This is a genomic window from Dyella acidisoli (genome assembly GCF_030160295.1).
In the GTDB taxonomy this organism is placed as follows: domain Bacteria; phylum Pseudomonadota; class Gammaproteobacteria; order Xanthomonadales; family Rhodanobacteraceae; genus Dyella_B; species Dyella_B acidisoli.
On record NZ_BSOB01000008.1, the window covers coordinates 1 to 56978 of the forward strand.

General features: G+C 57.8%; 52 protein-coding genes (1 of these 52 running past the window's edge). 23 read left to right on the forward strand and 29 right to left on the reverse strand.

Features of this window, described 5'->3' with window-relative positions:
- Positions 1 to 405 precede the first annotated feature (405 nt).
- Positions 406 to 1719 (forward strand): sensor domain-containing diguanylate cyclase, encoded by a 1314-nt coding sequence (locus QQJ86_RS04355; protein ID WP_284319695.1) that lies wholly within the window; start codon positions 406 to 408, stop codon positions 1717 to 1719.
- A gap of 233 nt (positions 1720 to 1952) precedes the next feature.
- Here the strand turns inward: QQJ86_RS04355 and QQJ86_RS04360 are convergent, their stop codons facing one another.
- The 7 genes from QQJ86_RS04360 to QQJ86_RS04390 form a co-directional block, all read right to left on the reverse strand.
- Positions 1953 to 4727, reverse strand: coding sequence for a glycoside hydrolase family 31 protein (locus QQJ86_RS04360; protein WP_284319696.1), 2775 nt, complete (start codon positions 4725 to 4727; stop codon positions 1953 to 1955).
- A 134-nt stretch (positions 4728 to 4861) separates the two neighbouring features.
- Positions 4862 to 6547, reverse strand: a complete 1686-nt coding sequence (locus tag QQJ86_RS04365; RefSeq protein ID WP_284319697.1) for a S53 family peptidase — start codon at positions 6545 to 6547, stop codon at positions 4862 to 4864.
- Positions 6548 to 7096: 549 nt separating this feature from the next.
- Positions 7097 to 8071 carry a TolB-like translocation protein gene (locus QQJ86_RS04370; RefSeq protein ID WP_284319698.1) on the reverse strand — a complete coding sequence of 325 codons (975 nt, stop codon included), beginning with the start codon at positions 8069 to 8071 and terminating at the stop codon, positions 7097 to 7099.
- A 127-nt stretch (positions 8072 to 8198) separates the two neighbouring features.
- Positions 8199 to 8963 carry a LytR/AlgR family response regulator transcription factor gene (locus QQJ86_RS04375; RefSeq protein WP_284319699.1) on the reverse strand — a complete coding sequence of 255 codons (765 nt, stop codon included), beginning with the start codon at positions 8961 to 8963 and terminating at the stop codon, positions 8199 to 8201.
- Positions 8960 to 10057 carry a sensor histidine kinase gene (locus QQJ86_RS04380; RefSeq protein ID WP_284319700.1) on the reverse strand — a complete coding sequence of 366 codons (1098 nt, stop codon included), beginning with the start codon at positions 10055 to 10057 and terminating at the stop codon, positions 8960 to 8962. The genes QQJ86_RS04375 and QQJ86_RS04380 overlap by 4 nt, the downstream gene beginning before the upstream one ends.
- 74 nt (positions 10058 to 10131) lie before the next feature.
- Entirely contained in the window at positions 10132 to 11016 is an 885-nt protein-coding gene (locus QQJ86_RS04385; RefSeq protein WP_284319701.1) for a TolB family protein, read from the reverse strand.
- 179 nt (positions 11017 to 11195) lie between these two features.
- The gene (locus QQJ86_RS04390) at positions 11196 to 11816 is read right to left on the reverse strand and encodes a TetR/AcrR family transcriptional regulator (RefSeq protein WP_284319702.1); all 621 of its coding nucleotides are present in this window, start codon (positions 11814 to 11816) and stop codon (positions 11196 to 11198) included.
- Positions 11817 to 11915: 99 nt separating this feature from the next.
- Here QQJ86_RS04390 and QQJ86_RS04395 point away from each other — a divergent pair, with 99 nt between their 5' ends.
- Complete coding sequence (locus QQJ86_RS04395) at positions 11916 to 12992, forward strand: MBL fold metallo-hydrolase (RefSeq protein WP_284319703.1); 1077 nt, start codon at positions 11916 to 11918, stop codon at positions 12990 to 12992.
- A 98-nt stretch (positions 12993 to 13090) separates the two neighbouring features.
- Here the strand turns inward: QQJ86_RS04395 and QQJ86_RS04400 are convergent, their stop codons facing one another.
- Entirely contained in the window at positions 13091 to 13924 is an 834-nt protein-coding gene (locus tag QQJ86_RS04400) for a cyclase family protein (protein ID WP_284319704.1), read from the reverse strand.
- 146 nt (positions 13925 to 14070) lie between these two features.
- Entirely contained in the window at positions 14071 to 14883 is an 813-nt protein-coding gene (gene arsH / locus QQJ86_RS04405; protein WP_284319778.1) for an arsenical resistance protein ArsH, read from the reverse strand.
- Positions 14884 to 14980: 97 nt separating this feature from the next.
- On the opposite strand from arsH, the gene QQJ86_RS04410 reads away from it, so the two are divergent.
- The 4 genes from QQJ86_RS04410 to QQJ86_RS04425 all read left to right on the forward strand — a co-directional run bounded on the left by QQJ86_RS04410 (position 14981) and on the right by QQJ86_RS04425 (position 17546).
- Positions 14981 to 15499 carry an arsenate reductase ArsC gene (locus QQJ86_RS04410; RefSeq protein WP_284319779.1) on the forward strand — a complete coding sequence of 173 codons (519 nt, stop codon included), beginning with the start codon at positions 14981 to 14983 and terminating at the stop codon, positions 15497 to 15499.
- Positions 15496 to 16578 (forward strand): ACR3 family arsenite efflux transporter, encoded by a 1083-nt coding sequence (gene arsB, locus QQJ86_RS04415; RefSeq protein WP_284319705.1) that lies wholly within the window; start codon positions 15496 to 15498, stop codon positions 16576 to 16578. Before QQJ86_RS04410 ends, arsB begins: the two co-directional genes overlap by 4 nt.
- 12 nt (positions 16579 to 16590) lie before the next feature.
- On the forward strand, positions 16591 to 17103 hold the full coding sequence (locus tag QQJ86_RS04420; protein ID WP_284319706.1) for an arsenate reductase ArsC: 513 nt from the start codon (positions 16591 to 16593) through the stop codon (positions 17101 to 17103).
- A gap of 74 nt (positions 17104 to 17177) precedes the next feature.
- Complete coding sequence (locus QQJ86_RS04425; RefSeq protein ID WP_284319707.1) at positions 17178 to 17546, forward strand: ArsR/SmtB family transcription factor; 369 nt, start codon at positions 17178 to 17180, stop codon at positions 17544 to 17546.
- Positions 17547 to 17851: 305 nt separating this feature from the next.
- On the opposite strand, the gene QQJ86_RS04430 is transcribed toward QQJ86_RS04425, so the two are convergent.
- From QQJ86_RS04430 to QQJ86_RS04440, 3 genes are all read right to left on the reverse strand, one after another.
- A complete protein-coding gene (locus tag QQJ86_RS04430; protein ID WP_284319708.1) occupies positions 17852 to 18199 on the reverse strand; it encodes a YciI family protein in 348 nt (115 codons plus the stop codon).
- Positions 18200 to 18339: 140 nt separating this feature from the next.
- Entirely contained in the window at positions 18340 to 19074 is a 735-nt protein-coding gene (locus tag QQJ86_RS04435) for a LytR/AlgR family response regulator transcription factor (protein WP_284319709.1), read from the reverse strand.
- On the reverse strand, positions 19075 to 20193 hold the full coding sequence (locus QQJ86_RS04440; RefSeq protein ID WP_284319710.1) for a sensor histidine kinase: 1119 nt from the start codon (positions 20191 to 20193) through the stop codon (positions 19075 to 19077).
- 148 nt (positions 20194 to 20341) lie between these two features.
- Here QQJ86_RS04440 and QQJ86_RS04445 point away from each other — a divergent pair, with 148 nt between their 5' ends.
- From QQJ86_RS04445 to QQJ86_RS04465, 5 genes are all read left to right on the forward strand, one after another.
- A complete protein-coding gene (locus tag QQJ86_RS04445; RefSeq protein ID WP_284319711.1) occupies positions 20342 to 21376 on the forward strand; it encodes a GlxA family transcriptional regulator in 1035 nt (344 codons plus the stop codon).
- A gap of 173 nt (positions 21377 to 21549) precedes the next feature.
- Positions 21550 to 22194 carry a hypothetical protein gene (locus QQJ86_RS04450; RefSeq protein WP_284319712.1) on the forward strand — a complete coding sequence of 215 codons (645 nt, stop codon included), beginning with the start codon at positions 21550 to 21552 and terminating at the stop codon, positions 22192 to 22194.
- Between the two features lie 241 nt (positions 22195 to 22435).
- Positions 22436 to 23089: a glutathione S-transferase family protein gene (locus QQJ86_RS04455; protein WP_284319713.1), complete on the forward strand. Its 654-nt coding sequence runs from the start codon at positions 22436 to 22438 to the stop codon at positions 23087 to 23089.
- Between the two features lie 258 nt (positions 23090 to 23347).
- On the forward strand, positions 23348 to 24034 hold the full coding sequence (locus tag QQJ86_RS04460) for a DUF4386 domain-containing protein (RefSeq protein ID WP_284319714.1): 687 nt from the start codon (positions 23348 to 23350) through the stop codon (positions 24032 to 24034).
- 222 nt (positions 24035 to 24256) lie between these two features.
- Positions 24257 to 24928: a hypothetical protein gene (locus tag QQJ86_RS04465; RefSeq protein ID WP_284319715.1), complete on the forward strand. Its 672-nt coding sequence runs from the start codon at positions 24257 to 24259 to the stop codon at positions 24926 to 24928.
- 64 nt (positions 24929 to 24992) lie between these two features.
- Here the strand turns inward: QQJ86_RS04465 and QQJ86_RS04470 are convergent, their stop codons facing one another.
- A complete protein-coding gene (locus QQJ86_RS04470) occupies positions 24993 to 25340 on the reverse strand; it encodes a DoxX family protein (protein WP_284319716.1) in 348 nt (115 codons plus the stop codon).
- 2 nt (positions 25341 to 25342) lie between these two features.
- Complete coding sequence (locus tag QQJ86_RS04475; protein ID WP_284319717.1) at positions 25343 to 26266, reverse strand: NAD-dependent epimerase/dehydratase family protein; 924 nt, start codon at positions 26264 to 26266, stop codon at positions 25343 to 25345.
- A 127-nt stretch (positions 26267 to 26393) separates the two neighbouring features.
- Between QQJ86_RS04475 and QQJ86_RS04480 the strand changes: the two genes are divergently transcribed.
- The gene (locus QQJ86_RS04480) at positions 26394 to 26999 is read left to right on the forward strand and encodes a TetR/AcrR family transcriptional regulator (protein WP_284319718.1); all 606 of its coding nucleotides are present in this window, start codon (positions 26394 to 26396) and stop codon (positions 26997 to 26999) included.
- A 192-nt stretch (positions 27000 to 27191) separates the two neighbouring features.
- Here the strand turns inward: QQJ86_RS04480 and QQJ86_RS04485 are convergent, their stop codons facing one another.
- A complete protein-coding gene (locus tag QQJ86_RS04485) occupies positions 27192 to 27725 on the reverse strand; it encodes a dihydrofolate reductase family protein (RefSeq protein ID WP_284319719.1) in 534 nt (177 codons plus the stop codon).
- A 419-nt stretch (positions 27726 to 28144) separates the two neighbouring features.
- Positions 28145 to 28570: a winged helix-turn-helix transcriptional regulator gene (locus QQJ86_RS04490; RefSeq protein ID WP_284319720.1), complete on the reverse strand. Its 426-nt coding sequence runs from the start codon at positions 28568 to 28570 to the stop codon at positions 28145 to 28147.
- Between the two features lie 185 nt (positions 28571 to 28755).
- On the opposite strand from QQJ86_RS04490, the gene QQJ86_RS04495 reads away from it, so the two are divergent.
- On the forward strand, positions 28756 to 30057 hold the full coding sequence (locus QQJ86_RS04495; protein ID WP_284319721.1) for a hypothetical protein: 1302 nt from the start codon (positions 28756 to 28758) through the stop codon (positions 30055 to 30057).
- 96 nt (positions 30058 to 30153) lie between these two features.
- On the opposite strand, the gene QQJ86_RS04500 is transcribed toward QQJ86_RS04495, so the two are convergent.
- The 4 genes from QQJ86_RS04500 to QQJ86_RS04515 form a co-directional block, all read right to left on the reverse strand.
- The gene (locus QQJ86_RS04500) at positions 30154 to 30576 is read right to left on the reverse strand and encodes an alpha/beta fold hydrolase (RefSeq protein ID WP_284319722.1); all 423 of its coding nucleotides are present in this window, start codon (positions 30574 to 30576) and stop codon (positions 30154 to 30156) included.
- A 195-nt stretch (positions 30577 to 30771) separates the two neighbouring features.
- Positions 30772 to 30900, reverse strand: a complete 129-nt coding sequence (locus QQJ86_RS04505) for a hypothetical protein (RefSeq protein WP_284319723.1) — start codon at positions 30898 to 30900, stop codon at positions 30772 to 30774.
- Positions 30901 to 30977: 77 nt separating this feature from the next.
- Positions 30978 to 31655: a hypothetical protein gene (locus QQJ86_RS04510; RefSeq protein ID WP_284319724.1), complete on the reverse strand. Its 678-nt coding sequence runs from the start codon at positions 31653 to 31655 to the stop codon at positions 30978 to 30980.
- A 22-nt stretch (positions 31656 to 31677) separates the two neighbouring features.
- Positions 31678 to 32064, reverse strand: a complete 387-nt coding sequence (locus tag QQJ86_RS04515) for a DUF4430 domain-containing protein (RefSeq protein WP_284319725.1) — start codon at positions 32062 to 32064, stop codon at positions 31678 to 31680.
- Between the two features lie 777 nt (positions 32065 to 32841).
- Here QQJ86_RS04515 and QQJ86_RS04520 point away from each other — a divergent pair.
- On the forward strand, positions 32842 to 33810 hold the full coding sequence (locus QQJ86_RS04520; protein WP_284319726.1) for an AAA family ATPase: 969 nt from the start codon (positions 32842 to 32844) through the stop codon (positions 33808 to 33810).
- Positions 33811 to 33839: 29 nt separating this feature from the next.
- Positions 33840 to 36431 carry a S8 family peptidase gene (locus tag QQJ86_RS04525; protein WP_284319727.1) on the forward strand — a complete coding sequence of 864 codons (2592 nt, stop codon included), beginning with the start codon at positions 33840 to 33842 and terminating at the stop codon, positions 36429 to 36431.
- A 281-nt stretch (positions 36432 to 36712) separates the two neighbouring features.
- On the opposite strand, the gene QQJ86_RS04530 is transcribed toward QQJ86_RS04525, so the two are convergent.
- Positions 36713 to 37795: an IS110 family RNA-guided transposase gene (locus tag QQJ86_RS04530; protein WP_284319728.1), complete on the reverse strand. Its 1083-nt coding sequence runs from the start codon at positions 37793 to 37795 to the stop codon at positions 36713 to 36715.
- A gap of 169 nt (positions 37796 to 37964) precedes the next feature.
- On the opposite strand from QQJ86_RS04530, the gene QQJ86_RS04535 reads away from it, so the two are divergent.
- Complete coding sequence (locus QQJ86_RS04535; RefSeq protein ID WP_284319729.1) at positions 37965 to 38573, forward strand: hypothetical protein; 609 nt, start codon at positions 37965 to 37967, stop codon at positions 38571 to 38573.
- On the opposite strand, the gene QQJ86_RS04540 is transcribed toward QQJ86_RS04535, so the two are convergent.
- Positions 38570 to 38830 carry a hypothetical protein gene (locus QQJ86_RS04540; RefSeq protein WP_284319730.1) on the reverse strand — a complete coding sequence of 87 codons (261 nt, stop codon included), beginning with the start codon at positions 38828 to 38830 and terminating at the stop codon, positions 38570 to 38572. The two genes, QQJ86_RS04535 and QQJ86_RS04540, sit on opposite strands and share 4 nt — an antisense overlap.
- A gap of 839 nt (positions 38831 to 39669) precedes the next feature.
- Between QQJ86_RS04540 and QQJ86_RS04545 the strand changes: the two genes are divergently transcribed.
- Positions 39670 to 40626 carry a DUF4760 domain-containing protein gene (locus QQJ86_RS04545; RefSeq protein WP_284319731.1) on the forward strand — a complete coding sequence of 319 codons (957 nt, stop codon included), beginning with the start codon at positions 39670 to 39672 and terminating at the stop codon, positions 40624 to 40626.
- A 112-nt stretch (positions 40627 to 40738) separates the two neighbouring features.
- Here the strand turns inward: QQJ86_RS04545 and QQJ86_RS04550 are convergent, their stop codons facing one another.
- Positions 40739 to 41377, reverse strand: a complete 639-nt coding sequence (locus QQJ86_RS04550) for a TetR/AcrR family transcriptional regulator (RefSeq protein WP_284319732.1) — start codon at positions 41375 to 41377, stop codon at positions 40739 to 40741.
- Positions 41378 to 41390: 13 nt separating this feature from the next.
- The gene (locus tag QQJ86_RS04555) at positions 41391 to 42851 is read right to left on the reverse strand and encodes an efflux transporter outer membrane subunit (RefSeq protein WP_284319733.1); all 1461 of its coding nucleotides are present in this window, start codon (positions 42849 to 42851) and stop codon (positions 41391 to 41393) included.
- Between the two features lie 84 nt (positions 42852 to 42935).
- On the opposite strand from QQJ86_RS04555, the gene QQJ86_RS04560 reads away from it, so the two are divergent.
- From QQJ86_RS04560 to QQJ86_RS04580, 5 genes are all read left to right on the forward strand, one after another.
- On the forward strand, positions 42936 to 43553 hold the full coding sequence (locus QQJ86_RS04560; protein WP_284319734.1) for a TetR/AcrR family transcriptional regulator: 618 nt from the start codon (positions 42936 to 42938) through the stop codon (positions 43551 to 43553).
- Positions 43554 to 43636: 83 nt separating this feature from the next.
- Positions 43637 to 44752, forward strand: coding sequence for an efflux RND transporter periplasmic adaptor subunit (locus tag QQJ86_RS04565; RefSeq protein ID WP_284319735.1), 1116 nt, complete (start codon positions 43637 to 43639; stop codon positions 44750 to 44752).
- On the forward strand, positions 44749 to 47883 hold the full coding sequence (locus QQJ86_RS04570; protein WP_284319736.1) for an efflux RND transporter permease subunit: 3135 nt from the start codon (positions 44749 to 44751) through the stop codon (positions 47881 to 47883). Before QQJ86_RS04565 ends, QQJ86_RS04570 begins: the two co-directional genes overlap by 4 nt.
- 95 nt (positions 47884 to 47978) lie before the next feature.
- A complete protein-coding gene (locus QQJ86_RS04575) occupies positions 47979 to 48785 on the forward strand; it encodes an oxidoreductase (RefSeq protein ID WP_284319737.1) in 807 nt (268 codons plus the stop codon).
- A 55-nt stretch (positions 48786 to 48840) separates the two neighbouring features.
- A complete protein-coding gene (locus QQJ86_RS04580) occupies positions 48841 to 49383 on the forward strand; it encodes a PaaI family thioesterase (RefSeq protein ID WP_284319738.1) in 543 nt (180 codons plus the stop codon).
- A gap of 1074 nt (positions 49384 to 50457) precedes the next feature.
- Here the strand turns inward: QQJ86_RS04580 and QQJ86_RS04585 are convergent.
- From QQJ86_RS04585 to QQJ86_RS04600, 4 genes are read right to left on the reverse strand one after another with little or no spacing between them, the layout of a single operon-like run.
- Entirely contained in the window at positions 50458 to 51369 is a 912-nt protein-coding gene (locus QQJ86_RS04585) for a TniQ family protein (protein WP_284319739.1), read from the reverse strand.
- Positions 51366 to 52313, reverse strand: coding sequence for a TniB family NTP-binding protein (locus QQJ86_RS04590; RefSeq protein WP_284319740.1), 948 nt, complete (start codon positions 52311 to 52313; stop codon positions 51366 to 51368). Before QQJ86_RS04590 ends, QQJ86_RS04585 begins: the two co-directional genes overlap by 4 nt.
- A 4-nt stretch (positions 52314 to 52317) precedes the next feature.
- On the reverse strand, positions 52318 to 54138 hold the full coding sequence (locus QQJ86_RS04595) for a Mu transposase C-terminal domain-containing protein (protein ID WP_284319741.1): 1821 nt from the start codon (positions 54136 to 54138) through the stop codon (positions 52318 to 52320).
- On the reverse strand, positions 54128 to 54646 hold the full coding sequence (locus tag QQJ86_RS04600) for a hypothetical protein (protein WP_284319742.1): 519 nt from the start codon (positions 54644 to 54646) through the stop codon (positions 54128 to 54130). Before QQJ86_RS04600 ends, QQJ86_RS04595 begins: the two co-directional genes overlap by 11 nt.
- Before the next feature lie 1051 nt (positions 54647 to 55697).
- On the opposite strand from QQJ86_RS04600, the gene QQJ86_RS04605 reads away from it, so the two are divergent.
- A complete protein-coding gene (locus QQJ86_RS04605; protein ID WP_284319743.1) occupies positions 55698 to 56600 on the forward strand; it encodes a hypothetical protein in 903 nt (300 codons plus the stop codon).
- Positions 56601 to 56604: 4 nt separating this feature from the next.
- Here QQJ86_RS04605 and QQJ86_RS04610 read toward each other — a convergent pair whose 3' ends face one another.
- A protein-coding gene (locus tag QQJ86_RS04610; protein ID WP_284319744.1) for a hypothetical protein crosses the window boundary here: on the reverse strand, positions 56605 to 56978 show its 3' portion. Its footprint extends 16 nt past the window's final position; only the last 374 of its 390 coding nucleotides appear in the window; its start codon lies off the right edge, out of view — the gene reads right to left on this strand; the stop codon is at positions 56605 to 56607.

Genomic DNA, 56978 nt, shown 5'->3' on the forward strand with positions numbered 1-56978 from the left:
TATCAGTCGGTTAACGATGGTGACGGGTGTTTTTACCGGACAGTACTGGGGCCAGCAAAGAAAAGTGACCCGGTCGCTTCGCGACCGGAAGCGCCGCAGGCAATGCCCCAACAAACGACACCCCCAGCTGAGGCGAGACGCTAAGCAGGGGGAGCCACAGCATGGCGGCGACATTTTAGGAATCGTCCGATACAGCCATCCCACCCCGAACGGCATGCTTCACACCCATAAGGCAACGCCGTCCATGCACTAGCGATGGCGTTCGAGATTTCCCGCACGCCCATGGATGGGCGTGTGTCGGCGAGTTTACGCCGGCGGCAGGCATGCATTACCCCCTGTGAGTTATGTCTGCCGGGATCTCCTTTTGTTGCAGGGCACGTTGTTGTACGGCATGAGGTGTCGGCCATGTACATGGACATGCAAGGAGAAGCACTTGACCGGCTGCATGCGGTGATTCACGCGCACCCACAATGGCAGTGGGAAATCGATGAGCGTCACCGCTTCACCAAAGTCGCCGAAGGCCTGCTCGAACTGATGGGCCGCGAGCGCGCGAGCGTGCTCGGCGAGCCGGTCAACGCTTTCATGACGCCAGCCGAAGCAGCGCGCGTCAATCGCTTCTTCGCCTCCGGGCCCAAAGCCTTTTCCTGCGCCATCAGCCGCCACCTGCACGCAAATGGCAGCGCGGTGGCGCTCGAATCCGATGCTGTCGTACTCGAAGACGAAAACGGCGCGTTCTCCGGCTACCGTGGTGTCGCGCGCGGCGTGATGGATCTTGCGCACGCCGAAAACGTGTACCGCATGATGGCCATCTACAACACCGCACCCAGCGCGCTATGCCTGATCGGCCGCGATGGCCGCTACCTGGCAGCCAACGCTGCCTATGCCGCCATCCATGGCATTCCGGCGGAGGCGCTGGTGGGCCGCAAAGTGGCCGAGTTGATGCCGGGCGCCGGCCAGAGCATCCGCCGCAGCCTCACGCTGCTTGAGGCTGGCCAGGATGTGCCCGCGCAGGAAATCGAGCATCAGGGTAAGTTCTACCAGGTGCTGGCCAACCCGGTGCACAACTTGATGGGGCAGGTAATCGGCATTACCGCTGCGCTCACCGATATCACCGATCGCAAGCAGGCCGAGCAGAAACTTGCCGAAATCAATCGCAAGCTGGAGTACTACGCCAACAACGATCACCTCACCGGCTTGCCCAATCGCCGTAACGTGGACGAAGTGCTAGCGGACGAAGTGCGGCGCGCGATGCGTAGCAACCATCCGCTGTCAGTGCTGATGATCGATGTGGACTACTTCAAGAAGTACAACGATCACTATGGCCATCTGCGCGGCGACGACTGCCTGCGCACAGTCGCCGCCGAATTGCAGAAATCGCTGCATCGTTACTGCGACGTAGTGGGTCGCTACGGCGGCGAGGAATTCGTCGCCATCCTGCCCGGCACCGATGCCATCGGCGCGTTGAAAGTGTCCGGTGCGATCCTGCATGCAATCAGCGCGCTCAACATGCCTCACACGCAAAGCCGTTACGGCAAGGTCACGCTGAGCATTGGCGCGGCCAGTCTGGAGGACGCACCTCACGCGCAGGGCGTAGAAGAAACGTGCGATGCCCTGCTGCAAACGGCTGACCGAGCGCTCTATACGGCGAAGTTGTCAGGCCGCAACACGGTCTATGGGATGTCGACGGGCGAGCTTGATGAATTGTTGAGCGATTCGTAGGTTGGGGTGCAAACCCCAACATTGCCATGTCGATCAGTATCGCGATGTTGGGGTTCGCACCCTGATGTATCCCCACATTTTTCGCTCGTCATCCCAGCTTTCGCTGGGATGACGACCAGGCGGTTTGAAAAATCGCGGCGAGCTTGGATAGCGTCAAGATTCCGCTGGAGCCACCAGGCAAAAACGTGGGGATACATCAGGGTTCGCACCCCAACCTACATTGGAATTCAAGCTCACTGCCACGTTACGCTCACATCGTCACGAACGCCTTGCTTCGGCAAGGTAACGATGGCGGTTGCTTGCTTATCGTCCCAATCCCACTGCATCACTGGCTTTCCATTTGCATTGATCGACTGCGGCTTGTTGTTCGCATGGATACGCAACACGTACGACCGTGATGCCGGTTGCCCTTGATAGCTTCCCTTTGCCGGCGAAACCGTCAGTTCGTGCGAGCCATCCGGCTTGGTCACGTAGCTGATGGGCGTGATCGCATAACTGCCCTTCGCATAATCGAGTGATCGGCCATCATCTTCGTACAGGTCGAAGTGCCCTTTGCCGCCACCATAGACATTGAGGATCAGCACATCCAATGGTTTGGCATCTGAATAGTCGCTGGGCTCCTGTTCGGGAATGATCGATCCTTCGCGCACGAAGACAGGCGTTTCGTCTACGTCGTAATGCGCGGTGAAGGACTGCCCGCCGTCATGACGCTTGCCGTTGAAGAAGTCGATCCACGAGCCCGGCGGCAGATAAACCGTCCGGTTACCGCTAGCATCGAGTACCGGCGCAACCAGCATTTCATCACCGAAAAAATATTCTCGGGTTTGCTCGTAGGCCTCTTGTAGATCTGGATACTGCAGATACAGCGGACGCAGTAGCGGCAAAGACAGCGTGTGCGCCTGCCACGTGTATGTGTAGATATAGGGAATGAGCTGCGTGCGCAGGGTAAAGTACTTGCGCATCAACGCAACGCCCTTGTCGCCGTAAAGCCAAGGCATGCGCGTATTGCCTTCCTTCGGGTTGGCGTGTGCGCTGTGCATGCGCAGGATAGGGCTGAAGGCGCCGAATTCGATCCAACGGGCATACAGGTCGAAGTCGAGTTTGGCGCCATGGAAGCCACCAATGTCGTGGCTGATATACGGTACCAATACGTTGCCGCCGCGCGCGGTAAAGGCAACTTCGTAAGCCAGCACGGGCCATTCCGAATACGTGTCGCCGGTGAAGAATCCCGGATAGCGTTCGCTGCCCCAGTCGCCGTAACGACTAAGGATGAAAGCGCGCTGCCCGGTGAATTGCTGCGTGAAATCGTAGAAAACCTTGTTGGTCCAGAACTGTGGGTTGAGTCCTGGCATGTCGGCAGCACCACCGCCGCCATCCACCCACCACGAGCTGACACCGGCTTGCATCAGCGGCCCGTGCAAGTCGCGCATGAAAATATCGGCCTGCCGCTTGTCGGCGAGATTGAAGTAGATCCGTTCCGGCGGATTCACGTCGCTTAGCGCTACCGGCCCGCGAAAGATGCCGCCACCTTGTTCGCCCGGCACAACGCGCAAGGCAATTTCATTGCGCTGACCGGGTCGAACATAAGGTTTGATGTTGGCGTAGGTAAGCCGCTGTGGCCATGGCACATGGGTATGCTCGACTTCCTTGCCGTTCACGAACAGGCGATACGTCTGACCGACTTCACCGATGGTGAGATACAGCGCGTCCGGCAGTTTTTCCGGCAAGGAAAGCGAACGACGGTACCAGCCGACACCTTGATAGTCCGGATAACCCTGCTTCTGCCATGACTGGTCGGTATGGATGGGCTTCCAGGCATGGTCGTCGTAATTAGCCGCGAACCATTGTTCTTGCAAGCCCCCATCTTTTGGATCGGTAGCGAATACCCATTGCCCGGAGATATCCATATCGAAGGAAGGCTTCGGCGGCAGCGGACGACCCAGTGCTTTCAGCACGCCCGGTGCATGACTGTCGTCGTAGGAAAGAATTTCCTCCTGCGTGCCTGCATAACCCGGATGATCGTTGAGGCTGAGCTTGATGCCGCGATCGTGCAGCCATTGCAGGAATTGCGTGGGCTGCGGAATCAGCGGACTCCAATCGTAGCCGCCTTGCCAGCCGTAGTTGTGCCACGCGAAGTCCAGCACCAGGGTATCGAACGGGATATGGTTCTCGCGCAGGCGCGACAGTTCGTCTTCCAGGTATGGCTGGTTGTAACGCTCGAATTGCGGGTCGTGCGCGTCGGCCGTGTTCGGAAAATATTCGAAGTTGAAGTCGGTGACCCAGTTGCCGAGCACGTAGCGCGGAATCATCGGAATGCCGCCGCAGAGTTGGGCGTATTCCTGCAGTACGTACGGATAGTTGCGGTCATACGTAAACAGATACCAGTCCTGCCCATACGGCTTCTCGCGCGGACCGATCCATTGCATCTTCGCGTCCCATAGCGGCGTTTGGCTATCGTCGATGAACGCGTAGCCGCTGCGGCTGAGCAAGCCGGGCTTGGCCGGCTCCAGCGGAATCTCAATGCCTGGAATGATGTCGTTGACCGGGCTTTCCAGATCCTTGCCCTTCGGCAGATTCGTTTCGCTGACGTGATCGAGCGAATAGGTCAGGCCGCCAAGATTCTGTGTATCGACTTGACCGGGGTGCCACATACGCGGTGCGCTATTCGGATAGGTCCACGTCACTTGGAGGTTGCTGGCGTTGAAAGGGCCTGAGTCCAATCGATAGCGCAAGGTCATGCTGCTGGTGTGCACCACCAGCCAGCCGCTTTCTTTAGTGGATTGCGCATTCACCGCGGGCCAATCGCGTTTCAACACTACGGCCGTGGGCGCATCCACAAAATGGCCGTTCGGCGCATATTCCATGCGCACCAGCGAAGACGTAAGGAACTCGAAGCGCGCGTTGCCGGCGACGATGATGGAGGTGCTCTGCGTCCGCGCTGACGAAACCAGCGGAGCCGATACGAAGCCGGCCAGCGCAATGAGGAGCATGCGGCGGAACATGGTCATGCGGGATCTCTTCCCAGCGACGGAAGACCTCGCACTTATACTCGCCAAAGCGAGCCCAGAACACCCAGCGAAAGTCGTGAGCACAAAAAAGTGGAGGCCATGCGGCCTCCACCTCATTCCTCAATCGTGCTCTATTAGGGCGAATTCACCAACGTAGTGATCAGTCCAGCTTTCGGACTGCCCCAGCCTGTCACCAAGTCATAGCCGGTCACAGCCGAATAACTGCCGGATTTGCCACTGGTGATGTCGTGGAAGTCCGTCGCATAAGTGCTGGTCAATTTGCCGCCGGATTCGTTCTCCGGATAAACCGTCGCATTGAAATTGCCGATGCGTTTCTTGCTAACGGCCACGCGCTGTTGATTGATCAACGCCACAAAGCCTGCCCACATCGGTGCCGCGAAACTGGTGCCACCATAGTTGTTGGCTGTACAAGTGGTTTGATCGGCGCAGACATAGAAAGTGAAGTTCGCATTGGCCGATACATCGGGGCCATTGCGATGTGTCGTCGAGCCCTTGTTGCTGGAATTGATCACGCCGGCGATCTTTTGCCATGTGGGAATGGCGATGCCATCCGGCGAAATGCCGCCGCCGCTATCGACCCATGCGGTTTCCGATTTCCATGGACCTGCTGCGCGAGTGGTTGTGAGATCCGTGCCGCCAACGGAGATCACGTACGCATCATCCGCCGGCCATGCCTCGTTGCTGGCCGACCATGTCGAACTATCGCCCGATGCTGCGAAGAAGGTCTGGCCCTGTGCCGCCATCTTCTTGAAGTAAGGATCGAGCGTTGCCGGATCAGCCGGCGTCCAGCCCCACGAGCAACCGATCGTTGTCGGCAAGGGGCTGTGCGTAGTCATCGCACTGATCATCGCGGTGTCGCTGGAGCCGATATACATCACCAGGCTGGCAAGGCCAGGTGCCATGCCGAGCGCTTGCGTCATGTCGAGTGTTTGCTCGGTGTCATCGCAACTTTGCGAAGCGAGGCAGGATGTGCTGGTGCCGTCGGTCGAAAGCAATGTGATCGGCACTTTGTTGGTCTGACCCACGTTCTTGTAATACGTGCTCAAGTCAGCCAAATCAGTACCTACGAATTCGAGCAGGCCAAGATTCTGGCCTTTGCCGGTAAGTGCCGTGCCGCCGTAGTACGCCGCACGCATATCGCTGCCGAGGAATGAAGCGGAAGGACCCGAACCCGTCGTTGCATGTGACACGACCGCATCAGGACTTATGCCGTGTGCCGCAGCGTAATCGCTCTTCTTCACGTACAGCGGTTTCGGAATCGAATAGTTGTCCAGTCCCGAAACATGCCAGAGCGGGATTGCCAACGATGTGGTCGGCTCGCGATCTGGACTGTAGAACATGCGGTTCTCAGTCGGATGCTTGTACGTGCGCATCTTCACATTGAACGCCGCTTCCACCGCGGAAACGGGGCCAATCACCTGGATATCCATGCCGTCGCGGCTGCCGCCCGTCACCGTGAACCCATAGCGGGTGAGGTATTGCACCACCGTATCGTAGTCGTTCTGTGTCGGACCGAATCGTGCGGTGAACTCTTGTGGCGTCACGTAATGTTGGTAATTCGGACTAGAGGGATCGGTCACTGCCGCCACGAATGCATCCAACCCTGCTTCATCGCGCACTGGAAGCACGACGTCGAGGCTCATCAACTTGCTGGCCGGTAAGCTGCTGACTTGTTGAGCGACATTGCTATGCACAACGTCGCGCACGTGATGGGTATAGACCTGTGCAGCATTCGCCGCGGCACTGGCGCCGAAGGCCAGTGCAATGGCCATCGAAAGTCTGCATGCGTTGCGCGCCATGCTGAAAATTTCCGTTGAACGTGTTCCTGTCGAATCCGTGCTGGTCATTGGAAGCTACTCCCGTAAGTAGTCAGTGACAGATGAAGAATCGAGGAAACAACGATGCTCCCTCCCCGGAGGTGCCAAATGGCCTCGGGAGGCTAGGACGGGTGCCGTCGTTTTCGGGTGAAACTATTTTTTACGCTGAAATATAGGGGTTTTTGATGCTTGTGCAGTGCGATGCACCGTGTGCGGGGAATCGTTGCAAGCAGCGTCTGGCACGGTTGCCTGTACGTTGCTTTATGGGTGCTCGCCCGATGCGTCGCCTACATGCGAGGCGAGCCTGACCCTGATGTATCCCCACGCTTTGCTCGTCATTCCGGCGAAAAGTCGAGGTTCACGGCGATTCCGGTTCAGAGCGCATCGTCATCCTGGCCTTCGCCAAGATGACGATACGGTGCATTGTCGTGATGCGCTGGCGTGTAACTCTATGGTTTACCCAGGAATAAAAGGTAAAAGATGTGGTGTATGTCAGAGCATGATTGCGTTTTTAAGGTGTGTGCAAAGACGCTAGTCGTTGATCCCATGCGTACGCAGCACGCTGGAGATATCCACCCGCCAAATATTGCGCGAACCATTGAGTGGGCCGCTCAGTCGTTGCTGCAATGTGGCCACGGTGTCGCGTCTCTTGGGGAAGTGCACGTCCTCCTGACGGTTGCTGGATACATACAGCTCGCCGAACGTCGGCCCTAGCGTCGGCGCGTTCTCCAGGCTTTTGGTGTTTACATCGCCGCCGAGGTGCTCGGGTTTGCTCCAACTTCCATCGGCTTGGCGGAAGGCGATGTAGATATCGGCGCTTCCCAAAGAGTCGCCTTCATCACCGGCGAACAGCAGAAAGCGCCCGCGCGGATCGATGCACGGGTCCATGCGGTTATGTGAGATATCGCCCAATTCTACGCGCTGCGGATTGGAATAGCCGCTGCCGGCAGGGTGCACCACATAGATCTGATAAGAGTTGCCGGAGTCAGGGCGATGCGCAGAAAAGTAGATATCGCCATTGGCCGCTACGGAGGGGTTGTAGAGCATGGCTCCGTCATTGAGCGCACCGTCCACATGGTTGGGTTCGCCCCAGCGTCCGTCTGCCTGGCGCTCGACGTACCACAGGTTGGTGCCGGGAAAATGCTGGCCGTGCATCTCGACGACCAGCGATGCGCCACCCGGACGCACGGGTCGATTGGAGACGAAATACAGGCGCTTGCCATCCGGTGTGAAGGTCGGCTCGGAGTCATGCCATTGCCCGGAGAACGATGCCACCTCTGGCGTAGACCAGCTTTTGCCCTGGCGATGCGATACCAGAATGGTGTCGTCCGTTTCAGCAAAGTCAGAGCGCAGGAAGTACAGCGTCTGCCCATCGGGCGAAAACGCCGCGGTGGTTTCTTGCAAACCGGTGGAAATGACGCCGGGGCCGAGCAATTCGGCGGCCTTTAGCGGCCCGGCGCAAGCCAGCGCGAAAGCCACGGTCCAGGCGAGTGCCTGCAATTTCATACATGCTCCTGTGAATGAAGGTTGATGCGACCGTCACCATCTTTGACGAAGCAAAAAGTACCCGCTGCGGTTTTGTGATGAGCGGTTGCGTTTGTGTGGCGAGCGGTCGGTTGTGCGCGTGACCGGCTCAGCTCATGCCCAATGTGCGTCGTGCATGCATGCGAAAGCGGCGACTCAAGCTGAGACGGGTGCCGTTGTGCAGTACCACCTCGGCGTTGCCTTGGAACAGCGGGTGGATCTCGCGAATGCGCTTCACATTGACCAGTGTGCCGCGATGAATGCGCAGAAAGCATGTCGGGTCCAGTGCTTCCAGCAGATGTCGCAGCGTTTCGCGATGCAAATAGCTGACACCGTCGACATGGATCTGCACGTAGTTGCCTTCCGCGCGAATCCAGTCGATGTCTTCGATGGCGATCACGCGGATGCTTTCGCCGAGGCGTACGCTGATGCGCTGTGCATAAGCGGCGCCGGGCGATGCCGTTGACGCCATGCGTGGCGTGCCAGCTCGTGCGTGCATACCCAGCCAATGCTGGTGCACACGCCTCATCGCCTGGTCGAAACGTGCCTGATCAATCGGTTTGAGCACATAATCCAGCGCATTCGCGTCGAAGGCGCGTAACGCATGCTGGCCGTAAGCGGTGGCGAATACGACCATGGGCGACGTATCCGGCCGCAAGCGGTGCAACAGCTTGAACCCGTCCATGCCGGGCATATGGATATCCAAGAACAACAACGCGGGTTCCAGCGCGGCGATGGCCTGCAAGGCTTCAGTGGCATTGCCGCATTCGCCCACGATCTCGACATCTGGATGCGCAGCCAGTGCTTGCCGCAGTGCCAGGCGCGCCAGCACTTCATCGTCGACCAATAAGGTGCGGATCGGTGGTGGATTCATGGGGTGGGCTCCGTCACGTATTCGCGGAAGGGAAAGCGCAGTTCCACGCGCGTGCCGCCCTCAGCCTTGCGCGCCAGCGCCACGCTGGCAGCCCCGCCAAACAGCACTTGCAAGCGTGCGCGTGTATTGCCCAATCCCAGTCCCTCGGACATGCCCTCCGGCAATCCCAATCCGTCATCGTCCACGCGCAGATACAGCTCGCTGCCTTCGCGTCGACTCACGATCTGCAGCTGTCCCGATTCGGGCTTATCCAGCAGTCCATGGCGCAGCGCGTTTTCCACGAGCGGTTGCAGGATCATGCTGGGCACGGCGGCGTGTACGGTATCCATCGCCACATCCATGTGCGTACTCAAGCGATCCTGGAAGCGCACCTGCTGTATATCCAGATAACAGCTGAGCAGTTCCAGTTCGCGCGACAGCGGCACTTCCAGCGCATGGCGTTCTTCCAAGGTCAGGCGCAACAGGTCGCTGAGTCGCGCGATCATCAGGCGGGCTTGCATCGGATCGGCCAAGGCAAGCGCGGAAATCGCGTTGAGCGTGTTGAACAGAAAATGTGGTTGTAGCTGCACGCGCAGCGTACGTAGCTGGGATTGCGCCAACTGCGATGCCAGTTGCGCGTTGCGCAGGCGCTCATCACGCAGGCGGCGCTGTGAGTCCAGGCCGCGCAGCACGACCAGGATCACCCAGTAAATCAGCAAGGCGAAGTGGTAGTTGAAGGCGAACTCCATGCGCACGAACGCAGGGAACGTGGTGACGGGCGCGCGCCCGGGTCCGCACAAAGTCCAGTAAATCGACAGATGCACTGCTACATGCAGCAGCGCCAGCGTCAGACTGGCAGGCACATGTACGGCGGCAAAGCGTCGCCAGCCTTGGCCTGCGCTCTGGCGGCCGAGCCAGGCGACCACTGGTACTGACACCATCCACAAATAGAAATCGGTGAAGTTCCACGTCAGCATCCGCGACCAATTCGGGGGGTGACCTTCGCTGATCGACGACAGTCCTGCGCTAAGCGCATACGACAGCGCGATCAGGGTCCACAACCCCAACAGCAAAGCCGGCATGGTCCATCGTTGTGGCGTAGCGCGTGTGGACACCCCATCCTCATCGGCGACAGCGGCAAGCCTGCGCCGGGGCAGTGTGGAGTGGGGTAGGCGTGTGAGGAAGTGCCTCAAGACCTAGTGTGATGCTGCTGCAGCCAGATATTCAGCGCAAAGGTATGGATGCGCTTGTCGGTGCCGCTGTAATACAGCGTGCCCAGATCCGGTGACATTCTTGCCTCGACACCCATGGGTCCAAGCGGTTGCGGCGTGCTCCAGCCGCCTGCCCGGGCGAAGGCGATGAACAGTGCGCTGTCTTGTGCTGTCGAGGGCGGACGATCCGAGCTGAAGACGATGAAAGATTGATCGGGCGCGACGGCCGGATCGAAATCCGCCGTAGAGCCACCGCTGAAGCTGAGTGCTTGCGGTAGTGTGTACAGGCCACCCCTCCGGTGACTTAGATAGAGCCGGAACGCGCCACTGGCGGGATCGGGTTTCATGAAATAGAGACTGCCGTCTGCCGCGATGGCTGGCGCGAAGATCGAGTTGCCGGCGTTGATGATGTCGGGCAGGCGTTGCGGCGCGCCCCAGCCGTGAGCGTCGCGTGCGACACGCCACAAGTTGCCGCCGCGCCCCGGTCGTGACTTGCCGTTGAAGAAACCATCTAGTGCAGCGCCATCCGCTTGCGCTGGCCGGTTGGAGACAAACACCAGATACGAACCGTCTGGCGACATGGCCGGTTCCAGATCCATCCACGCCTGCGAGAAGGGCGCAGGTGCGGCTGGCGTCCAGTTCGCACTGATATGCCTGGAAATATATAGGCGCCGAGTGATGCCATCGCCTTGCGAGAACACCACGCTCTGGCCGTCCGGTGTGAAAGCAGGCGATGCATCTTTGTCCTGCCACTGAGGTCCGTTCGCGACGCCGGATGCAAACAAGCCGGACGTAGGAGCGCTGTTTGCTGGAGCGGCGCCGCTAACTGCAAGCATGATCGCGAGCATCGGCAGATGACGCATGGTGTTTCCTCAATGGTGGAGTCACCGGGAAGCTAAGCGGCATTCGCGTCGAGGTCACTGAGTTTGTGACGAGCGGTACGTGAGTTGGGGCAAGCGGCAAGGCTGTCGAGTTGAACGGGGTGGAATCAATTCAGGCCCGCAATCAACGGGCTCAGGCTGCGCATGAACGACACATGGCGCTAGCAGGCGTAGTGACCCAAAAACATATCCACGGCCGACTCAGCTACTTTCTTTTGAGTGGCGGCATCCAGCGGCGGTTGGGCCAGCGTGATCTGCGGCCAGAACGCAAAGCCCTTGATCAATGCTTCCAATTGATGCGACGCAAAGACAGGATCTTTGGTCTTCAGCTTGCCCGCTGCCGCGGCAGCGCGGACCCACACGGTCAGCCCTTCTTCGCGTTCGCTCATGCGCGCCACCATGTCAAGCGCGCGTTCGGGCGAATGGATGCCGGCGGCAATCGCGACGCGAGCGAGCGATACAAACGCTTCGTCATTGAGCAGACGAAATTTCTGCGCGATCAACTCCAGCAATTGATCGCGCAACGGGCGATCGGCGTGATACGCGAATGCATCATTGCCCGCGATCGCTTCCCACAGATGGCGCAGGATCTCCGCGAACAAGATTTCTTTGCTGGGGAAATGGTTGTAGACGGTGCGCTTGGATACCTCGGCACGGGCAGCAATGCGGTCCATGCTGGTGGTTTCGTAACCGGCTGCGCGAAATTCGTCGATGGCAGCCTCGATGATCGCAGTGCGTTTGCGGTCGGTAAGGCGCTGGGATGTGGGGAAGGGTCTGGGCATAGCCCTATTTTACACTTGGCAGTTTACTTTTTTCACGACGTAAACTACACTGTGTAGTGTACATATTTGTCTCCCCTCGCTTACCTACAGGATTTCGCCATGCCTTCGCGCATCACCGCACTGTTTCGACCGAAGACGGACAAGTACACGTCCTCGCCGCAGCATCGCGAGAGCCGCTTCCATAACCCGGTGCCGCAGCCATCGGAAGGGATAGGCAAGATGTTGCGCATCACATGGAACATGCTCTTCAAAAAGCCCGCCGGTACTCATCCGAGCAGTTCGATACCGATGCGAACCCTTACCCGTGCGCAACTCGAAGCGGCGCCTGATCGCAGCCTCTACCGGCTTGGGCACTCCACCATGCTGATCAAATTGCGCGGCGCTTATTGGCTTACCGATCCGGTTTTTTCCGAGCGCGCTTCGCCCTTCACGTGGACGGGTCCCAAGCGCTTTCATCAGCCGCCGATCGCGCTGCAGGATCTGCCGCCGCTTCGCGGCGTCATCCTGTCGCATGATCACTACGATCATCTGGACCGCTGGAGCATCGAACAGCTCGCAGCTACAACCGACGTCTTTCTGACGCCGCTTGGCGTTGGCGACCGCCTGATCGAATGGGGTGTAGATCCCGCCAAAGTGCATCAACTCGATTGGTGGCAGAGTATCGATATCGATGGCCTGCGGATGACGGCTACACCGGCGCAGCATTTCTCAGGACGTACGCTGTTCGACGGCAACAGCACGCTGTGGGCATCGTGGGCGATCTTCGACGACGAATTGCGTGTGTTCTTCAGCGGCGACACCGGCTATTTCGAGGGCTTCAAAACCATCGGCGAGCGGCTTGGGCCCTTCGATATCACGCTCATGGAAACCGGCGCCTATGATGCACAATGGCCGTACGTGCACATGCAGCCGGAACAGACCCTGCAGGCACACAAGGATCTGCGTGGCCGCTGGCTCATGCCCGTGCACAACGGCACCTTTGACCTGGCGATGCACCGCTGGGAGGAACCCTTCGAACGCATCGCAACGCTGGCCATTGAAAACAACATTCCCCTTGCTACGCCGCATATGGGTGAGCGCATGGATCTGACGTCACCGCATGCAGGTGAACGCTGGTGGCGTGAAACCGAAGCAGCGTCGAATTACCGTTGGGAAAGTGCTGTGTCGCTGAAGTAAATGCACTACCCGCATCCATAACTTTGTCAAACACGGCTAATAGCTCAGCGTTGCCGATGGCTCGGCCTGAACATCAAGGCGCGTATCCGTCGCTGTCCCTAATGTCCTTGCGCAACATCGGCTGGCACCACGGCCACGACGCGCGCGGGAAAGCCATCGCCGTCTTTGACCTTGGGCCACATCGCGATGAGTACGGCACCGGTCGCGGGCACCTGATCGAGATGCGCCATGGCTTCGATCTGGTAATGGCCATGCTTTAGAAGCCAGGTTTCAGAATCCATTTGCGTCGTCGTGTCGGTGTCGAGCGATTCATGGCCGATCGCCGTAGCGCCGCGCTGTTCGATCAAAAAGCGCACGGCTGCCAGCGACCAGGCTGGAAAAGGGGAGCGCTTGAATCGTGCCGGATTGGCATCCCAATCTTTGGACATATCGGTGCGCAGCGCAGCGAACGATCCGGATGGGACGCGGCCATGTTGTTTTTCCCAATCCAGGATGTCGTTGACACTCAACGCATGGTTGGGATCTTTTTGCAGGAGGCCAGTGATATCGAAAACCACCAAAGGCAAGATCATCTGGTTCAACGGAATGGCGTCGATCGTCGCACCATGGGCATCGAAGTGTGCCGGCGGATCGACATGCGTTCCATACTGGCCAACCATCGAAAAGTAGTTTGCCCTGAACCCATCTTTTTCGATCGTATAGGGCTGGCCCGTCTTCGGATCTTTCGCAGGCGTGATGATGGCTTGGCCGAACCCGCTCCAGACGGGCGTGCTTGAACTGAACGAATGCGTCAGATCAACGAGCTTGCTGCCATGGATGATGGCGAGAAGTGCGGTGGTCTGGTTGTCATGCACATCGCCTGCTTTTGCCTGAGCAACGATGCCCATGTTTATGAAAGAAAACGCCATGATGGCAATCATGCGATGGATCACGTTTGGACCTCCGTGGCGGTGTCGCCCCTGTGGCGGATGCGAATGATACGAATTGTTTCACCTGCGCACTGCCCAGGTATTGTGTCAGGTACCGCAATCGGGGTTGCGATAGATCGTTGCGTGAATGGATGGAGTTGTATCCGCCATTAACAGGCACCCGCAGCGCAACAGCTGCGCGCGTTGCTGGGAGAAGCCGATACAGCTTCTTCTTTTGATGTCACCGTCTCGGTTGCTGTTAAGGTTTCGGTGACTGCTGCGGCCTCAGATAATGCGCGGGCTTCTGCGGCGCCTTTGCGTTCGCTGTAGCGATCGACCAGGTAGTCGCTGCGATCGCGCACCATTAGGGTGAATTTGAACAGCTCTTCCATGACATCCACCACGCGGTCATAGAACGGCGAAGGCTTCATCCGGCCGCTCTCGTCGAATTCCTGCCAGGCCTTGGCCACGGAAGACTGATTTGGAATGGTCACCATGCGCATCCAACGGCCAAGCACGCGCAGCGCATTGACGACATTGAAGGATTGCGAACCGCCGCTGACCTGCATCACAGCCAACGTTCGTCCCTGCGTTGGCCGAACGCTGCCTTCTTCGAGCGGCAACCAATCGATCTGGTTCTTGAATACGCCAGTGACTGAACCATGACGTTCAGGGCTTACCCAGACCTGACCTTCCGACCATAGCGACAGTGCACGCAACTCCTGCACCTTGGGATGGCTGGCTGGCACGCTGTCGAGAATCGGCAATTCGTGTGGATCGAATACACGAGTCTCTGCACCGAGGTGTTGAAGAATGCGCTCAGCCTCGAGGGCCAATTTTCGACTGAATGACTGGGGCCGCAAGGATCCGTAAAGGATCAGGATGCGTGGCGGATGGGTGGAGCCCGATGGCACCGACAGCTTTTCCGTACTGGGGCTGTCGAGTAGTTCAGGGCTCACGTGCGGCAGATCGGGGAGGGACATAGAGCGGCCTGGTTCCAGTTGCGCCATTTTCATGATTCTATCATTATGGAAATATGGAATAGCAATCCTGACATCCCATCCTCGGACCCACGACCTTATGCATCCCTGTCGCGTTCTTTTCATTTGTACGGGCAACTCCGCTCGCAGCATCCTCTCGGAAGCCACGCTCAATCATCTCGGCAAAGGGCGGTTTGAGGCCTTTAGCGCGGGCAGCCAGCCCACGGGTCGAGTCAATCCTTATGCCCTCGAGGAACTTGCCAGTGCGGGTATCTCCACGGAAAACCTGTCGAGCAAGTCCTGGGATCGATTCGTCGATGAGGGGGCGCCGCCGCTCGATATCGTGATCACGGTATGCGACAGCGCGGCAAAAGAGCCCTGTCCTGTCCTCTTCGGAGATTTCGTGCGCACGCACTGGGGCCTCTCCGACCCGGCAGCGGTACAGGGCAACGCCATCGCCATCAGCAAAGCTTTTCAGCACGCTCATGCGTTGATCACCTACCGCTTGATGGCATTGCTGAACTTGCCGGTCGAGTCCATGACGCGCGACGAACTCCAGCACGCGCTCGATCACATTGGTGCGATGGCCAACGATGACGACGAAGAGGGCATCGCATGAGCACGGTGGGCGCCGAGGCCGCGTCGCCCGCACCATCAAAACCGGGAAAAATCGGCTTTTTCGAGCACTACCTGACTCTGTGGGTGTTGCTATGCATTGTGGCCGGCACGTTGCTCGGTCACTTATTGCCCAGGATCTTCGAAGCCATCGGCAGCATGCAGGTCGCCCAGGTCAATCTGCCGGTCGCCGTATTGATCTGGCTAATGATCATTCCGATGCTGCTGAAGATCGACTTTGGCGCAATGGGAAATGTGCGCCGCCAGTGGAAGGGCATCGGGGTAACGCTGTTTATCAACTGGGCGGTCAAGCCATTTTCGATGGCTCTATTGGGCTGGATCTTCATTCGGCATGTTTTTGCCGCTTACCTGCCAACCATTCAACTTGATTCGTATGTGGCCGGGCTGATTCTGTTGGCCGCTGCACCGTGCACGGCGATGGTTTTCGTCTGGAGCAACCTATGCAATGGCGAGCCTAATTTCACCCTGAGCCAAGTGGCGGTCAACGACGCGATCATGGTTGTCGCTTTTGCGCCGCTGGTTGGTTTGCTGCTGGGAATCTCTGCCATCGTGGTGCCGTGGAACACGCTGATTTTGTCGGTCGTGCTCTTCATTGTTGTGCCGGTGCTGATCAGTGTCGCACTTCGTCACATGGTGTTGTCGCGTGGTGGTCCGAAAGCGCTTCAGCATCTTTTGGGTCGCCTTGGGCCCATCTCCCTGACAGCGTTGCTGCTGACACTGGTGGTGCTCTTCGGTTTTCAAGGTCAGCAAATCCTTGCTCAACCACTGGTGATCGCGATATTGGCCGTGCCAATCCTGATCCAGGTGTATTTCAATGCCGGATTGGCGTATGTGCTCAATTGGATGTTTCGAGTCCCTCACTGCGTAGCGGCCCCCTCGGCGCTGATTGGCGCAAGCAACTTCTTTGAATTGGCCGTGGCTACCGCCGTCGGGTTGTTCGGCGTGCATTCCGGCGCTGCATTGGCGACCGTCGTGGGCGTCTTGATTGAAGTGCCGGTGATGCTTTCTGTGGTTCGCATCGTCACTGCCAATAAGGGCTGGTACGAGACGCGAGCGGCGTAAGTGGAGCGCGCGATGAAAGGTCAGTACAACGTGTTGTTCGTCTGCACCGGAAACTCGGCACGCAGCATTCTCGCCGAGGCGATCACGAACCACTTCGGCCGAGGTCGTTTTCGGGGTTACAGCGCAGGGAGCGCAGCGAAGGGTTTTATTTATTCGCAGACGTTGCAGGTGCTGAAAGCCGTTGATCTTTCCACCGAAGGATTGCGCAGCAAGAGTTGGGCGGAATTCACCGCACCCGATGCGCCCGTCATGGATTTTGTGATTACTGTCTGTGACCAAGCGGCCGGTGAGGCATGTCCGGCATGGCCGGGAGCGCCTGTGACCGCACACTGGAGTATTCCGGACCCCGCGAAGGCTGAAGGCGATGAGGCAACGGTTTATAAGGCGTTTCTGTTGGCACGCAATCTTTTGCAGCAGCGCATCAGCTTGCTGCTTAACCTGAATGTCACCGCCCTGGATCGGCTTGCGCTGTCGAGTCAGCTGGCCGCGATCGGCAAAACGCCGGGTGGCGCTACGGCAGATTGATTCACCTTCAAAACAAGCCACTACACTGCGCTCACGCTTCCTTACATTTCTATCCAACTAGTGCAATCAGCATCATGCAGACCAAACAAGCCATTACGATCCTTTCAGCGCTCGCACAAGAGTCGCGACTGGCGGTGTATCGCCTGCTGATCGAGCATGCGCCTGAGGGTCTGGCAGCCAGCGTGATCGCTGAAAAGTTAGGGCTCGCCAATGCGACGCTCTCTTTCCACCTCAAAGAGCTATCTCACGCAGGCCTCGTGACCAGTCAGCAGGATGGTCGCTTTATCTACTACACGCCGGTGATTGAAGCGATGAACGATCTCATTGGCTATTTGACCGATCATTGCTGTAGTCAGAGCCAAGCGCATTGTGCTGTGGGTGCGACTTCGTGCAAGCCAACCAAGGCCGTGACCAAATCGCGGCGAAAGGTGTCTGCCTCTTAAGGAAGGCAACGTCGGTTGCGACCCGCATTTACTTCGAGGCTTGAAGACGGAAGACTTCCCGCGGCCGTGCGGACCCTTCCGAGTCTTACGTCTACCGCGACCGCCGATGTCTGCTTAACCTCAAGAGGCCCTGCAAATAATCCGGGTTGACTGCCTGTTGAGCGCACGCTTTCCCTTCGCACCAGTCCGACTCAAGGGCGGGCCGGATCCATCGATTTCGATAACTCGTTTTCAACCCGAAGCAGACAGTTCCAACGACCAAACTTGTTTGTAGGGTTGCAGCGATTTCGACTTACATTCGCCCTTCAGTTGTAGGGAAGAAACGCTCGCACCTCGACGGGTGCACGGCAGGCGATTACGGCTTTGCGCCCCCACGCCAGCGCCTCATTCATATCAGCGGCTTCCAGTATCCAGAAACCGCCAACGTGCTCCTTGGCCTCAGCGTACGGGCCATCGATAACGACCACCTGGCCACCGGACTGCTTACGCAGTGATTTCGCCTTGTCGGGCGACTCCAAACCGCCAGCGAAGAACCTGGCGCCGGCGGCGATCATCTCTTCGTTGAGCGCGTCGATATCGTGGATCATCGCTTCGTCTTCGAGGGATGGGTCGTAGTTTTCGGGATGATGAATGGCAACCAGATATTGCGGCATGTCTTACTCCCGTAAATCGCTTGCAGGCGAGCTGATTGCCGGCCCTCACTATCACAACGAACGGCCGGACCCGAATTCGACACATCGTCAGAAAAAATCTTGCGCATGGGCGCGCATCGAACAATGGACTCAACACCCAACTAAAGACACAAACGCTCCAACAGCCCCCTCCTATACCTTCTGCTTACCCGTAACTTCACACCCGTTCTGAGCACGACCTCGTATTCCCCCTCCGCGTCGGTCTCCAGCGCTTCCACTTGCGCCAGCCGAACGATCGTCGAGCGATGGATCCTGCAGAACACCGCGGGGTTGAGATCGCGTTCGAGGTCGTTGAGGCTGCGGCGCAGCAGGTGGGTACGGGAGCCGATGTGCAGGCAGGCGTAGTAGTCGTCCGCTTCGATCCAGTCGATTGTCGCAGTGTCGACGAACAACACCTGACCCACGCTGCGCACCACCAGCCGATCGCTGCGTGGTGGTTGGTCTGCGCGCTGACGCCAGCGCTCGCGGGCACGATCGAGGGCACGTTCGAAGCGGGCGTCGTCGAAGGGTTTGAGCAGGTAGTCGAGTGCACCGACCTCGAAGGCGCGTAGAGCATGGCCGTCGTAAGCCGTCACGAAGACGATAGCGGGCGGGAGTTCGGCGCCGAGCAGCTCCAGTACATCGAAGCCGTCACATTCGGGCATTTGTACATCAAGGAAGACCACGTCAGGCCGATCGCTGCGGATCATCGTCAGCGCTTGCATGCCGGAATCGCATTCGCCGATCAACTCGACATCGGGCCGCGGTCGCAGCAGCGCGACAAGATTGCTGCGGGCAAGTGGTTCGTCGTCGACGACCAGCACACGCAGGCGTTCCGAAGGCGCGACTGTGCCCATTCAATCGACCTCCAGCGGCACGAGGACGATAGCTTCGGTGCCGCCTTCGCGACGTTCGAGGCGCAGGTCGCAGCGTTCGCCGTACAGGCTGCGCAGGCGTTCGACGGTGTTGGAAAGGCCGATGCCAGGGCGCGGCGGCGCGGCATGCGCGGCGGCGGCGGGGCCGTCGTTGTAGACGCGCAGCGTGAGCAGGCCATTCTGGCCGCTGGCGGACACGCGCAACGCACCACCCTGCGCGCGCTTGCTGAGGCCGTGCTTGAAAGCATTCTCGGCGAGCGGCTGCAGAATCAGACGCGGCACGCGCGCGGTCAGCAGTTCATCGGGCACGTCGATGCCGACGTGCAAGCGGTCGCCGAAGCGCAGCTTCTGAATGTCGAGATAGACGCGCAGGAAGTCGAGCTCTTCACGCAGCGGCACCTCGGCGCCGGTGGAGTCGTCGAGCACCCGACGCAGCAGGTCGCCGAAGCCGGCGATCGTGCCGATTGCATCATCGTGCCGGCGCTCGCGCACGAGACCGGCGATCGCGTTGAGGGCGTTGAACAGGAAGTGCGGCTCGAGCTGGCGACGCAGTGCGTCGAGCTGCGCTTTGGCGAGCTGTTCGCTCAGACGCGCGGATTCGGCCCGCTCCGCGATCAGCCGTTCGCGCGCGCGGAGGCCGTAGCCGATCGCCAGCGCGGTCGCATACACGATCAGGCACGGCGCCACGCTCTCAAGGAAGCCTTCGAACCATTGCGACGCGAGGGGTGCTGGCATGGCGTCGGTGCCATACGGATCCATCGCGGCCTCTAGCCACAGCGACCACGCGGCAACCGCTAACGCCATCGGCGCGCACAGGCACAAATGTGCGAGGGCCGGCGCGAGCAAGCGCCCTCGCCGCATCGGGAAGCGATGGTCCAGCGCGAGCATCAATGGCGAGGCCAGCATCCACAGCGACCACACCACCACGCGAAACGCGAACAGCCGCGCCCACGGATGGTGCATGCCCTGGGCGTGCATCACCAGCACCGTCTGGGTCGCGTCGATCAGCGCGAACGCAAGCCACATCGCACCGACCCACGACCACGGGACGCCGAGGAAGGCGGGCGGCGTGATCGCATCGGAGCGGCGGTCGGTTGTCATGGCATCACGATAGTGCAGACGGCCCGTGTAGCGGCATCCTTTGCAGCCAATCGCCAGAACGATGCAGGGACCGGCCTGTCCCCAAATCGGGCGCGCTTCGACACTGGCGGTGTGCAGAACGCACGCCCTTATCCTTCGGAGCAACAGCATGAAAACCCTTCTCGCTGCGGCGCTGGCCGCGATCGTCTGCCTGCCTGCCATAAGTGCCACCACGGTTTCCGCCCCTGCCGCGAGCGTGCCTCGCGACGGCATGATCAAGGTTGCCTTCATGGTCAGTGACGACGCCAACGTGATCGACATCGGCGGACCTTGGGAGGTATTCCAGGACACCATGGTCTCCAGCGGCAAGGACGGCAAGCACAAAGTCATGCCGTACGAGCTGTACACGATAGGACCTTCGCACAAGCCGCTGCATACGGAAGGCGGCAACCGTCCGGGCATGACCTTTACGCCGGACTACAGTTACGACGACGCACCGATGCCGGACATTATCGTGGTCGGCGCGCAAAGCGGCGCCCCGGGCCTGGGCGCGTGGCTGCAGAAGGCGCATGCACAAGGCAAGACGATCGTGTCGATTTGCACCGGCGCATTCTTGCTCGGCGAAACGGGATTGCTGAAGGGCAAACAGGCAACCACGCACCACTGGTATTTCGGTGACTTCGCACGCCAATTCCCGGACACGAAACTCGTGCGCGAGGTGCGCTACGTCGATGCCGATCCGATCACCTTTACCGCTGGCGGGCTCAGCTCGGGCGTGGACCTGGCGCTGCACCTCGTCGCCCACCGCTTCGGTGACGCCACCGCTCAGCAGACCGCCGACTACATCGAGTACCAAGGCACCGGCTGGAAAACCAACCAGGGCATCGCCGCTGCGACCGCACCGGTTACTCACGTGCACTGGTCGGGACAGCTCACATCGCAGTCCAGCGTGGTGTTGCACCAGATCACCACCGGGTGGAGCACCGCGATCACCGCTGAGATCCCCGCGGAAAAAGTCGCCAGCGTTCCGGTCACCGAGACCAGCACAGACGATCGCACCACGCTGCTCTTCGCGATCCCGGGACATCCGGCGACGTTCACCGGCAAGGCCTCGGCGGACGGCCATTCCATGACGGGTACGTTCGTGCAGAACGGGACCTCCTATCCATTGACGCTGCGGCAGGGAAGTGACGCGGCGGAGTGAACGGCATCATGGGTTGCTTTTGATATCCCCGTGAGGGGGTATCAAAAGACGCTGATTGATCCACGCTAAAGTGGGTGCGTAGCATTTAGGTCCGCTTCCGACCTATAGCGAGCTTTGTTGGGACTGGAAAGAGCGAAAGACTGTTTTCTAGTTGAGAAAGCACTCTGCTCCTTTTGTCGCATTCACCTCAATGGACGATTTCTCCGATGACTTCATTTATGACCAAGTCGCTTATCGCCGTATCGCTCATCGCAAATGGCCTGCTGACGATATTGTTCTTGACGGGGGCTGCAGCACCACGGCAAACGACATTCGATGAAATCACGGTCCATCGCATCAATGTCGTAGAGCCGGATGGCACATTGCGTATGATCATTTCCGACAAGACCCGTTTGCCTGGCGTGATCGTAAAAGGCAAAGAGCCGCCGCCAAGCGATCGCCCGCAGGCCGGCATGCTCTTTTACAACGATGAGGGCTCTGAAAACGGCGGTTTGATTTTCGGTGGACGCAAGGACAGCAGCGGAAACGTGGTCGACTCAGGCGGTAGCTTGTCGTTTGACAAATATGGCGCCAACCAAATCGTTCAGATCGCCGGCGTCGACGATAAGACCGATCAGTTCGCTGGCATGGCGGTCAGTGACAACAACCGACGCGTTTGGGTAGGCCGAGCCGCAGATGGCGATTCCATGCTTTCCCTTATGGATGCCAATGGTCGAAAGCGAATCGTTCTACGGGTTACCGCCGATGGACATTCGAGCCTGGAATTCCTGGATGCCACTGGTCACGTCACTAAACGTATGAGTCCGGAGAGTATGTAAACGTAGAACGACATGCGTCTAGTTCTCGAACTGTCCACTTCCCAAGCCGGCCGTTCGCGCCCTAGGCCTCATCCGTCGAAAAATTGTGTGGGCGATGTCGATTTCCGAAAATCCCATCCGTCGTTCCTATGTAGGGTGACGAATCGGGCTTAATCAGGAAGGGTGCCTGCCATTGCAGTGAACTCGTCTTGACGGCCTGCCAACGTTGCCGCTCTTAATTTTTGCCAGGAGGAACGTCACGATGAGTATCACCATTACCGCTTTTGAACGGTCGCCCGACGGCGGCAAGGGGCTTGCGCGCGATACACGCGTTCGTTGGGCGCTGGAAGAGGTGGGTCAGCCGTACGACGTTCGGTATGTGTCGTTCCAGGCGATGAAGGAGCCCGCTCATCTATGCCTTCATCCTTTTGGTCAGATTCCAACGTATGAAGAGGGCGATCTGGCCTTATTCGAAACCGGTGCGATCGTCTTCCATATCGCCGAGCAACATACGGGCCTGTTGCCGAAGGATGCCCATGCCCGCGCGCGCGCGATCGCATGGATGTTTGCGGCCCTCAACTCCGTTGAGCCCAGCGTCCTGGAACTCGTCATCGTCAAGTTCCAAGAGGGCGACAAGCCGTGGAGCAAGGAGCGCCTACCACTGGTTGCGGACCGCATCCGCCAGCGCCTGGGCCAGCTTTCCACCCGCCTTGGCGACGCCGACTGGTTGGATGGTGCCTTCAGCGCGGGCGACTTGTTGATGGTGTCGGTGCTGCTTAGAACGAGGCCATCGGGCATCCTGGACGAATTTCCGAACCTCGCGGCGTATGTAGCCCGCGCCGAAGCACGGCCAGCCTACCAGCGCGCGTTTGCCGCGCAATTGGCGGCTAACACCGGCAAATCACTAGCTGGGTGATCAAGCTCGGCGCAGGGCTCAATACCGCCGTCAGAGTCTTGGTTCGCTTTATTGGGTCTGGCCTTCGACGGCCAGGCCTGGGGTGGCCAGAATGGGCGCGGTTTCAAGCAAGGGCGAACAAGCGCAATATCCGATTTCGACACAATCCGGACCTGATGCGTCGGCTTTGTCCATCGGACGCATCGCGTAATTAAGCAGGAACGTACGTCAATCTAATCACGTCTTCGACTAGCGCTGCGCGGGTGGGGAGTCGATCCGATGAATGCGAAACAGGTGCGCCGTCTTGCTGCTGTCGCGGGTGTTCTTGTCACGATTTCGATTTTTGCTGGCGGCTTTGCTGAGGTTTATGTTCCTGGCAAATTGCTTGTCGCCTCCGATCCGATTGCAACCGCCAGAAATGTTGCCGCGTCAGCCCAGCTCTTTCGGCTCAGCTTCTTGGTTTACTTGATCGAGGCACTGTGTGACGTAACGCTGACCTGGATTTTCTACGTACTCCTGCGACCGGTGAGCTCCACGTTGTCGCTGTTGGCGGCATTCTTTGGGATCGTTTCTACCGCCACGTTCGCCACGAGCGAACTTTTTTACTTCATGGCCTCGGTCCCCGTTCTTGACGAAACTGTTCAAAAACACTTTACCCCCGACGAAAGCTCACTATTCATTTATTCGGCGCTGACGTTGTATGGCTATGGCGGAACCGTGTTCATGGTGTTCTACGGTGTTGCGACGGCCCTGCGAGGATATTTGTTCTATCGATCGGCTTACTTCCCTAAGTGGCTTGGTGCATTGCTCCTGCTGGCTGGAACAAGTTTTATTGTCAAAAACATTGTCGCTGTCGCGTTGCCACAGTACGACTCCGATTTGCTGCTTGCACCCACGTTCGTGACGATGATTGCTCTCGCTGCTTTGCTGTTGTTCAAGAGCAACTATTCTCGATGGAGTGAGTAACCCGAAAAGGGTGTTTTGCCGAGGTGGTGACGGCACGACATGATCATTTACTCGGTTGATCTGCGATGTCTGCCCAGGCCACACGTGGAAACGATAGTTAGGACGGAAATCGTCAAGATTGTTTGTCTATCGGTTGAATCCGCAACCAGAAGTGGACCTTGAAGACCCCTGGCTTTACAGGCTTTTCAAGTCCCCTTCTTAACTGGGCCAAAGGAGGTAGTGATGCCTCAACCCAAGATTCGCTCACCGCTCATGGCTGGACTCGGGTTACGCGCGTTCAAAGGTGGCGCCGTGGTCATTGGTGTCGCCGTTGTGGAGGGGGAGCCTTGCGTCGTCCTCTCTACGGTTCTGGAAACGTATACCCAGGGCGACCGGCTTTCCTTTGAACCTTATCGGCTGGCCGCCGAAACGTCGCGCGAACCGTCAGGAAGGGCTGCGCCTGAAGCCGCGGCCATCGTGGCAGAGGGGCGCAGGCGTCAGAATCAGCTGGCGACGCACGGCCTGCAAGCCATCATCCATCGACTTGATGCAGCGGGACGCAAGCCGGCTGTCGCCGCATTGCTCGTCAATCGCGCCGGCTGGATTACCGATCTCCTCGAATACAGTCTTGCCTGGGCGGAGCACATACCGGTTGCCGAAAATCTGGCCGTACGCGAAGCGCTTCGGTTCGCAGCTGGTCAATGTGGTGTCGCGATGGTCGAACAGGACGAGAAGTCACTTCCCGAACTCGCCACCAAGACACTCGGCGTATCTTCGGCGGAGTTGGATGCCCGACTGAAAGCGTTGGGTGCGCCCGCAGGGAAACCTTGGCGGAAAGAGCAGAAGCTTGCTTGCCTATCCGCCTGGGTTGCGCTTGCAAATCGGCCTGTTGTCGAAATCGACCGGCTTGGTTAGTCGCCCAGGCGCGCGCACCACTCAGGCAAATGTTGGACAGTCCACCACCCAAGGCCAGTCATCGCTACAAAAAGCGGACCACCACAGTAACCACAATAAGAGCCGAGAAGATTAGCGCCGGAGCAAGATGCGCGAACGGCTCCCGATTACGTAGCAACGTGACAAGCGCGCCGATCATGATCGCGCCGGCTAGCGTTAAGCCCAAGACTCTGGTTTGTTGTCCAAGAAGAAGTGCCGCACTGAGCAGCTCGAGCGCGCCACAGAGCAACTGAAACCATGCCGGATAACCCCAGCGTGCGAAGTCTCGCTTCGGCGCGCCGCGTCTTGCGAGATTGACCGCTCCGGCAACCGCGAACAGAACCGCTACGACTATCGCGAGAATCGATTCGAACGACGCACTGTTCCACGCCATCGTCATGCTCCGCTGATGTGCTGAAAGTGGTTTTGTGCAGAGAGGTCCGCAATCAGGCCGGGGCCGTGGGGTTCCCACGCAAGCACTCGCCGGGCATGCTGGCCGCTTACTGTCTGGTCGAGCGCCAGTGCGTCAGCGAACGGTCCAAGCGATTGGCGAGCGTCGTCGAGCGGCCAAGGTTCGACGCGATCGGCGCCGATCGAGGCCCGAATCGCTTCACCCATTTCGGCAACGGCAACGGCATCTTCCGCGACTACGTTGAAGATCTGTCCTGTAACTAGAACGTCCCCGCTTACTGCCCGCTCCACCGCGCTCAGGTAAGTCGCCGCGAGATCATCGACGTGAACGGCGGGCCAGTGGTTGCGACCATCGCCGACAATCCGCACACTGCCGGTCTGACGAGCCATGCCGGCAAGCATGCCGAAGACGCCGCCGCCGTAGCCGTGCACCATCGCCGGCCTGAGGACCACTGCAGCTATTGAACGGCTTGCTGCTAACGCCAGCACATGCTGCTCCACGGCTGGCCGCCAGGCGATGAGTGGTGTCGGATTCAGCGCTGACGCTTCCGTCGCGGGCTCCCCCTCCGTATTGCCATAGACCCAGGTGCCCGACGTATAGACGAACGCCGCGCCCGGCCGCAAATGCGAAAGCATCGCTACAACCGCAGCCTCATCGGCCGCAGCGGCGGAAGCGTCCGCAGTCGACGCGGTGTGCACCACGCCATCAGCGGCACCGGCCGTCGCAGCGAAAGACTGTGGCTCACGCAGATCGCCGGAATGCAGTTTCACACCGAGACGTGCCAGCTCGCTGGCGGCCGCCGACCCGTCCTGGCGCACCAGCACCGTCACCTGATGGCCGAGGCTGATAGCCTTGCGCGCGACGGCTTGCCCGATGTAGCCCGTACCACCTGTAATGAATAGTTTCAAAGCGTTCTCCCGACGATTGCTCGCGAAGTTGAAGGATCAAAAACGAGACCAATGAGTCTCGTTTAGGTAACCGTAAACGAGACTGGTCAGTCTTGTCAACTGCGCGACGATCTGTTAATTACCCCTTATGGACGCTTCCTCTCTCCCCGGCCTGAGCCCTCTGCAACGCCGCAAGCGGGCTGCCATCCTCGGCGGCGCGAAAACCGTTTTCTTACGCCAGAGTTTTGCTCTGGCGAAGATGGACGATGTCGCCGCAGCCGCCGGCGTCGGCAAACAGACGGTCTACCGCCACTTCAAGTCGAAGGAGGCGCTCTTCGTTGGTCTGGTGACCTTGATGTGCGCTCAGGTGGGCGAGCTTCTTGCCGCCCCTCAAGACGCGCAATCCGATGGCTCACCCGAAGTCGAATTGCGCGCGTTGGGATCGTTGTTGGCGCAAATCCTTATCGCGCCGGATGTCCTGCGGCTTTACCGGGCCATCGTTGCTGAGGCCGAGCGTCTTCCGGAACTCGGCCAGGTGTTTTACGAAAATGGTGCAAAGGTCGTGCGCGCCTTCGCTGCAAACATTCTGCGAAAGCGATTTGACGAATCGACGGCCGCATTGCGGGCAGCGACATTCATTAATCTGGTGCTAGGCGACGCGTATCTGGAACTGTCCATTGGCTACGCGGTACCCGAGGTTGAGAAGCGCTTTGCGCTACAGATTGACGAGGCGGTGGCGGCTGCACTTCGCTAAGGAGCGCCGCATAAGGTGTCGCGCCGCCGCATGCGGAGCGCAACATCGTGTTGCGGGAAATGGGCGGCGAGTTGGCGAGGACGGACCGTTTGGCTGCCAACCCTGGTTAGTTTCACGAGCGAAGCTGCTCGGTTGCTGCGGCGAAGGTGGGTACGCGATGCGTCGGCGTCATCCGTCGGGCGCGTTGCGTCATTAAGCAGGAACGTATGTCAATCTGATCACGTCCTCGCCGATTAAATCGCTGGCCACCAGGCGCAGCGGCGGCCGAGGGCCCGTGAAGAATGGCTTGCCGTGACCAAGCACGACGGGGCGGAGATAAAGTCGATACTCGTCGATAAGACCAAGGTCGGTCAGGCTTCGCGCCAGGTCCGGGCCGGCGACATCGATCTCCCCGGAGTGCTGGGCTTTCAGTTTCCGTATCGCCGCCTCGATGTCATCGGCAACAAGGATGGCGTTGGCGCCGACTGATTTCAGCGAGCGCGACACGACCCACTTCGATTGGCTTCGCCAAATCGCCGCAAAATCGTGATCCTCCGTGTCCCAACCAGGCTGGTCCTCGTCCCAATAACGCATGATCTCGTACGTACGGCGTCCGTACACCATGCCCGTGAGGTTGCGCACGTGCTCTAAGAAGTGGCGAGAGACCAATGGCCCGGGAGGGCCTAATTTCTGATGGTCGACATAGCCATCCAGGGACTGCATCAGTCCGAACACAAGCTTTGCCATGGGAAACCCCCACTTGAGAGTCTTCAGGATAGTAGTGGTGCGAGTGCCTGGGCGTGCTCCAAAGTTTGTACGTAGGCCGTCCCCATAATTTGTACGTCGGGTACAAACGATGGAGTTTTGTCCAATTTGTGGACAGAACTCCATAGTCAGTGCGTTTTAGCGCCCCATAGTTTGTGCATTTGGAACGTCATCAACACAGACTACGCGCAAAGCTCGGAACCATAGTTTGTGTATGGGCTTTCAGATCAATAACTTGTCGAATGAGCGAAGTCGCGAATTTGGCCAGATTTAGCACCATAGTTTGTGCAATCAGCCGTCGCCAAGAAACGCTGCCTACGTATGCGGATTAGGGGGAAGAAGATAACCGTCTACGAAAGCGGAGGCGTACCAGTCTGTGAAGCCGGCAGTAGCTCAGCAGCTCATCCTGATGCCGGAAGATGTGTTTTTCGAAGTTCATTCATAAATTCTGCGCGCAGTTCAGCCCCACCTTCTTTCAAGGTGCGAGCCAGGCCCTGCAACTTAGAAGTGGGCAAATACTCGTGTCCCCACGCAGCCATTTCCAACAGAAGAGGAACCAGTGCGATGCCTTTCTCCGTAAGGCTATAAATCGCTTTCTGTTTGTGGGTCGGGTCATCGGACTTGGTAATGATCCCTTGTTCGACAAGCTTTCGAAGTCGGTCGGCAAGGATATTCGATGCGATTCCCTCCAAAGATTGGGTCAGGAGTTCGCGGAAATGCCTTCGATTAACGAAAACGATGTCGCGGATGACGAGCAAAGTCCATTGATCGCCAAGCACTTCGACTGTTTGGTTGATGACGCATTCGGATCTATGACTCGTGCGCACGCTGCTTCCAACTTAAATGGACATTCCAGCCCCATTTTACGACTTTAAAACCAGTTGCATAATATAACCAGTTGTATCATTGTACTGGTTGTTATGAGCGAGATCCGTCCGGCTGGCGCTCGCGTGTAACGCTGCGTTGTCAGGAACCTGGGGGTTGGGACTGAAACTTCGTGGGAGGCAAAAATATGAACATGTTCAAGCAGCTGCGCAATCTCTGGATACCGTGCGCTACGATTTTTGCTCTGACTTGCTTTGGCAATGCGTTCGCTCAAGTGAGCTACCAAGTTACCGATCTGGGCGTTCCGAAGAATGACAATTATTCGATGATCATGTCCGTCAACGATGAGGGCTGGTCGGAGATCATGGCTGGGAACTTTCTACCGGGGCAGGGGGATTCGTTATCCGGGGTACCTTTAAACGGACGGGCACTGATAAACGTCGACGGATACTACGTCGATCTTGGCACGCTCGGCGGACCGAACAGTTGGATGAACTTTGGCGAGATCAACGACTTCGCACAGGTAGTGGGTGATTCCGAAACGGCTGTCCCAGACCCGAACGGCGAAGACATTTGCGGATTCGGCACCCACCTTACGTGTCTTCCGTTTCTTTGGCAGCCCTTCCATATGAGAGCCCTCCCAACACTAGGCGGAAATAACGGGGAGGCGAGCGCGATTAATAACCTTGGACAAATCGTTGGAATGGCAGAAAACGGTGCCGTGGACCCCTCATGCCAGTCGGGCACCGTCAATAATCGGGTTCAATTGCCGGTGTTGTGGGAAAACGGCAACGTCCACGCTCTGCCTACGGTAGATCATGATCCAGACGGGTTCGCATTTTGGATCAACAATCGTGGTCAGGCTGTCGGCTACTCGGGAAACTGCAGCGGACCCATTCACGGCATATTGTGGGAAAACCGCACTGCGTCTGCGCTTGCGGACCTCGGAACCGGCGGCTTCGCTGAGAACATCAACGACGAAGGCCAAATTGTTGGAACAGTCGGTAGTGCTGACGGAACTACCCAAACTGGCGCGATTTGGCAGATTGTCAAAGGCACAGGCACCACCAAACTCACCACAGTGCTCGGACTGCTGCCGGGAGATGCCGCGGGCCTAGCTTTCGGCAACAACAACGAGGGCCAGGTAGTGGGAGGTGAGTGGAACGCCAACTTCTACTGGTCTCATGCCTTCATCTGGCAGAGCGGCGTAATGACCGACCTCAACACGCTGTTCCCTGCCAGTTCCAACCTGTTCGCGACCTTCGCCGCCAAGATCAACAACCGCGGACAAATCGGAGGCATGGCAATCGTATGCAGCGGGCCGCACCAGGGCGAGATGCACGCCTTTCTAGCAACCCCTGTGGAGCAAAGCGCGGGTGAATCGATTGCACAGGCCGCGCCTAATTGCCTGGAATCCAATTTCCCCGCAGCGGACGCTGTCAATCGACTTTTGAAGAAATCCGGACCCAGCGGCCAATTCGTGCGTTAACGAGCGCTTTCGAAGCGTTATTGAACCTCACTCCAACAACGTGGACGCATGCAGCCAGCGCGAGAGGTGGCGCTGACTGCATGCGTGAGTTGGAGCTCATTGTTTCGGTAAGCTTTGTATGAAGTCGTCAATCATGCGATTGAACGTCACTGGATCATCAAAAAACAGTGTGTGTCCATTCTCGTCGAACCGCTCAAATCGAACTTTGTCGGCAAGCTTTGCCTCCAGAAAATCCGCACTTGGCAGCAATGCTGGCTCATACGCGAAGAGCTTGGGGCGATTGATCTTGGTGAACGCTTTGGAGAAATAGCCGAAGGAAGGTACTGGCGAATGTCTGCCTCCAACCCCAAGCAGACGATTCGCGCAAAGTCTGGTCGAGACTTCGGCTAAAGGGTCAATAAATGAAAGCCGTGGAATTACATTCATTGGCTGTGCTGAAAAATAAAATAAGAAATTGATCTTGATGGATTTATTTGGAAAAAAAGAATCCCATAGTTTGTAAGTGAGGGGTGTTCCCATAGTTTGTGAGGGGTGCACAAACTATGGGGGTATGGACACATGGGCGGTTGTCGGGATCAGCAAATTTTGTCGCTTCGCATAAATTATTGAAAACAATAAATTAATTTACTAATACCCCTACGGGATGTGTCGGTCGGCGACGGGGTTAAGTGTTTTTTGTCGGCTAGCGACACGGTCACGTGATGTTTCTGTCGCTTAGCGACAGGGTTGGCTGACGCAGCCTAACGCGGCCAGCGATACAGTGAGTTTCAATTGCACCGTGGTCACGGTGCTCTCTACCACCGCGACGGGATTGGTGATGACGATGCCGAGTGGTGCCACCATGGGCCGATCAGCTCGACCGAAGACGGCCAGCAGTGCCACCCTGTTGTCATTGATGAGAAGTCTGTACTCGATTCAAGTCACTTGAGATCATGCTCAAGAGGCGTACTGTGAGCGTAAAAGTCTATGTTGTTCGGCCACGCATCGGTATGGTCCTGAAACGATTGACTGATAAGAAGGTCAGGGCTGTTCACATGTCCGGCCGCGCAAACGTGCGGCTCTCGTTTGGCGGCACTGGTCAATGGATCGTGTCTGTTTGGAGGGCTATCTCGTTGAACCAAAGGTCGCAAGATCGCTATGTGACCGGGCAACGCTATCGGTTGGCCTGTTTTGTCATCAATGGCAGGGCGTTGAGCGTAGGATGCTAAAACCAATTTACCCTTGTTGGTGGCTTCCTGCGCCAACTTAATAACGCCTACGTCGCCGCTTCGCCCAATACGCAGCCATCCCGCCGCGCTCGCTGCTTCACCCTGATAGCGTTGATAACCTCTTAACCAATGATCTTGAGCGCTGGCAAGCAATAATTCGTCGTGAAATGGAGGTCGCAGAACGTAGATGCCAAGTCGCAAACAGGCCGCTGCGACGAAAGTGCTGCAATGCGTATAGTGCGCACGACCAACATCTGGAGGAGCATTTTGTTGACCAGTCTCCCAGACGATGTGATGGCCTTTTAGCCAATAGCGATCGACTTGAAGTCCATCAAGAAACTCAACCAATCTTTCGGCACCTGCCGAAGCGTAATCCTGCGGTGCGGCCATACATCCGTCCTCTATATGTCGATTAGAGCGGCCTGGTTTTGAGCGGCAGAGAGACGGCTGCCTGAGCGCTCATATCGGTGTATTTCCATTCGACTAATGACGACCGCTTGCTAGGGTCTTCTTTGATTATTGCTTCGCTGGCGCCGACTAAAGATTCTTTACCATCCACAAAGAGTAACCAGTAGTGGTTTGGCTGATCACCATCGGATAATCCGTCAATGCTGTCGATCTGTGCCCCATAGATCGATCGATATTCCACCCGGAAAGCAAAATTTTTCGTGTTAAGCGCTTCGCCGATTATCATTGCCTGGAGCGCAGTCATCCCTGCGTACCAAGGAATTCCCGATAGGATCAGCGATGGTGGCTGCGTCTGATCGGCGTAAATATTGATCTCAACTGTATAGCCCATAAAATCCCCCTATTCATGATGTCTGCACCACGCATGTCATGTAATGACATGAACCAATAGCGGACGCTTATGAGCCCGGTAGCCATCTCCTTGTACTGCTAACAGGATGGGTTGAGCAGGTTAACCTAATTCATCAAGGCAACTGGGCTTAGCAATCACAATCATAGCAATAGCTATCTGCTTTTTTGAGAAAGAAAGCTTGTGCCGGCTGCAGCAAGGAGCTATGCGTGCTTGTGAAATCTTTGTGACGACCTGATGGGGGGACTAAATTCGTTGTGATAGCTGCAAGAAGCGAGGTGGCGCTATCGGACTCGCCCGCGCGAGCGGCGGTGGGAAGCATCGGACTTCGACAAAAGAAAGGCCCTTCGATCCCCGGCCTGTGTGCCGCTGGCGCCATTGCGTTTCATTTTGCTTTTGTCGCTTTGCGACCAGGTTTGAGGTAGGTCGGCCGGTTCGATGCTGCTAAGAGGTCGTCATCGCTCAGATGCTCTAGCTGAGCGATCGCTGCTCGGATTACCTCGCTGCGATTACGGAGCACACCCTGGCGACCGAGTCGCTGCCTTGCGTTCTCGATGGCTTTTATTTCCTGGTCAGTAAGACAAAAACTCAATCTAGGCAGCTGTTCCATATATATCAATCATATCATTAAAATGATATGATTGATACGCGATCGCAGCCCTTGCGCCTCGTACGGCCTAAAAGCTCCTTCGATAGTTCGACCCTTCGTAGACAGGACGGCAGAGCTAGGCGAATATTCCTCAGTCCCGGACAACGATCATGTCGCGAGCAGACCTTTTAGTTAACTTGGTTAAAGCTGGCAGCGAAGGCGACCAGCGGTTACTCCGTACCACGGTGGAAGCTATGGCTGCCGAGGAACGTGCCAAACATCATCATCAGCTGGCTGACCGCCTCGTTCAAAATCTCGGGGGTGACAAGCCACGCCCGCGCGCTCCTGAAGTGGTGCGTTCTTATGATGGCGGTCACGGCGGGCTCCTCTTTGAGATTGAGCCGCGGCGCACGCTTGATGCCTTGCTCCTTAACAACAGCGTCCGAACCGCATGCCGCGAGCTTGTTGAGGAGCAGCAAAGAAGCGATCTGCTCCGGTCCTATGGATTGGAGCCTCGGCATCGCGTGCTTCTTTCCGGGCCGCCGGGCAACGGCAAAACATCATTGGCCGAGGCATTGGCGTCAGAGCTAATGGCGCCCTTATTTGTAGTCCGCTATGAAGCCGTCATCGGCAGCTTCCTAGGGGAAACGAGCAGCCGCTTGAAGCGCTTATTCGATTTTGTACGTACGCATCAATGTGTATTGTTCTTCGATGAATTCGATACGCTCGGCAAGGAGCGTGGTGATACGCATGAAACGGGCGAAATCAAGCGCGTTGTGAGTTCGCTTCTTTTGCAGATCGACGCTCTGCCTAGCCATGTTGTTGTCGTCACTGCCACCAATCACGCCGAGTTACTCGATCGGGCCGTTTGGCGCCGTTTCCAGCTGCGTTTGGACATGCCAGCGCCGACTGAGGCCCAGAAAGAAGTCTGGTTTGTTGAGTTGCAAAAAAAACTCAAGGCACCGTTGGGGGTTGCGCCTAAAACGTTGGCTGCAAAGTTGCCCGCCACCAGTTTTTCGGACCTCGAACAATTTTGCGAAGATATTCAGCGGCGCTACGTATTGGCGTTGCCAGGCGCCGATCTGAAGAAGATCGTTGCTGAGCGTCTAAAACAATGGCAGGTTCGATTTACGATGTAACAATCCATTGAATGTCTTAGGGGATAAGGATGCCTGAAGGACAGCTACCCCTTCTAATTTTTCCCGTTCGTGCCAGGGGCGAACGAAATAACATGGGAGGAGGTGGTGGACGGATCCATGTCCCCGATATCGCTCGTCAGCGTGAGCGCATTGCTCCTCAGTTGGCCGTTCTTCAAGGTGCCTTCGAGGCCCGCCGATTGCAGCTACAAGACGCTGGGCCGCTTGAAAATCCTGAGTTAGTACTCGTCCTTGAAGTCGTAGGGACAATCCAACACTTTGCCAGGGCAGTGGCAGGCATCCAAGGACTGGAATGGCTGTATGAATTTGCCCAGGATCGGATTTCTCCGGACGATGATTTTCATGAACAGGACAGACAAGACAAGCTTCTAACTGGCCGCCTTTACCTGCTTGGGACGAATCAACAAGCACTCAATCAGCTACTTGCTCTTTGGGATCGCTATCAACGTAATCCGGCCGCGCCTTTTGATACAGGTCTCGCGCCATTTAAGCATTTGTTCTCTCATCTCCGTGCTATACGCCCTTGGAGCACAGAAGATCGCGTAGGCGTGGATATTCGAGATTACTGGCTAAGTGAAATCGAGAGCGGTAAACCAATTATCCGGTTCGAGATCGAGATTTGGTATCACGCATCCGCCGCTAGGAACGACGCCGCACGAGCGGAAATTGCGACCCTGATTGAACAGCAGGGTGGCGACGTTATCAGTCACGCGGTAATCGATGGAATCGCTTACCACGGACTTTTGGTCGATTTACCGATCGAGGCAGTGCGCGCCATCTTGGAGGGTGGCGTGCCGCAGCTACTGCTATCCGATCGCATCATGTTTTTCCGGCCCCGGGGACAATCGGTTACCGAAAGCGCTCGGGAAGAACACGTGGTTCAAGGCCAGGCACACGCCGCTGCGTCCGATGCGCCGCCGATCGTGGGCCTGCTCGACGGACTTCCGATGGCCAATCATGCACTGTTGGCGGGACGTCTGACTATCGACGACCCGGATGGTTGGGAGGCGGGTTACGAGGCAAAAGATCGCGTTCATGGCACGGCCATGGCATCACTGATTTTGCACGGGGATTTGGACGAAGCGGGTCCAACCCTTCATCGACGACTTTACGTTCGCCCCGTCATGCGCCCAGATCCGGACGATGGGTACCATCGCCGCAGAAGGGAAAGCACGCCCAATGACGTGCTGCTTATAGACCTCATGCATCGCGCCGTCCGGCGGATGTTCGAAGGAGAGGGTAACACTGGCCCGGTCGCTCCTACGGTCAAGATAATCAACCTATCGCTCGGAGATCCTCACCGCATCTTTGCGAATGAAATGTCGCCATGGGCCCGCCTAATCGACTGGCTGTCGTATCAGTACTCCGTGCTCTTCATCGTCAGCGCCGGCAATGATCCTTCTGATGTAACGTTGGCAACACCGCGTGATTCGCTGGTCAACATGTCGCCACCCGAGCGAACGGCGATGGCTTTGTCGGCCCTCGTGCAGGACGGCATTTCTAGACGCTTGATGGCACCGGCCGAGTCCATGAATGCTCTGACGGTGGGGGCATTGCATATGGATGCGTCCAATCCAAACGTACCGCAGAATCGATTCGATCTTTTTGAATATGGCGGCATCAGTCCGATTTCACGTGTGGGGCTCGGGTATCGAAGGGCTGTGAAGCCGGACATCCTAATGTCAGGAGGTCGTTGCCTTTATCAAGAGCAGCTCGTGGGGCAGCCCGATGTCACTATCTTGCGAGTGCTCGATGCTGGGTACGCGCCTGGCCACAAGGTGGCCATTTCCCCAGATGGCGGCGGAGATCTGAATCTCAGCACCTATACACGGGGAACGAGCAACGCTGCGGCTCTCGCCACGCGAGCGGCTGCGCAAGCATACGACATGCTTGAAGAACTTCGTGCGCAGGAGCCGAATGCTCCGGGGCATGAATATGATGCAGTCGTGCTCAAGGCGTTGCTCGTGCATGGCGCCTCATGGGGAGAGTTGTCCGATAATCTGTTGCGCCCTCGTCCAGACCTGGCAGCGATTCCTAATGGAATCACTCGACATCACGCTCAAAAGGACTTTCTGACGACATGGCTCGGATATGGGCCGGCTAACATTGAACGTGCTATCGGTTGCACTCAGCAGCGTGCCACCTTACTTGGTGTGGGAACGCTGGCCGCTGATAAAGCCATGGAGTTTTCTGCGCCACTTCCAACGAGCCTTGCAGGTCGAGTTGTCTGGCGTCGGGTTACAGTCACGCTCGCATGGTTGACACCGACTCATCCTACGCATCAAGCATATCGTCGAGCGAAGCTGTGGGCTTCGGGCGTTGGTGCGGAGCTAAGAGTCAACCGAACTAATAGTGTTAGTGACAAAGCCGCTCTGCGAGGCACGGTTCAGCACGAAGTGTTCGAGGGGGCTGATGCGGTGGTCTTCGTGGAAGGCGATGCATTCGCCTGCAAGGTCAATTGCGCACGGGATGCAGGGAGCTGGCAAGGTGGCGTTCGCTTTGCGATCTGCGTCTCCCTCGAAGTGGCTGTCGATTCTGGGATTGCAGTGTATGAAGAGATACGTGAGCGTCTTGCACCACCTGTTCCAATTCAGCCGGGTTAATGTCCTTTTTGATGCGATGAGCCTAACAAATCATGTATGGACTCCTCATGCAACTAGCCCGATTTGCTGTGGCGGTTGATGTCGGGTGAATGGATCGGTTGCAGTCGTGTATTCGGCCTTGGGGTGAACGCATCGCGTTCGGGCCATCATGGAATCCGCGAATCGAAAGCCAATCGTTCGAAGCGGCCTCGCAGGCCAGAAGAGTTATCGGCTTGGTTCGATTCGGGACCGACGCATTCGCCATGACATAGATCGCTGTGGCAACTCGGGGATGAGAAGGTTTAGTCGGTCATGTATATGTCTTCGCGGGTCTGGAGTGGTCGTACGCTGCAGTAATCGCTATCGAATGCAGCGTGATGATGTTCCATCGCCCACATGCGGCGGGCCATTTTGTTGGCCATGGCGACGGCCGCTTTGTTGTGACCCTGCCGCGCCTGCAAGGCCAGCGCCCACGCCTGTAGATGGTTGAGCGGTTGATCCTTTCGCTGCCGCACCTGCGCGGCACGCAAGGCGGCGCGTGCGCCATGGATCAACAGCAAACGCAGATAGCCGTCGCCGCGTTTGCTCATGGCACCCAGGTGTCGCTGCGCGCCGGAAGAATGTTCGCGAGGCGTCAGGCCCAGCCACGCAGCGAAGTGGCGGCCACTGCGGAACCGATCCAGCGGACCCACGCTGGCGCATAACGCGGTGGCAGTCAGCAGACCGATGCCCGGCACACTCTGATAGCGCTGGCTGGTCGGATCGCGTTGGGCAAACGCCTCCAACTGTTGTTCGATCGCGGTCATGTCCGTGTGTAAGTTCGCCAGGCGATCCAGCAAGTTACCCAGCGTATGGCGCAAGGCCATCGGCAAATCGTTATCGCCGTCTTCGAGGAACGTCAGCACCGTAGGGCGCACCTTGCTTGCACCCAGCGGGATGACCAGACCGAATTCACGCAACACGCCACGCAACAGATTGATCGTAGAGGTGTGCTGTGCTTTCAGTCGTTCGCGAATCCGATGCAGTGCTTGGATGCCCTGCTGCTCGGGCGACTTGATCGGTACAGGATTGATCTGTGCGCAACGATCCGCCTCGAGTATCCCAGCCACATCCGTGCGGTCCGTCTTGTTGCGCCGCACGTACGGACGCACGTCGCGAGCAGGGAGAAGGCATACCGTGTGCCCCTGTCCGGTAAATCGGCGCGCCCAGTAGTGGGCGCTGCTGCAGGCCTCCATCACCACCCGCAGCGGTCCGCGGTTATCCAGCGCATGGGCGAAGGTGCGGCGCGTCAGGCGCTTGCGCTCCACAATACGGTGCTCGGCGTCGGCAAACGCCAGCTCGAACACGTCCTTTGCCAGATCAATAGCGACAGTCGTAGCATGCATGGCGGACTCCTCTCGTGATCCCGTCGACTGAACGGTAACGACTCAGTCTGGCTCATCGAAGCCGCGTGGCGACGCGGGAGGAGTCCATTCAATCATTCAAGCTTGGCTGAACTAATAAACCAGACGCGTGACTTAAGCTAGGCAACATACTCATTAATGGTGGAGAAAAATGCCAAGTGAAGCTGCTACTGCGATAGCCTACGTCGGAGCTTTCGTTGGCCTCGTAGGGGGTGGCGTAGCCCTGTTCAATAGCTGGAAGGCCGTATGCTGGAAGCGAGCTGAGCTCGCCAATACATATCTAAAGGACTTCAACAGCAACGCCGAGCTAGTATTTGCTGGACGCTGCCTCGATTGGAACGGAGGCAAGCTACTCTTGCCGGAAAGTCTTCGGCCCTACATGACTGATGGTGCTAATTTCATTAACCATGATCGAAGGGTATTTGCGAGGGCCTTGCGGCCGGACCTGCAGGTCGGGGAAATGGACGATGACCCGAGAATTCAAATCTATAGAACATCTATGGATTCGTTTCTTTCATGGCTTTGCCTCGTTGCTAGTGCGCTAGACAGGAAACTGTTTTTGGTGGCTGATATGCAAGATGTTGGTTATTGGGTGGCCAAGATCCAAGCTGAAGTGGTCGTTCACCCCTTCATTGTCGCGTATGGATACCGAGAAAATATCGAGAAATTGTTGCGTTTGTATCGCTCAAAGAAATCTCCATACAAGGATTGGGTCTTCCCCATTAACAAAAAGTACGACGCCAAGGAGGGTGGTGCCTAAAGGAGTGAGCCCATGAAAGAAACGATCGAAGTCCCCAAGAACGCAGTAAGAAATCCATTCACTTCACCCATCGTGAAGAGGGTGAGTACTTGCTGGTCTACGAGCCTCGTCTGATTAGTGGCAATTTGCTCGTGTTGGAAGCGGCTGCGCGTGATGGTCTTGGTGCCGCGTGTTTGCCGCGCTATCTGTGCCGGCAGGCGCTGGCGTCCGGAGAACTGATTGAACTGTTCGCTACCGAGAGTACGTGGGCGGCCCATGCAGGGCAGCTCTACGCGCTGCTGCCCAACCTTCGAGGGAAATACGCTCGCTGTGAAACTGTTCGTCGAATTTGCACTGCCTCGTCTTGGGAATTTGCTCTGAGCGCTTTTCAGGATCAAACGGCGGACGTCCGTCACGGACGTTCAATGGGTCGCTCATGACAGCTGGCATGTCGCCCAAGCAATTGATGCTATGTGGTGTGCCGTTTAATGAGTGCCGTGGTCGGGTTCAAATTCGGTGCTTTTCCTGAATGAGGGGGCGACTTGGATGGGCAAGCCCCATACGCTGAATGGTGACCGCGATGTGGACTCGATGCCGGTGAACCCAGCCACCAACGAGGGATCGAATGGAGGCCAACTTCCCCTTTGGCGCCAGGAGGGCCTCCCTCAGCGTAGAAATGGGCCTCGGAACCCCCATATCTGGTATCAGAGGCACTTAACCGAAGTCGAGGGCCTCCGTTCTTTCCATTATGTCATTGAAAAACAATGGGTTAGCTAATTTATCAATATGTTAAGCCGAGGCTCGTAAAATTCAATGTAAATTTGTTACGTAGTTGGCCGAAACAGTTACGAAAGGCATAGAACCGCAAAATTCACGCGGACGTGATAGCTAAGAATGCAACCTTCATCTATATTCGCGGCCAAAGTAAGCGTAAGTCGTTGGAGAGTAGTTGCGTACTGTCCGTTCGTTAACCAGGGGGTAAAGGAGAGCATCATGAAATTAAATACAGGCGTGGGTGACGGTTAAACAGCCCTACTTCCAGCAAGACCATTGATGAATTAGCGACAAGGCCCCCGAAAGGGGGCCTTGTCTTGTCTGCAACGTCCAGGAGGGGGAAATGGAGCAGAAGAAAGACAATGTCGTTGCTTTGGCGTGGCGCCATGTCATTGCGCCGGCGGCGAAGTCGGCAGATCCATTGAGTTGGATTCTATTTATTGCGTTCTTGGCGGTATTCACACTTGGAGTGATCTGCCGACTGGGATCGGCGGGGGCCGGAAGTCTGCATGACTTTTACATGGTGCATTACGGTTTGTTTTGGTACAGCGGATGGTTTTTATTCGTACTCGCTACGGTGGGGCCGATTATCAACCTGACGCGGGAACTCAACGAGGTTCCACTCGTTGTCCTTATCGGTTTCGGCATCTTTGATCTGTTCGTCTTTTTGGTTATCAGTGCTTTGGCACTAACTCAGGACAACTCGGTTGCTCCAGCCACTGCACTTCTCGCCGCCATCTGTGCAGCGGGAATGGTCGGAATCGGCTGGGTCGTTCAGCAACAAAGCTCAGCCAAAGCGACAAGGCGGACCCACACCTTCAATATCCTCATGCAATCGCGTCTTAGCTCGGAATTTCAAAAGCAAATAGCTGAGCGTGCCAAGTTCTATCCGAGCGGCACAAAAGTCAGTGAGGAAGACGCCAAGTTATATTTAAAGTCTGGTGTGAAGGAAAGAAAGCAAGAACTTGATACCAAGTTCGAGACGGATAAGCAGCGTAGCCGTGAAGACGCCATTCCTAAGCTTGTGGAAGAGTTGGAAGCGGCGAAGCAACAAGTTGACGAAAAGCATGCTTCGCTCAAGGGGCTCACCTATATTTTGAATTTTTACGAGTTCATCGGCGCGGGAATTTTGTTGCGCGAACTCGATGAAAGAATGCTCAAGGAAACGCTGAAGGATATTGCGGTCTCGCTCTACGAAGACACCATCATTCTGCGCACGCTCGCAAAGGAACGGCAGCCAGAAGCGTATTGCAATCTCGATCGACTGATTGGGCAGAATTGGTCCAAGCCTGATTGCTGAGTTACCCGGTTTGATAAGAGACGTATTCTGAAGCGAATCAGCGTCAGGGTACGTCTTTTATTGGGACCCCGTAGAATAACTGACGGCGCGACGTTAAAGGGCGCTATCCCCCTCAACTTGTTTCGTTGATGGTGGTGTCGTCGTTGTCCAAGAACGTCGATTTGAAAAGCATGCCAAGCGCAGCGCGAATCGCCTCATCACGGATGTCATTGGGCATGCTCATGTTGAGGTACAGCACGCCATCAATGAGCGTCATCATGGTTAGCGCAAGCACATTCGGATCCATCGGTAATTGGATGTTTATGCGTTCGCAGAACTGCGTGATGAAGCAGGTGATGACGTCGCGCTTCTCCAGCGTCAAGGCGTTCAATCGCTGCCGGAATTTCGTATCGCGCATGGCATGCAGATGTGCCTCCGCCCAGAGGATGTAGTTGCTGCTGTCGCGATAGCACTGCTCACACAATGATACGAGCTGGGTTTGAAGGCTTTCGCTGGACTCGGATGTGTCTACAAGATTCCGTAAATTTTCTTGAGTGAGTCGATGCTCAACACGAAGCAGTTCAACGAACAGATCGGCCTTGCTGCTGAAGTTCGAATAAAAAGCGCCGCGAGTGAAGCCGGCCTTTGCAGCGATGTTCTCTACGCTCGTTGCGGCCAGGCCCTTCTTGGCAATGATCGTGGTCGCAGCTGCGATCAAACGCCGACGGGTCTGCTCTCGACTTTCCGCCCGACTCAAGCGTATGCGTGACATGCAGCAGCGGCTACTATTTGATGGCGACCGCTTGGGCTCCGTCAGGTTGCCACCCGCCGCCCAGTGCCTTGAATGCAGCAACTGCCGCGCGTGTCGACTCCGTTTGCGCCTGCGCTCGCTCGTCGGACGCACGCAATAGACTTTCGTCCGCCTGGAGCACTTCGATCAAGCTGACCACGCCTTTTTGATAGGCCGCAAACGAGGCTGCTCTTGCGCGGCCGAGCGAATCTACACCCTGGGTGAGCACGGCCGCTTCTTCTTCGCGTTTGACCAGTGTTGAAAAGGCGTTTTCGACATCTTCGGTTGCGTGCAGTGCCGCAAGCCGATACGCAGCTAACATCTCGGCTTGCTGTCCCTTGGCCTGCTGGATCTGCGCATTGATGCGACCGAAATCGAACAGTCGCCAGCGCAAGCCCAACACGCCAGCCGCTTGATTGGCGCCGCCGGTGAACAGATTCCCGCCCGCCACCGAGGTCGCACTGCCGATCAATCCACTCAACGAGAGTTTGGGGTAGTACTCGGCGATGGCGACACCGATGCGTGCGTTCGATGCGGCGAGGCGACGCTCAGCCACGATCAGGTCTGGCCGGCGCCTGAGCAGTTCGCCGGGCGTTTCAGTAGTGGCGATTTGCGGGGCGACCGGAATGTCACCAGCTTCCATCAGCTCCGCGCGATGCGTGCCGGGTTGCGAGCCCAGCATCACATCCAATGCATTCATGGCAGCGTCCAGGCCCGCTTCAAGCACCGGGACGGATGCTTGTACCTGCGCAAGCGCCCCTTCAGCCTGTCGCACTTGGAGTTCAGCCGCCAATCCCTTGCCGTACAGAAGTTTGATGGTGGCGAGCAGGTCCTGCTGCGTGCGTACTTGCTTGCGCGCCACGTTTAGCCGCGCTTGCAGTCCGCGAATGGTGATGTAGATGTCGGCGGTTTGCGCGGCCACCGCCAAGCGCGTGGCGACGACGCCCGCTTCGGATGCCTGGTAATCCGCTAGCGCCGCTTGCCGTCCGCGACGCAAGCCACCGAACGCGTCCAATTCCCAGCTGGCATTGAAGTTGACCTCATAGTCATTGCCGTAGCGATCGAACCCGGGTGTGGCATTCAAGACCTGGCCCAGCGGCGTTTGGACCGACTGATAGACCCTGGCCGCCTGACCACTGATGTTGCCGGCAGGCAGCAACGCCGCATTGGCGGCGCCCAGACCTGCACGTGCCTGGGCAACGCGCGCGGATGCCTGCGCGAGATCCAGGTTTTGTTCCAACGCAAGCGTTACGTACCGGGTCAATTGCGGATCGCCGAAGCCCGTCCACCATGTGGCAAGGTCGGCGCTGGTTGTCGCGTACCGCTGATCAACCTCGGCTTGGCCCTGGAAATGCTCCGGCATGGCGATGTCGGGCCGGACGTAATCGGGGCCGACCGCGCAGCCCGCGAGGAGGCCGGTAGCGAACAGCGCGACAAGGATGTGTTTGGGCGACATGGGTTCGCTCCGACAATGGTTGTGACTATATTACCAAATAGTCACTAGTTGTCCATTCCCAAGGCGAGGGGTAAGCTCCCACCCATGAAAAAAGCAGCCACCACTCCCCAGTCCACCCGTGGTCCGGTCGACCACGAGGTGCGGGATCAAATCGTCGTCGCCGCCACCGAGCACTTCAGCCGGTATGGCTACGAGAAGACCACTGTTTCCGATCTGGCTAAGGCGATCGGGTTTTCAAAGGCATACATCTACAAGTTCTTCGAGTCCAAGCAGGCCATTGGCGAAATGATCTGCGCCAACTGCCTGCAAGAGATCGAAACCGAAGTGAAGGCCGCCATGGCGGAGGCCGATCTGCCTTCGGAAAAGCTCCGGCGAATGTTCAAGGGGTTCACCGAAGCCACCCTCCGGCTGTTGTTCCGCGATCGCAAGCTTTACGAGATTGCCGCATCGGCGGTCGCGGAACGTTGGTCGGCGGTGGTGGCCTACGAGGAACGTGTGCAGGCGCTGCTCAAGGAGATCCTGCAGGAAGGTCGGCAGAGCGGGGATTTCGAGCGCAAGACGCCGCTGGATGAAACCGCGGCGGCGATCTACCTGGTCATGCGCCCCTATTTCAATCCGCTGCTGCTGCAGCACAGCTTCGACTACACCGACGAGGCCCCGGGGCAACTGTCCAGCTTGGTGTTGCGCAGCCTGTCGCCCTGATGTGTGACGCGTGGTGACTATTGACTAATTTAGTCACTAGATAGCAGAATGAAGCCCAGGTCACTTCGCCCGTGGGGCTTCTCATGTTCCGGCTTCGTCTTGCTACCTCCGCCGTCGTCTTGGCACTGCCTTTTGCGCTCGTTGCTTGCGGTGGAAAGGCGCCCACCGATCCGCGCACCGAGGCGCCGCTGGTGCGCGCCGCCGTGGTCCAGGGCGCGACGCCCGCCACACGGTCGTTTACCGGCATCGTCGCTGCCCGAGTGCAGAGCGATCTGGGCTTTCGTGTTTCCGGCAAGGTGTTGCAACGGCTGGTGGATGCGGGGCAGAGCGTTAAGCGCGGCCAACCGCTGATGCGCATCGATCCGGTCGACCTGAAGCTCGCTGCACAGGCGCGGCAGGAAGCGGTCATGGCCGCACGCGCGCGCGCCAAACAGACGGCGGACGATGAGGCGCGCTACCGCGACTTGCGCGGTACCGGTGCGATCTCCGCCTCCACGTATGACCAGATCAAGGCCGCGGCGGATGCCGCCAAGGCGCAATTGAGCGCCGCCGAAGCCGATGCCAGCGTGGCCAACAACGCCAGCGGCTATGCGGAGCTGGTAGCCGATGGCGATGGCGTGGTGATGGAAACGCTGGCCGAACCGGGCCAGGTCGTCAGCGCGGGACAGACCGTGGTGCGTCTGGCGCACGCCGGGCCGCGCGAGGCGGTGGTGCAGCTGCCGGAAACGCTGCGCCCCGCGATCGGTTCCATCGCGCAAGCGGCGTTGTTCGGCAAGGAGGGCGAGAGCGTGCCGGCCACGTTGCGACAGCTCTCGGATGCCGCCGATCCACTGACCCGCACGTTTGAAGCGCGGTATGTGCTGGGTGGCGCGTTGGTCAACGCTCCGTTGGGCAGCACGGTCACGATCCAGCTTCCCGATGGACGCGGCTATGTGCAAGGTGGCTTGCAGGTGCCGATGGGCGCGTTGTTCGACGCGGGCAAGGGATCTGGTGTGTGGGTCATCAACGGCGAACCGGCCACGGTGTCCTGGCAGCCAGTCGTTGTCCAGCACATGGATGACGACAGTGCACGCGTCACCGGCCAACTCAAGCAAGGCGATCGAGTCGTAGCGCTTGGCGCGCATCTGCTGCACGACGGTGAGCAAGTGCGCGTGGCAAGCCAAGACGTCGCGATGGCACGTGAAGGAGCCAGCCCGTGAGCGAAGGTCGCTTCAATCTCTCTGCGCTCGCGGTGCGCGAGCGCTCCATCACCTTGTTCCTGATCTTTCTGATCTCGCTGGCGGGGCTTGTTTCATTCTTCAAGCTGGGTCGTGCGGAAGATCCTGCCTTCACGGTCAAGGTGATGACCATCATCACCGTGTGGCCCGGCGCCACCGCGCAGGAAATGCAGGATCAGGTCGCCGAAAAAATCGAAAAGCGCATGCAGGAATTGCGCTGGTACGACCGCACCGAAACCTACACACGACCTGGTTTGGCCTTCACCACGTTGACCTTGCTCGACAGCACGCCGCCGTCGGAAGTACAGGAAGAGTTTTATCAGGCGCGAAAGAAAACCGGGGACGAAATCAACAATCTTCCGCCCGGCGTGATCGGGCCGCTGGTCAACGACGAATATGCGGATGTCACCTTTGCGCTGTTCGCACTCAAGGCCAGGGGCGAACCGCAGCGCTTGCTGGTGCGCGATGCGGAAACGCTGCGCCAACGGTTGTTGCATGTGCCGGGCGTGAAGAAGGTCAATATCATCGGCGAGCAGTCGGAACGGATTTATGTCGAGTTCTCGCATGACCGCCTCGCCACGCTGGGAGTGAGCCCGCAGGATGTATTCGTCGCGCTCAACAGCCAGAACGCGCTGACGCCGGCCGGCTCCGTGCAGACGAAGGGCCCGGAGGTATTCATCCGCCTGGACGGAGCTTTCGATTCGCTGCAGAAGATTCGGGACACGCCGGTGGTGGCGCACGGCCGCACACTGAAGCTGTCCGACATCGCCACCGTCAAGCGTGGTTATGAAGATCCAGCCACCTTCATGATCCGCAACGACGGCGAACCTGCGTTGTTGCTGGGCATCGTCATGCGCGATGGCTGGAACGGACTGGATCTGGGCAAGGCGCTGGATCATGAGGTCGGCGCGATCAACGCCGAACTGCCGTTGGGTATGAGCCTGACCAAGGTCACCGACCAGGCCGTCAATATCAGTTCGGCGGTCGATGAGTTCATGCTGAAGTTCTTCGTCGCGCTGCTGGTGGTGATGGTGGTGTGCTTCATCAGCATGGGTTGGCGCGTGGGCTTGGTGGTGGCCGCAGCCGTACCGTTGACGCTGGCCGTGGTGTTCGTGGTGATGGCCGCCACCGGCAAGAATTTCGATCGCATCACCTTGGGTTCACTGATTCTGGCGTTGGGCCTGCTGGTGGACGACGCCATCATCGCCATCGAAATGATGGTGGTGAAGATGGAAGAGGGCTACAGCCGCATGGCCGCTTCTGCTTATGCGTGGAGCCACACCGCCGCGCCCATGCTGGCGGGCACGCTGGTGACAGCTGTCGGCTTCATGCCCAATGGCTTCGCGCGATCCACCGCCGGCGAATACACCAGCAACATGTTCTGGATCGTCGGCATTGCGCTGGTAGCATCGTGGGTGGTGGCGGTGGTGTTTACACCGTATCTGGGCGTGAAGATGTTGCCCGATTTCAAAAAGGTCGAAGGCGGCCACGACGCGATCTACGACACGCCGCGCTACAACCGTTTCCGTCAACTGCTTGGCCGCGTCATTGCACGCAAATGGCTGGTGGCCTGTTCCGTTGTGGGTCTGTTTGTGCTGGCCATCCTCGGCATGGCGGTGGTGAAGAAGCAGTTCTTTCCCATCTCCGACCGCCCCGAAGTGCTGGTCGAAGTGCAGATGCCCTATGGCACTTCGATCGACCAGACCAGCGCCGCCTCGGCGAAGGTGGAAGCGTGGCTCGCCAAACAGAAAGAAGCCAAGATCGTCACCGCCTACATCGGCCAAGGCGCGCCGCGTTTTTATCTCGCCATGGGACCGGAGCTGCCTGATCCATCCTTTGCCAAGATCGTGATCCGCACCGACAACGAGGAAGAGCGCGATGCGCTGAAGCAACGCTTGCGTCAGGCCGTGGCCGATGGCCTCGCCTCCGAAGCGCGTGTGCGCGTCACGCAACTTGTCTTCGGCCCGTATTCACCGTTCCCGGTGGCTTATCGCATCGCCGGTCCCGATCCGGACGAGTTGCGCAAGATCGCGGCGGAAGTGCAGCAGGTGATGACTGCCAGCCCGATGATGCGCACGGTCAACAACGACTGGGGCACGCGCACGCCTACCTTGCACTTCACGTTGCAGCAGGATCGATTGCAGGCCGTGGGGCTCACCTCCAGCGCGGTGGCGCAGCAATTACAGTTTTTGCTGAGCGGGGTACCGATTACTACCGTGCGTGAAGATATTCGCACGGTGCAGGTAATGGCGCGTTCGGCCGGCGACGTTCGGCTTGATCCGGCCAAGATCGGCGACTTTACACTGGCTGGCGCCAACGGGCAGCGCATTCCGCTGTCGCAGGTGGGCAAGGTCGACGTGCGCATGGAGGAGCCGATCATGCGCCGGCGCGATCGCGTGCCAACCATCACGGTGCGCGGCGATATTGCCGACAATCTGCAGCCGCCGGACGTATCGACCGCGGTCACCAAGCAACTGCAGCCGATCATCGCCAAACTGCCCAGTGGCTATCGCATCGAACAGGCCGGCTCCATCGAAGAATCAGCCAAGGCAACGACAGCCATGTTGCCGCTGTTCCCGATCATGTTGGCAGCTACTTTGCTGATCATCATCTTCCAGGTGCGCTCCATCTCCGCGATGGTGATGGTGTTCCTGACCAGCCCGCTGGGTTTGATCGGTGTGGTGCCCACCTTGATCGTGTTCCGGCAACCGTTCGGCATCAATGCGCTGGTCGGTTTGATTGCGTTGTCGGGCATCCTGATGCGCAACACGCTGATCCTGATCGGGCAGATCAAGCACAACCAAGAAGCAGGACTGGATCCGTTCCATGCGGTGGTCGAGGCCACCGTGCAACGTGCGCGGCCGGTGATCCTTACTGCCTTGGCGGCGATCCTCGCCTTCATTCCGCTAACGCATTCGGTGTTCTGGGGAACCCTCGCCTACACGCTGATCGGCGGCACCTTTGCCGGAACGATTTTGACCTTGGTGTTCCTGCCGGCGATGTATTCCATCTGGTTCAAGATCAGGCCGGGGAATGCAACGCACGGACACAAAGGTCGACATGAGTCGATGCAGTCTTCGCAGCGCAAGCTGGAGGAAGTCGTCGCGGGATAAAAAATCGCGAAGACACGTCTGAACTGTCATTGCAAACATCCGTCGATCTACTGATCCATCTCTTGCCCATTCATCTCTATCGAAGGGAACGCGTCATGTCTGATTCCAAAGTTGTCGTTGTTACCGGTGTGTCGTCAGGTATCGGACGCGCCACGGCGGCGAAATTCGCCAAGCGCGGTTGTCGGGTCTTCGGCACCGTGCGCAACCTTGCCAAGGCAGCACCATTGGCCGGTGTCGAACTCGTCGAAATGGACGTGAGTAACGACGCTTCCGTCAAATCTGGCATTCAATCCATCATCGATCGCGCCAAGCGTATCGACGTGCTGGTCAATAACGCCGGCACCAGCCTGGTCGGCGCGGTGGAGGAAACGAGCGTCGCCGAGGCGACGTCGCTGTTCGATGCGAACGTCTTCGGCATCCTGCGCACAGCCCGCGCAGTGCTGCCGCAGATGCGCGCACAACGGAGTGGAAGAATCGTCAACATCAGCTCGGTACTCGGGTTTCTGCCGGCGCCGTATATGGGGCTATATGCGGCATCCAAGCATGCGGTAGAAGGGCTTTCCGAAACGCTGGATCACGAAGTGCGCCAGTTCGGCGTGCGCGTAAGCCTGGTCGAGCCATCTTTCACACGCACCAACCTGGACGTCAACGCGCCGCAGGCGAGCGCAAGAATCACTGACTATGACCGCGAGCGCGATCTCGCATCGCGCGCCATCGTCAAAAGCGTCAAAGGTGCGCCGGAACCGGAAGGCGTCACCGATACCGTTGTCGAAGCGGCGCTCGGCGCATGGCGCATGCGCCACACACCGAGCGGCCAGGCATCCTTGCTGAGCAAGCTGCGCCGCTTCATGCCGGCGGCTCCCGTCGACTCAAGTTTGAGGAAGAGCTTCGGGCTTGGTTGAAAGACACGATCGCGACGTAAGGCGCCATCGAGAACGTTAGCCATGGGGAAACACCATGACAATAATGACAACTACTGATTGGACCACCCAGCAGACGTCAGCGCAGCAGCGTTCGCTTGCTGGTGGTGGCAAGTCCGGTGTCGCTCACATCGAGCAGCTCACCGGCAAGAGCGGACGCGAAATTCTCGAAGCGATGATGGCCGGCGAATTACCGTATCCGCCGATGAACGAAACCATGAACATGGCGCTGCTGGAGGTCAACGACGGCCACGCCGTGTTCCAAGGCATTCCGCTGATGCAGCATTACAACCCGCTGGGTACGGTGCACGGCGGCTGGTTCGCCGCGCTGTTGGACTCGGCCATGGGTTGTGCTGTGCAGAGCACACTACCGCCCGGACGTTCCTACACAACCGCCGAACTCAGCATCAACATCGTGCGGTCAGCCACTCACAACACCGGGCCGCTGCGTGCGGTTGGTACCGTCATTCACGGCGGCCGGCAGATCACCACGGCCCAAGCCCGTGTTGAGGACGAAAAGGGCAAGTTGTACGCGCATGCGACCACCACCTGCTTTGTCTTCGACGTGACAGCAGGTTGAGCATAGTTCGCGCGGATCAATGAACTCCTACGCTGCTGCGGAGAGCCAAGGCGTTCGGGAAACGAGTGAAATTGTCTAACATTCGGCAAAGCTACGTAGCATCCCGGGCCATGAAGCGCTCTTATCTGCCCCTGTTGCCTCGCCTGCGCCGTTCCCGGGGCCTGTGGGTATTGGCCGTGGCTGTATTGCTCTTCAAGGTCATCACAACATCCATTTGCTTTGCAGACCCGTCAGCGTCGTCGTCGGTGTGGAAGCACACCTCTGTGACGCAGGTGTCTTCGATGAAGGCATCCGTGCCCGACGACGGGGACTGCCTCCTTGGCGAGGCCGGTGGCTGCCACTGCACCTGCGCGCACAATCTGCCCGTGCCTGCCGGTCCGGCTTGGCCGGTGCTCCCTCAGAGCTTGGCATTCACTCCTGAGGCGTCCTTTATAGGGATAGTCCCGAACCCCGCCCGATCCCTACTTCGACCCCCTATCGCCGCCTGAAAACACCGACCGACCGTGTCGCGGCCTGAGGCCGCGCCGCGCTTCGTATCTGTTTTCAGGAGATGAGTACATGGCTTTGTTACGCCCAGCACCGTGGGGTGCTGTCTGTTTTCTATATGCACTATCGCTGGGCGGGATGTCGCCGCCCGCACTCTGTGCATCACCGTCATCGGCGACCGCCGATACCGACACATCGGCCCCTTGGCGGGACCCCATTCGTGCGCTTTGGATGGCCAATCCCGATGTCCGGGCGGCGCGCGCCGATCTGGAGGCTGCCCGTGAAGTCGAAGACCAACACCAGCCAGTTCGATGACTACGCGGAACGGTTCAATTCGGCGGCGCACACGCGCATGTTCTACGTCTGGCACACGGGAGTCATCAAGCGTGGTTCACCGCCAAACATTAGGCTCTGGGGGCCGGGCGTGATCGACGAAAAAAGTGCTGGAAGCGGGACTACTGGGTTGGCTGAAAGAACGCGTTTCCTAATTAGGAGTGTGCACTGATGCTTGATGGATCAAAGGGGAAATTATTTGTTTCAAGCTTCATCGTGATAGCAGCTTTATTTTTAGGAAGGGGCTCGATTTCTCTACACATCCATGAAGTCGAATGACGTGGCGTACATCAATGCGCGGCGCTTCGCGATGGAACGAAACCCGCGAAGCTCCAGCCAACGATCGGCTCGCTCTTTTCCGACGTCCATCACAAAGGTCATCACGCGCGGTTCCTCAAACGAACCGTCGCGGCCTTCCAGTTTGAGTCGTCCGTGTAGACGCGTCGACTGTGCTAACGCTGCTGCGCGATGAACGACCTCTTGTTCCAGTGAGCTCACGCCACGGCGCTGTTCACAAATCTGGAGCGCACCGACGCTGCGTTGATAGAGCCATTCCTCAAAATGGCAAACACGCCGCCAAGCATCTATGGAAGGAGGTGTCTTTGGACGAATGCCGTACGCATACATTTTCGCCAGGGTGAGGTCTTGCATGAACTGAGGGCAATCGTCCAACGCCGGTCCTTGGCCCATAAACCATTGATGAGGTAAACGTCGGAACCCGCTGGGAGCGGTCTTGGGCCACGGAAAGAGTGGGCAGCCGTGTTGGCGGCAATGAGTCAGGAACACTCTCGCCCAGTCCAGGCGAAAGTACGGTGTATAACCGGATGCCGCGTCCTCGAAAAAACAGATCGGGCAATAAGCATTACGGTAGGACATAAAGACGATATGGCTACCGTAATGGGCCAGCGCACCCGACAAGGCCGCGCTGGTCTGCCCGATTTTAGTGGCGTAGTGATCGAGAAATTTGTCCAACGGCAGACGCACATCCACATCGCGACGCCCCAGGGCACTGGGAGGATCGACCTGATTCATCAGGTCGATCCTTGATACGCCCCAGAGCGACGCTTGGCGATCCACCAGCGAGGAAATGGTTTCCCCCGGCATCAGGACCTGCGGGGCCAAACGCAGGCGCGGCGCCGAATCGTTAATCGCGGGTGGTGCCATCATCGCAGACTCTCCAACCCCTGCGGGCGAGGAGGTGGATCTTCAGCCGCTTTCAGCCCCGCTAGATCCAATCGCTCTTCACCGCTCAAGATCGCGCGCACACCCGCGCACTTAATGCGACTCATGATCTCGCGCAGGCTACCCTCGGACACCTCAGCGAGGTAGTTAAGGACTTGCTCATTGCGAAGCTCGGACGGCCTGCGCAGCGGCAAGCTGGTCTCCAGCACACCCAGGAGATCGACCAGATCCTGATTGGCTTGCCACTGCGGAAGCCGAAAAGGACGCAACCTCGCCTTAAGATGCTTATCTATGCGAAGGGCTTGATCGGATTCGGGCGTGCCCAAACAAATCAAAGCCACTTTTGCTTCGTTCATGATCATCTTCAGGCTGGTCAGTACCTGTTGGTGTTCGCGTTGGGTGCCATCCTTCACATCCTGGATTTCGTCGGCCACCAGGCCCCGGATATTCATAGCCCTGAAAAGACGGAATACGGTGTGTTGACGATCTGATGTGCGGGCATTTTTTGAAACGAGTCCTTCCAAGGCCTCGATGATGCGTCCATAGATGTCGCGCATATTGCGCGCACCACCTGCCTGAAACATGAGAACGCGGCCTTGCCCGATGCGCACCAGTTCGTTCCCTACCGTACTTTTACCTGCGCCGGGTTCGCCCGTCACCAGCATCCCCATGGGTGCTACGCCCAGAGGTTGCGTCAGTAACCAGTGGGCATAGTCCATGGCTGTACGGTAGGCCTTGTGCTCGATCACGCCGCCGTGCTTGATAAGTTCCATACGCACAGCAGCTGGTAAGGCTGCATCGGCGCGAAGCGTGGGATTCAGGTGCGCATACAGGACATCATCATCCGTGCTCGTGGTATTCAACGGTATGTCCGGCAGTGGGGAGTTCACCGGAGTGGAGATATGTTCTTCGTTGATGCGGCTATCCATAAGTTTAGGCGCTCTTCCTGTAGGTTCCAAAATCACGTATGTCTCGATCAAAAACCAGAACGGTAGATGCGGGAGACTGGGGGGGTGTGGAGCTGCTGGGTAATGGCACATCTCTTGTTTGCGCTTCGCGCGTCTTCTGAATAGCGGCAGCGCGATGAGCAGCCTTCGTGCTGGCTATGGCCTGATTCGTGTTGGCATCTCTGAAGTCGAGCCCAGCATCTTTATATGCAAGAAGTTCAGGTGCTTCAGATAGTGCTGCATTTCGTTGGCGTTGCAGGCGAAGCTCCTCAAAAGCGATGCAGCGTGTGTCGCCCTTGGTGTGCAAAGCGACGACAATTGCTCCGCTGGGTCCGCGCAGATAGACCTTGGAGGCATCGCCGGGGTGGAAGTGGATGGCGCACTTTTCTTTCCGCCCCACCCATTCGGTCAGTTCATCCGCCCAGTAAAAACGCCCGCCGAATTCAATGCCGGTCCGGCGAATACACCGCATTGCGAAGGGATAGAAAAGGACGGGAATTTGCCAGGGCGCATAGCCCGATGGCAAAGGGCGCCCGGCGTTGTGCTCTGCCGCTAACTCACGCCATTTCATCAAGGGCGGTACGTCCAGTGTCCGGTGCCTAGTAACGTGATAGCCGCGCACGATTTCGTTCACAAAAAAGGCTTTGAACGCTGAGAGCGTCATGCGTGCGTCACGTTCAGCGTCATAGTCACCGCGTTCGACGACATTGCGCTGCGTGCTTCCGGGGAGAAGCCGGCATTTACCCATGAACGTGCCGATCAGTCGTTCGATGATGCCACCATAATGAGGCGCGTCCACAGGGCGGTTTTGCAAATCGATACCGATATCTGTGCAACCGTTTTGGAGTGCTTCGCTATGGAACTCCCGTGCGTTATCGGCGTGGACGAGTAGCATGACGCCATGGACGGGCCATTCACCGTCAATGCCGAGTGTTGCGAGGAAGTCGGACTTTGGAAGGATGGCATGGGCCAAGCACATGCCTACCGAGATGGCGCTCGGTGGTTCTAGTGAGATATAAACCCCGACTACCATCCGCGATTTCACATCAATGGCGAGCGTCACCCACGGTCGTCCTATGACGATGGTCTGATCGAATTCAGATACGAGGAGGACATCGGCGAGCGTGTGGTCGATCTGGACGTACTCCAAAAGTTTCCACACCTCGAAGGAGCCCGTCATGGGGGTCAACTTGTATTTGGCGGCCTTGGCCCCTTCACGCCGTCTGATACGTTCATATTCATCGAGTTGACTTGCGCGATGCCGAATGGTGGTCGGACTAGGCAGAGGGCACTGGAACTTCCGACATTCCTTGTGGATGTGCTCAATGGCATCTGTGAGCGACGGTTTGGTTTCTTTAAGCCATCGCTCATTCAGCTGGGTCGCGATGATTTCTTCGACTTTCGGCAAGAGCAGCCGAACACCTGTGCGACGGCCGCTCTTTTCGGGCTTCATCGCACTGACCGTGCCCTGGATACGAAATTGCCTGACTTTTCGCTGCATGGTGCGAAGGGAAAGACCTAATTGCTCCGACGACTCTTCGTAGCGTTGTTTCTTTTCAGCGGGTGTCTGCGCCGCGAGGATCTTTCGTGCGGCCTGAGCGTATTGGTCCCACTCTTGCCATGCCGACGCCTCTGCGGGGGCCAGCGGCAAAGGCCTGTCGGTGGCTAACGTGAGTTCAGTGGCCTTGCATTCGTAGATCTCACCCGAATCGGTGCGAGCGATGAGCGTGACGGTATCGCCGGAGGCATCCAGTACTTCCATGCGGCGTTCGCGATAGACAACCTCCATGCCGGACTTAAACTGCATGGTGCACCTCCTGCAGCGATGGCAACCGCACCAGCGGCAGACCTAACGCAGCGGCCACGATACGGCGCCGCAGTTCCCAGACCTTGGGGTCGATCGTCACGGTCGGCGGTTTCACCTCGACGAGGCAAAGGTTGCTCAATCCCAGCATTGCCCAGTGCGTCGGCGGATGGTCGAGCAGGACGAGCGCATCGGGCGTGTAGCGGCGTGCATGGCCGTCCTCATGCCATTCAAACGTTGCAGGTTGCGTGGCCAACGCCTGGCACGACGGATCATCCGCCAGTTCGCGCAGCACGCGCCGTTCCAGTGCGCTTTCCACACGAAGCATCGGTTGGCCCAAGAATGCACAAAGGTAGCCGGTGTGATGGCGACCGTACGACAGAGGTACGCGACGATGATTCCAGAACACTTTGATGGTGGGATCGGCTGACGACGAGGCCAGTACGGGTTCGATTCGGTCCTTGATGGACGAATTGCGGTACGCCACCTTCAATTCACGATATTTCCTCATAGAAAAACAAGCTCCATGCTTGAGATGGCCATCGGCCATAAAAAGTGGAGCCCTAGGCAAAACTCGCCCTTGCCCTACGAAGGGGTTGGGCTAGCATGAGTCTGTCGGTGGCAATCGACAGCAGTGCCGGCCTACGAGATTCGCAGTCTCGTAGGCCGTTTTGCTTCAGGCTCTGCGAAATTCGAAAACGGCAGTCGAGCAGTTAGCTGATAGAGACTCCTTTTTTGATGTGATGGGTGTCGTGGAGGGAGTCCTTGCCTCACGTTCCGCTAGTAAGGGATGCGTGCAAAAGCCCAGAAGCTAGTCGGACGCGTCTTCGTCGCGGCACCGTTTGTTTGTGGAATGGGCACTCTTGGGGCGCAGTTCCTGGCTAGACAGCTGGGCCATTGACGCAGGCGTAGATTCATCGCCAGGGCAGATGGCAGATACGTCAATAGAAGCCAGCCAAGCGGCAACGTCTCGTGTCCGGGCAAACCACCCCTTCCGTCCAGGGAGCCGAAATACGCTCACCGGCAGACGGCCTGCCGCGGCGGCCCGCCGAAAGGCTCTCTCGTGGTTCATGCGCAATAAGCGTCGAAGATCGGCGCCGGTCATCAGTTCCCCGTGAGCGCCTAAGAGGCTGATTTCAATTGGATTCTTTATCGCTTGGTGACCAATGGGTCGGACAAATGCGGACATATGGGGTCTCCGATGGACTGGTGCGCATCGTAAGCCGCATACTGTTTTCTCCGACCAAACAAAAATGGGGAATTACGCTCTAATGGCTCCAGGACGGCCTTCATGCAGCTTTGCCGACCCCGTTAAGCGTGTACGGGCATGGTGTTGGCTGTCCGATTTGCAGGATGCAGTGGGTGTTGGGGCAGCACTTGAGCTGGATAAAGGCCCTCTGATGAAAGGGTTTCCTCTAGGAAGAAGGTTTCAGTCCATCGCAGATGACGGGTTTGACCCAGGTCGGGTCCAAATAACGGCGACCCTTTCGTTGCTGGATCACGTTTGTAGAAAGAGGCCATATAGCCATTTGCGAGAGGTCTATCGTCACTCGCTTTGGCGAGTGCTGGAAGATCGTTCATGGGGCGAACATCGGCGAGACGAGCTACTGGAAAAAGCCCTCAAAAACGTGGGGCTAGTTGTCATTGATATCGTCGACGCAGGTCACGCGAGGGGACTAAGTGTCGAGTGGCGAGAACACTTCAGCGTCAAAATCTACGGTCCGGGTGAATACGATTATGAACCCGTGCTTCTTTCGTTTAAGAATTCCAAAGTTGCCGAGTCTCTGGCAACGTTGGACGGCATCCTTGCTCTCGTGTTGCTTTTACGGCGTAGCCTTGATGTGGGCAACACGAAATTCGCACACCAGATATATCGTGTTCTTGAGAAGGCTTGTTATACCTTCGGTGCACGATGGCGAGGAGAAGCAGCTGATACGTGGAATTACGTGGTCAGGACGCGTGCGCTTGCGTGGATACCAGACTTTGAACCCAGTGCAAAAGCATGGGAAAGTGCAAGAACGCTTGTTCTGCTCGAATCCAAAGAGGCCAAACGTGAGGGACGTGGGCGCCCGTCTCGTAGCGCTGACCAAGTAACAAGTGGGAAGGTGGAGCGTCGCTGGAGACGTCGCATCTTAATGAAGGCGTGTGCTTTGACAGATTCAAAAATCTGGCATGTTGGGTTTCAAGAACGTACACGCTTCAATGAGTGGTTGACTGGGAACCGTCGACTCATCGAAGCGCATTTAAATTGGGCGGCCTATCTCGAGTATGTTGGTGGGGGTGAAGATCCGGATTACGAAGCTCAATTCGCAAAACTCCCGTCTCTGGAGATTCCCGTCGATGCCGACCACTCAAATTCCTACCCGTATTCTGGACGTCTAGAGGGACATCGAACGGAAGGTTCTGATCGCGGCATGCTCTCCATGGAGATTCCCGTCGATGATGATGCTCATAATGCGGACTAGGGGATTAAATGGGGCCGTAGAGAGCAAGCTTTCCAATGGCAAGGGTGTTTCCAACAGCGGTCGCGATGTTGACCAGCAATCCGAGCGTAAGCACCGGCGGTGCTCGATAACTTCGGCAGCGCTGCCAGGGCGCATCGAGGCAGGTGGCACTGATATAAGCCTGACGCGCCAGGTCGCCGACAAAAAGCGCAGGCCAAAACCGATACGGGACAAGCATCAGGACCGCCAAATGGAAGCCCGTCAGCAAAATCCAGTGATTGATCGACACGTGACGGGCCAAAACCAGCGCGATCAGGTAGATCGTCGCTATTCCCGCCTGCCGTAGAAGGGCCACCGCCCTTGGTCCTGCCTGCATCGCCTCCCCCATGGAAATCCTTG

What these genes read in the sequence shown, in the direction of transcription:
- QQJ86_RS04355 (WP_284319695.1), top strand. Translation starts at nt 406, where the DNA reads ATGTACATGGACATGCAAGGAGAAGCACTTGACCGGCTGCATGCGGTG.
- QQJ86_RS04360 (WP_284319696.1), bottom strand. Translation starts at nt 4,727, where the DNA reads ATGACCATGTTCCGCCGCATGCTCCTCATTGCGCTGGCCGGCTTCGTA.
- QQJ86_RS04365 (WP_284319697.1), bottom strand. Translation starts at nt 6,547, where the DNA reads ATGGCGCGCAACGCATGCAGACTTTCGATGGCCATTGCACTGGCCTTC.
- QQJ86_RS04370 (WP_284319698.1), bottom strand. Translation starts at nt 8,071, where the DNA reads ATGAAATTGCAGGCACTCGCCTGGACCGTGGCTTTCGCGCTGGCTTGC.
- QQJ86_RS04375 (WP_284319699.1), bottom strand. Translation starts at nt 8,963, where the DNA reads ATGAATCCACCACCGATCCGCACCTTATTGGTCGACGATGAAGTGCTG.
- QQJ86_RS04385 (WP_284319701.1), bottom strand. Translation starts at nt 11,016, where the DNA reads ATGCGTCATCTGCCGATGCTCGCGATCATGCTTGCAGTTAGCGGCGCC.
- QQJ86_RS04390 (WP_284319702.1), bottom strand. Translation starts at nt 11,816, where the DNA reads ATGCCCAGACCCTTCCCCACATCCCAGCGCCTTACCGACCGCAAACGC.
- QQJ86_RS04395 (WP_284319703.1), top strand. Translation starts at nt 11,916, where the DNA reads ATGCCTTCGCGCATCACCGCACTGTTTCGACCGAAGACGGACAAGTAC.
- arsH (WP_284319778.1), bottom strand. Translation starts at nt 14,883, where the DNA reads ATGTCCCTCCCCGATCTGCCGCACGTGAGCCCTGAACTACTCGACAGC.
- QQJ86_RS04410 (WP_284319779.1), top strand. Translation starts at nt 14,981, where the DNA reads ATGCATCCCTGTCGCGTTCTTTTCATTTGTACGGGCAACTCCGCTCGC.
- arsB (WP_284319705.1), top strand. Translation starts at nt 15,496, where the DNA reads ATGAGCACGGTGGGCGCCGAGGCCGCGTCGCCCGCACCATCAAAACCG.
- QQJ86_RS04420 (WP_284319706.1), top strand. Translation starts at nt 16,591, where the DNA reads ATGAAAGGTCAGTACAACGTGTTGTTCGTCTGCACCGGAAACTCGGCA.
- QQJ86_RS04425 (WP_284319707.1), top strand. Translation starts at nt 17,178, where the DNA reads ATGCAGACCAAACAAGCCATTACGATCCTTTCAGCGCTCGCACAAGAG.
- QQJ86_RS04430 (WP_284319708.1), bottom strand. Translation starts at nt 18,199, where the DNA reads ATGCCGCAATATCTGGTTGCCATTCATCATCCCGAAAACTACGACCCA.
- QQJ86_RS04435 (WP_284319709.1), bottom strand. Translation starts at nt 19,074, where the DNA reads ATGGGCACAGTCGCGCCTTCGGAACGCCTGCGTGTGCTGGTCGTCGAC.
- QQJ86_RS04440 (WP_284319710.1), bottom strand. Translation starts at nt 20,193, where the DNA reads ATGACAACCGACCGCCGCTCCGATGCGATCACGCCGCCCGCCTTCCTC.
- QQJ86_RS04445 (WP_284319711.1), top strand. Translation starts at nt 20,342, where the DNA reads ATGAAAACCCTTCTCGCTGCGGCGCTGGCCGCGATCGTCTGCCTGCCT.
- QQJ86_RS04455 (WP_284319713.1), top strand. Translation starts at nt 22,436, where the DNA reads ATGAGTATCACCATTACCGCTTTTGAACGGTCGCCCGACGGCGGCAAG.
- QQJ86_RS04460 (WP_284319714.1), top strand. Translation starts at nt 23,348, where the DNA reads ATGAATGCGAAACAGGTGCGCCGTCTTGCTGCTGTCGCGGGTGTTCTT.
- QQJ86_RS04465 (WP_284319715.1), top strand. Translation starts at nt 24,257, where the DNA reads ATGCCTCAACCCAAGATTCGCTCACCGCTCATGGCTGGACTCGGGTTA.
- QQJ86_RS04470 (WP_284319716.1), bottom strand. Translation starts at nt 25,340, where the DNA reads ATGGCGTGGAACAGTGCGTCGTTCGAATCGATTCTCGCGATAGTCGTA.
- QQJ86_RS04480 (WP_284319718.1), top strand. Translation starts at nt 26,394, where the DNA reads ATGGACGCTTCCTCTCTCCCCGGCCTGAGCCCTCTGCAACGCCGCAAG.
- QQJ86_RS04485 (WP_284319719.1), bottom strand. Translation starts at nt 27,725, where the DNA reads ATGGCAAAGCTTGTGTTCGGACTGATGCAGTCCCTGGATGGCTATGTC.
- QQJ86_RS04495 (WP_284319721.1), top strand. Translation starts at nt 28,756, where the DNA reads ATGAACATGTTCAAGCAGCTGCGCAATCTCTGGATACCGTGCGCTACG.
- QQJ86_RS04500 (WP_284319722.1), bottom strand. Translation starts at nt 30,576, where the DNA reads ATGGGAACACCCCTCACTTACAAACTATGGGATTCTTTTTTTCCAAAT.
- QQJ86_RS04505 (WP_284319723.1), bottom strand. Translation starts at nt 30,900, where the DNA reads ATGGTGGCACCACTCGGCATCGTCATCACCAATCCCGTCGCGGTGGTA.
- QQJ86_RS04510 (WP_284319724.1), bottom strand. Translation starts at nt 31,655, where the DNA reads ATGGCCGCACCGCAGGATTACGCTTCGGCAGGTGCCGAAAGATTGGTT.
- QQJ86_RS04515 (WP_284319725.1), bottom strand. Translation starts at nt 32,064, where the DNA reads ATGGGCTATACAGTTGAGATCAATATTTACGCCGATCAGACGCAGCCA.
- QQJ86_RS04520 (WP_284319726.1), top strand. Translation starts at nt 32,842, where the DNA reads ATGTCGCGAGCAGACCTTTTAGTTAACTTGGTTAAAGCTGGCAGCGAA.
- QQJ86_RS04525 (WP_284319727.1), top strand. Translation starts at nt 33,840, where the DNA reads ATGCCTGAAGGACAGCTACCCCTTCTAATTTTTCCCGTTCGTGCCAGG.
- QQJ86_RS04530 (WP_284319728.1), bottom strand. Translation starts at nt 37,795, where the DNA reads ATGCATGCTACGACTGTCGCTATTGATCTGGCAAAGGACGTGTTCGAG.
- QQJ86_RS04535 (WP_284319729.1), top strand. Translation starts at nt 37,965, where the DNA reads ATGCCAAGTGAAGCTGCTACTGCGATAGCCTACGTCGGAGCTTTCGTT.
- QQJ86_RS04540 (WP_284319730.1), bottom strand. Translation starts at nt 38,830, where the DNA reads ATGGGCCGCCCACGTACTCTCGGTAGCGAACAGTTCAATCAGTTCTCC.
- QQJ86_RS04545 (WP_284319731.1), top strand. Translation starts at nt 39,670, where the DNA reads ATGGAGCAGAAGAAAGACAATGTCGTTGCTTTGGCGTGGCGCCATGTC.
- QQJ86_RS04550 (WP_284319732.1), bottom strand. Translation starts at nt 41,377, where the DNA reads ATGTCACGCATACGCTTGAGTCGGGCGGAAAGTCGAGAGCAGACCCGT.
- QQJ86_RS04555 (WP_284319733.1), bottom strand. Translation starts at nt 42,851, where the DNA reads ATGTCGCCCAAACACATCCTTGTCGCGCTGTTCGCTACCGGCCTCCTC.
- QQJ86_RS04560 (WP_284319734.1), top strand. Translation starts at nt 42,936, where the DNA reads ATGAAAAAAGCAGCCACCACTCCCCAGTCCACCCGTGGTCCGGTCGAC.
- QQJ86_RS04565 (WP_284319735.1), top strand. Translation starts at nt 43,637, where the DNA reads ATGTTCCGGCTTCGTCTTGCTACCTCCGCCGTCGTCTTGGCACTGCCT.
- QQJ86_RS04575 (WP_284319737.1), top strand. Translation starts at nt 47,979, where the DNA reads ATGTCTGATTCCAAAGTTGTCGTTGTTACCGGTGTGTCGTCAGGTATC.
- QQJ86_RS04580 (WP_284319738.1), top strand. Translation starts at nt 48,841, where the DNA reads ATGACAATAATGACAACTACTGATTGGACCACCCAGCAGACGTCAGCG.
- QQJ86_RS04585 (WP_284319739.1), bottom strand. Translation starts at nt 51,369, where the DNA reads ATGATGGCACCACCCGCGATTAACGATTCGGCGCCGCGCCTGCGTTTG.
- QQJ86_RS04590 (WP_284319740.1), bottom strand. Translation starts at nt 52,313, where the DNA reads ATGGATAGCCGCATCAACGAAGAACATATCTCCACTCCGGTGAACTCC.
- QQJ86_RS04595 (WP_284319741.1), bottom strand. Translation starts at nt 54,138, where the DNA reads ATGCAGTTTAAGTCCGGCATGGAGGTTGTCTATCGCGAACGCCGCATG.
- QQJ86_RS04600 (WP_284319742.1), bottom strand. Translation starts at nt 54,646, where the DNA reads ATGAGGAAATATCGTGAATTGAAGGTGGCGTACCGCAATTCGTCCATC.